Here is a 56,183-nt window from a genome sequence, read left to right as displayed (position 1 = left end):
CCGACTGCCGCGATCGGTCAGGACGCGTTCCAGGAGTGCGATACGGTCGGCATCACGCGTCCCTGCGTGAAGCACAACTTTCTCGTGAAAGACGTGCGCGATCTCGCCGCGACCGTCAAGAAAGCGTTCTACATTGCCCGTACCGGCCGGCCCGGCCCGGTGCTGATCGACATTCCGAAAGACGTGTCGAAGGCGCCTTGCCAGTACGAGCCGATCAAGACGGTTTCGCTGCGCTCGTATAACCCCGTCACGAAGGGCCACTCCGGTCAGATCCGCAAGGCGGTTTCGCTGCTGCTGTCGGCGAAGCGCCCGTACATCTACACCGGCGGCGGCATCATCCTAGCCGATGCATCGCGCGAGCTGAACCAGTTCGCGGATCTGCTCGGCTACCCCATCACGAATACGCTGATGGGTCTGGGCGGCTACCGCGCGAGCGACAAAAAATTTCTCGGCATGCTCGGCATGCATGGCACGTACGAAGCCAACATGGCGATGCAGCACTGCGACGTGCTGATCGCAATCGGCGCGCGCTTCGACGACCGCGTGATCGGCGACCCGGCGCACTTCGCGTCGCGTCCGCGCAAGATCATTCATATCGACATCGATCCGTCTTCCATTTCCAAGCGCGTCAAGGTCGACATTCCGATCGTCGGTGACGTGAAGGAAGTGTTGAAGGAACTGATCGAACAGTTGCAAACGGCCGAGCATGGCCCGGACACCGCGGCGCTCGCCGACTGGTGGAAGGACATCGAAGCCTGGCGCGCGAAAGACTGCCTGAAGTTCGACCGCAAGAGCGACGTCATCAAGCCGCAGTACGTGGTGGAAAAGGCGTGGGAATTGACCGACGGCAATGCGTTCGTCTGTTCCGACGTCGGCCAGCATCAGATGTGGGCTGCGCAGTTCTATCGCTTCAACAAGCCGCGCCGCTGGATCAATTCGGGCGGCCTCGGCACGATGGGCTTCGGCCTGCCCGCGGCGATGGGCGTAAAGATGGCGCACCCGGACGACGACGTGCTGTGCATCACAGGCGAAGGCTCGATCCAGATGTGTATCCAGGAACTCTCGACCTGCAAGCAGTACGAGACGCCTGTGAAGATCATTTCGCTGAACAACCGCTATCTGGGCATGGTGCGCCAGTGGCAGCAGATCGAATACAGCAAGCGCTATTCGCATTCGTATATGGACGCCTTGCCGGATTTCGTGAAGCTCGCCGAAGCGTACGGCCACGTCGGCATGCGCATCGAGCGCACGGCCGACGTCGAGCCGGCGCTCAAGGAAGCGCTGCGCCTGAAAGACCGCACGGTGTTTCTCGACTTCCAGACCGATCCCACCGAAAACGTCTGGCCAATGGTACAGGCCGGCAAGGGCATCACCGAGATGCTCATGGGTTCGGAAGATCTATAACGACCGTTTCTGACGCCGGCTTCGTCGCGCACGCCTTCACGAAGGGCGAGCGCGGACGGAGCGGCGCGAAGCCGCTCGCGTACATCGACAAACATCTGGAAGAAGCGAAACATGAGACACATTATTTCCGTCCTGCTGGAAAACGAACCGGGCGCGTTGTCACGCGTGGTGGGTCTCTTCTCGGCACGCGGCTACAACATCGAAACCTTGACGGTGGCTCCGACCGAAGACCGTTCGCTGTCGCGCATGACCATCGTCTCCATTGGCTCGGACGACGTGATCGAACAGATCACGAAGCATCTGAACCGCCTGATCGAGGTGGTGAAAGTGGTCGACCTTACCGAGGGCGCCCACATCGAGCGCGAGCTGATGCTGATCAAGGTGAGGGCGGTCGGCAAGGAACGTGAGGAGATGAAGCGGATGTCGGATATTTTCCGCGGCCGCATCATCGACGTCACCGAAAAGACCTACACGATCGAACTGACGGGCGCAGCCGACAAGCTCGACGCCTTCATCGAAGGGCTCGACGCCACAGCGATTCTCGAAACGGTCCGCACGGGCAGTTCGGGCATTGGGCGCGGCGAGCGCATTCTGAAGGTGTGACCCGCACCGCTTCGATCCGGCCGGGTGGCGTTCATCACCATCCGGCCTTGCAACACAACATTCGCAGTATCTGAATCTCTCTGAATCATCCGAATTTAGCCAAGGAACCGACATGAAAGTTTTCTACGACAAGGACGCCGATCTCTCCCTCATCAAGGGCAAGCAGGTCACCATCATCGGCTATGGCTCGCAAGGCCATGCGCACGCGCTGAACCTGAAGGAAAGCGGCGTGAACATCACGGTCGGTCTGCGCAAGGGCGGCGCATCGTGGAGCAAGGCTGAGAACGCCGGCCTGCAGGTCAAGGAAGTGGCGGAAGCCGTGAAGGGCGCGGATGTCGTCATGATGCTGCTGCCGGACGAGCAGATCGCCGAAGTCTATGCCAAGGAAGTGCACGGCAACGCCAAGCAAGGCGCGGCACTCGCATTCGCGCACGGCTTCAACGTTCACTACGGTCAGGTGATCCCGCGTGCGGATCTGGACGTGATCATGATCGCGCCCAAGGCGCCCGGCCACACGGTTCGCGGCACCTACACGCAAGGCGGCGGCGTGCCCCACCTGATCGCTGTCGCGCAGGACAAGTCGGGCGCGGCACGTGACATCGCTCTGTCGTACGCGGCAGCGAACGGCGGCGGCCGTGCGGGCATCATCGAAACGAACTTCCGCGAAGAAACCGAAACCGACCTGTTCGGCGAACAGGCCGTGCTGTGCGGCGGTACCGTCGACCTCATCAAGGCCGGTTTCGAAACGCTGGTTGAAGCCGGCTATGCGCCGGAAATGGCGTACTTCGAATGCCTGCACGAACTGAAGCTGATCGTCGACCTGATCTACGAAGGCGGCATCGCGAACATGAACTACTCGATCTCGAACAACGCCGAATACGGCGAGTACGTGACGGGTCCGCGCATCGTGACGGCTGAAACGAAGAAGGCGATGAAGGCCGTGCTGACCGACATTCAGACGGGCGAGTACGCAAAGAGCTTCATCATCGAGAACAAGGCAGGCGCACCGACGCTGCAATCGCGCCGCCGTCTGACAGCCGAGCACCAGATCGAGCAGGTCGGCTCGAAGCTTCGCGCCATGATGCCGTGGATCGCGAAGAACAAGCTGGTCGACCAGTCGAAGAACTAAGAAGTCCGTTTTATCGCCTTATACCGGCGCGGCGCACCGCCGCATGCGCCGGTAATGCAAAAAGCCGCCCGAGGGTGCTGAACCCCGGGCGGCTTTTGCTATCCTACGGTTTTACAAAAATACTGAAGCCACCCATGAATTACCCACATCCGATTATCGCGCGAGAAGGCTGGCCGTTCATCGCCATCGCGGCCGTCGTTGCATTACTGGTTCACGCCTTCGCGGGATTCGGCTTTGCGTGGCTGTTCTGGCTGATCCTGATCTTTATCGTGCAGTTCTTCCGCGATCCGGCGCGCCCGATTCCGACTCAGGCGAATGCCGTGCTATGCCCGGCCGACGGCCGCATCGTCGCAGTGGAAACCGCGCATGATCCGTACGCCAATCGTGAAGCGCTGAAAATCAGCGTCTTCATGAACGTGTTCAATGTCCATTCGCAGCGCTCGCCTGTCGACGGTGCGATCTCGAAGGTCGAATATTTCCCTGGCGCTTATCTGAATGCCGCAGTGGAGAAGGCTTCGCTCGAAAACGAACGCAATGCAATCGTGATCGAAATGGCCGGCGGGCAAACGGTTACGTCGGTGCAGATCGCCGGTCTGATCGCGCGGCGCATTCTTTGCTATGTACGTGCTGGCGAGCCGCTTTCGCGCGGCCAGCGCTATGGCTTTATCCGCTTCGGTTCGCGCGTCGATGTGTACCTGCCTGTGGGTAGCCGTCCGCGTGTGTCTATCGGCGAGAAGGTGTCGGCGTCGTCCACGATCCTCGCTGAACTGTAAAGCGGCACAAAGGAGATTGTCCGAATGGCCGCATTCAAACCGCGCCGACCGCGCACCAGTGGACCGTTACCGCGTCCGTTTCGCCGCAACAAGCCGCTCGTTACGGATTCGCCAGTGGTGGAGAGTCGCCGCGCGCAGCGTCAGCAATTCCTGAGAAAGCGCGGCATCTATCTGCTGCCGAACGCGTTCACCACGGCGGCGCTCTTCTGCGGCTTCTTTGCAGTCGTCCAGGCAATGAACGTGCGTTTCGAAGTCGCGGCAATCGCGATTTTCGTGGCCATGGTGCTCGACGGCATGGACGGCCGCGTCGCCCGTATGACGCATACACAAAGTGCATTCGGCGAGCAGTTCGACAGTCTGTCCGACATGGTGTCGTTCGGCGTTGCGCCGGCTCTCGTCATGTATGAGTGGATCCTCAAAGACCTGGGCCGGTGGGGCTGGCTTGCGGCATTCGTCTACTGTTCGGGCGCGGCGTTGCGGCTTGCGCGCTTCAATACCAACATCGGCGTGGTCGACAAGCGTTTCTTCCAGGGCATGCCGAGCCCGGCGGCCGCAGCGCTCATCGCGGGCTTCGTGTGGCTTGCCACCGACAACCGCGTGCCGCTCAAGCTCGTCTGGCTGCCGTGGGTCGCTTTTGTGCTGACCATCTACGCGGGCGTGACGATGGTGTCCAACGCCCCGTTCTATAGCGGCAAGGCGCTCGACGTGCGGCATCGCGTGCCGTTCGGCGTGATTCTGCTGGTGGTGGTGGCATTCGTGCTGGTGTCGTCGGATCCGCCTCTGATGCTGTTCGGCCTGTTCGTGTTGTACGGTCTGTCCGGCTATGTGTTCTGGGGCTACCAGGCGATCCGCGGCAGAGCAAATCCTGCTCGTTCGGTCGCGCACGACAGGTAGTCCGGTGTGCATGCACGCTATGCACGTGCGGTCTGAGAGCTTGCGAAATATCGAAACGGCGACCTTTGGGTCGCCGTTTTCATTTCCGGACGCCGCTCTCAATCTCGCTCCAACGCGCGCTGCACGGAGGTTTGACGTCAATTGCACGGCGAAGGGAATGCCGCTATAGTCGTTGGATGACTGCGTCCGCGTTGGCTTTCCAGTCGCAGTAAATGCGGCAGGGACGGGGCGGCGCTACGAGCCACGATCGAGCCGCCACGAATCATCAAGAGCCACCAAGAGCCACGATCGAGCCGCGCCGCGAACCTCGGCAAGCCGGCGCATCGATTGCGCTGACCGTCGCACTGACCCGGCTGGTGCCCGTTGCGCTTCATCCATGGTCGAGCGTTGCTTGCGGCGCTCACGGCGGCGGCATCCACATTCCACTATCCGATTCCCACAATTGAACGACTCCGCAGGAGACTCGACATGTCCGACAAACTGATCATTTTCGACACTACGCTGCGTGACGGCGAACAATCGCCTGGCGCGTCGATGACGAAAGAAGAAAAAATCCGTATCGCGAAGCAACTCGAACGGATGAAAGTCGACGTGATTGAAGCAGGCTTCGCGGCAAGTTCCAATGGCGATTTCGACTCGATCCAGACAATCGCGGGTCTGATTAAAGAGAGCACGGTGTGCTCGCTCGCCCGGGCGAACGACAAAGATATCCAGCGTGCCGCCGACGCGCTCAAGCCCGCTGAGCGTTTCCGCATTCACACGTTTATCGCCACGTCGCCGCTGCACATGGAAAAGAAGCTGCGCATGACGCCGGACCAGGTGTTCGAGCAGGCGAAGCTGGCTGTTCGTTTCGCCCGCAAATTCACCGACGACGTCGAGTTCTCGCCGGAAGACGGCAGCCGCTCGGACATGGACTTCCTGTGCCGCGTGCTGGAGGCGGTGATCGCAGAAGGCGCGACCACCATCAACATCGCGGACACCGTTGGTTACGGCGTGCCCGAACTCTACGGCAACCTCGTGAAGACGCTGCGCGAGCGCATTCCGAACTCGCACAAGGCGGTGTTCTCCGTGCATTGCCATAACGATCTCGGGATGGCCGTGGCGAATTCGCTGGCCGGCGTGCAGATTGGCGGCGCACGCCAGGTCGAGTGCACGATCAACGGTCTCGGCGAGCGTGCGGGCAATACGTCGCTCGAAGAAATCGTGATGGCCGTGAAGACTCGCAAAGACTATTTCGGCCTCGAACTCGGTCTCGATACGACGCAAATCGTCCCGGCTTCGAAGCTCGTATCGCAAATCACCGGTTTTGTCGTACAGCCGAATAAGGCGGTGGTGGGCGCGAACGCATTCGCGCACGCGTCGGGCATTCACCAGGATGGCGTGCTGAAGGCGCGCGACACTTACGAGATCATGCGCGCGGAAGACGTGGGCTGGAGCGCGAACAAGATCGTGCTCGGCAAGTTGTCGGGGCGCAATGCGTTCAAGCAGCGTCTGCAGGAACTGGGCATCGCGCTCGACAGCGAGGCCGAACTGAACACGGCGTTTGCCCGCTTCAAGGAACTAGCCGATCGCAAGGCGGAGATTTTCGACGAGGACATCATTGCGATCGTCACCGAAGAATCGGCTGAGGCGCAGCAAAAAGAGCACTACAAGTTCCTGTCGCTCTCGCAGCATTCCGAGACCGGCGAACAACCGCATGCAAAGATCGTATTCGCGATGGACGGCAAGGAAATCACCGGCGAGGCGCGCGGCAACGGTCCCGTGGATGCCACGCTCAACGCAATCGAAACTGAAGTCGGCAGCGGCTCGGAGTTGCTGCTTTACTCGGTGAACGCAATCACCACCGGCACTCAGGCGCAGGGCGAAGTGACCGTGCGGCTTTCGAAGAGCGGACGCATCGTCAACGGCGTGGGCACCGATCCGGATATCGTCGCGGCTTCCGCGAAGGCTTATATCTCTGCGCTCAACAAGCTCTATTCGAACGTCGACAAAGTGAATCCGCAGCGTTCCGAATAAGTTCGCGGCAGCGGCTCACGCGCTGCCGTCGCTAGAAAACGATGCCCCGCGCCTTAAGTGGCGCGGGGCATTTTTTATTGCGGCGTGCAGGTCTCGCTCGTTTGCCGCAGTCTCCCCACGTTACTCGGTCGCCGTACGTCGCATCGACCAGCCGCGCGCCGCGCGTGCCTGGCCTCGCGCCTGATGCCGCACTTCGACTGCAATGCCGCGGCGCGGCGCATCCTCGACAAAGGTATCGAGCAGTTCACGCACATCGTGGTCGACGAAATCGGCGCGTGTCGCATCGACTATCAGTGTCGCGCCGTCGGGAATCTGCTGCAGGTAGTGCTTGAGCGGCACCTTGCCGAGAAACGACACGTCTTTGCGAAACGACAGCAGGTAATGATCGCCATGTTGTGCAAGCACGATCGGACTGCGCAGATTCGCATACAGCGCAAGCATCACGCTGCACAGAATGCCGAGCACGATGCCGATCAGCAGATCGGTCGCGAGCACGCCGACGAGCGTGACGATGAACGGCGCGAACGGCGCAAACCCCTGCTTCGCGACCGCGACGAACAGCGACGGCTTGGCGAGCTTGAGTCCCGTGAAGATCAGAATCGCTGCAAGACAGGCGAGCGGAATCAGGTTGATGACGCTCGTCAACGCAAACACGCTGACTAGCAGCAGCACGCCGTGAATGATCGCCGACAGACGGCTTTGTGCGCCTGCATGCACGTTCGCAGAACTGCGCACGATCACCGCCGTAATCGGCAGGCCGCCTATCGCGCCCGCAATCAGATTGCCGACGCCTTGGGCCTTCAGTTCACGATCGGGCGGCGCGGGGCGGCGTTCGGGATCGATCTGCTCGACCGCTTCGAGGCTCAGCAAGGTTTCGAGACTTGCGACGATCGCCAGGGTGATCGCAACGCGCCACACGTCCGGGTTCGCGAGTTGCGCGAAATGCGGCCCGAAGTCGGCCCACTCGAGCGCGACGCTCAACGCCGCGAACGATTCCAGCGACGGTAACGCAACGCGATGTTCGGCGGGCGGCGCGAGCGACGGCGCGAGCACGTGCAGCAGCAGCGTAGCGCCGATACCCAGCAAGACCACCGCGAGCGGCGCTGGGACGATGCGCACCAGCGCGAAGCGGCGCATCGGGCGAGTTTCCCAGCCGATCAGGATCGCCAGAGACAGCAGCGTGATCACGCAGGCCACGAGCGACACCGAGCCGAACGGCGCGACTATCGTGCCGGCTTGCGCGGCGGCGGGCGCGTCGCTTGCCGCTTGTCCGGCGACCAGCCCGAGCGCAAGCGGAAACTGTTTGACGATCAGCAGGACGCCGATCGCGGCCAGCATGCCTTTGATGACCGGCGACGGCACATAGGCGGCGAAACGGCCCGCCTTGAGCATACCGAAGCCGAACTGGATCGCGCCGGACAGCAGCACGGCCGCGAGGAACGCCGAGAAGCTTCCAAGCTGCGCGATTCCGTCGACGACAATCACGACGAGACCCGCCGCCGGTCCGCTGACGCTCAGGCGCGAGCCGCTGAGAACCGCGACCACGAGGCCGCCGACGATGCCCGACACGAGTCCGGCAAACGGCTCGACGCCCGACGCATTGGCGATGCCAAGGCACAGCGGCAGAGCCACGAGGAAAACGACAGTGCCCGCAAGCACGTCGCGCTGAAATGTCGAAAAGAAAGCTCGAAGGTTCATGGTGTCGGTGCTGGAATGAGTAATGCCTGATCGCAGGCGAAGGCTGAACCGGATAGGCCCTGAACGATGCCGCGTATCAGGCGGCGCTATGAGCGGCGGTCTCGCAGGTCATTGCATCGTCGGCTTCGTAGCCGGACGCGAGCACCTTGATGCGCCCGTCTTCGAGCGCAAAGATCCAGCCGTGCACGAGCGGCGCAGTCTCGGCGTCGCGCACGATCGGATTCGCACGAAGCTGGCTGACCTGTTCGAGCACGTTGAGTTCGGCGAGGCGGTCGACGCGCTCGCGCTCGCTTGCGTGTGCGTCGAGTTCATCGCGATGAATTCTCGCGAGTGAACAGAGCGGCGCGATACGGCGATTTACGTGCGGCAGGCTCGGGTCGGGCGGCAACAACGAGGCACGCACGCCACCGCAACCATAATGGCCGCAGACGATCACATGGCCGACCTTGAGCACGCGCACCGCGTATTCGAGGACGCTCGCGGAGTTGTCGTCGTCGGGACGGAACAGGTTGGCGATATTGCGGTGTACGAACAGGTCGCCAGGCTCGCAGTGCGTGATGGTTTCGGCCGGCACACGGCTATCGGAGCAGCCGATCCACAGTACGTGCGGATTCTGTCCGCGTACCAGATCGCGGAAAAACTCGGGGTTGCGCTCGGCGGTTTCGTGCGCCCATGCGACGTTGGCGACGAGAAGGCGTTTGGGACGATTCATCGATAGCGGCTCCATAAAGGGCGCATCGTCCGATGCAGCAATCACGGCTGTGCCGTGTGGTCGCGCTCGTTGTTCCGCAGTCGGACCTGCATCGGATCAATGCTTACAAAAGCCTTTCTATCAAAAAATTAATAGCCTGTGTGTGAAATAAAATTCGTTGCTATGCGAAATAAATAAAAAAAACCGCTCCAAGGAGCGGTTTTGGGAGATGCGTGGGTAGGACGCGCAGCAGGGTTAGAACAAGTTGCGGCGGTCGGGATCATGCAGCGGGTCCGGCGTTTTCTGCGTGAGACGCAGCACACCCTGATCGTCGAAATAGAAGCTGAACATCATGTACCAGTAGTTGTCCTCGAGGTAACGATAGGTCCAGACTTCGCGCTTCATCAGCGGGAAGTAGGACGTCTCCACCGGGCGGCCAAAATTCACCAGCACGTCGCTTCTCGTCCACTTGCCGATTTCCGCGCGATAAAACTCGTTCGGCTGCAGTACCTGGCGGACGTTCAGGATCTTGCCGGAGGCGTCGACGTCCGCGGCGGTGGTCGTTTCGCCCATTGGCTGGGTTGGCCACATCAGCCGCTTGCCGCCGTTTGGCAAATCGTAGCTTTCGCGCGGCGGGCCGAGGCGCGCGACGATGGTCGATTCGTCCGCGCCCGCCTGGTATTGCTGCCAGGGCTGCGCGCAGCCAGCAAGGGCGAGCGCGCTCAGGCACACAAGCGCCGCGCGGCGCACGCGCCCGGCATGCGGCGCCACGATCAGGGCCGCCTGACGGCGATGGCGGTTCAACATGATTCCTCCGATGGCTTTCAATTAGCGTTCTTATCATCAAGACGGATTATTTTGACACGCGCCGCCGCAAAAGAATTGCGATGCGCGCGCGTTTGCCGGTCTGCACGATAACGGTTGCGGCGGCTTGCTTATTCCGTTGTCGGCGCCCTATGATCCGCGCTTCGACGAATCAGACGGAACGGACGATGGCGAAGGGGCAATGGAAGACGGCCGTAGCATTGGCGGCACTCTCGGTAACGGTGGCGGCGGCCTGCGCGGCTGCGGCGCAGACGCCGCAACCGGCGCAGACACCGGAAGCGGCGCCGGGCCCGACCGGCGCGCCGATCCAGCTGGCGCTGATCGAAGGCATGTCAGGTCCGTTCGCGAACGCCGGCGCGGCAGTGGAGCGCAACTTGCGCTATGGCGTCGAACAGGTGAATGCGCACGGCGGTGTGAAGCTTGCGGACGGCGCTCATCCGCTCGAGCTGGTCGTGCTGGACAGCAAGGGCGGCACCGAAGAGGCGCTGACGCAACTGCGTAGCGCAGCCGACCGTCACATCGGCTATATCCTGCAGGGCAACAGTTCGGCGGTCGCGGCGGCGCTCATCGGCGCGATTGAAAAGCAGAACAGCCGCGAGCCGGGCAACCGCGAGCTATTTCTCAACTATTCCGCCGACGACCCGGCGCTGACCAACGCCAATTGCAGTTTCTGGCACTTTCGCTTCGACGCGCATGCGGGTATGCGCATGGACGCGCTTGCCGACGTGATCCAGCGCGACCGGGCGGTGAAGAAGGTTTATCTGCTGAACCAGGATTACAGCTTTGGCCACGACGTGAGCCGTCTCGCGCGTTCGGCGCTGTCGGCGAAGCGCCCGGACATTGCCGTGGTCGGCGACGAGTTCCATCCAATTGGCCGTGTAAAGGATTTTTCGCCGTACGTCGCAAAAATTCGTGCGAGCGGCGCGAACGCCGTCATTACCGGCAATTGGGGCAACGACCTGACACTGCTCGTCAAGGCGGCGCGTGAGCAGGGGCTCGACACGAAGTTCTACACGTTCTACGGCAACAGTCTCGGCGCGCCTGCCGCGCTGGGCGACGCGGGCGTCGGGCGGGTGATTGCCGTCGCCGACTGGCATCCGAATGCGGGCGGCGCGGCCTCCGACGCCTGGTACGAGGCGTTTCGCGCCCGCTTCCCGGCCGCGCAGGACGACTACCCGGTATTGCGCATGCCGCTGATGATCGAAACCCTCGCCGCGGCGATGAATCGCGCGAAAAGCGCCGATCCCGCGGCGGTCGCGCGGGCGCTCGAAGGCATCCGGTTCGACAACGGCTTCCACCCATCGTGGATGCGGGCGGACGATCATCAACTAATCCAGCCGCTCTACGTGATGGAAATGGACAAGGTCGGCACGCGCGGCGTGCGCTTCGACAACGAGGGCTCCGGCTTCGGTTTCCGCACGGTGCTGGCGTTGCCGGCTGAGCGCACCGTGCCGGCGAGCGTGTGCAAGATGAAGCGACCCTGACCGGTCGATGCCTGCGCGCGGCGTCCTCGTGGTCGCTGTCCGGCGCGGCAGGGCAGGGTTCGCGGCGGGATCGCACTGTGCTACAATACGCGTCCCGTTGCGGTACCGGCTGTCATGCAAGGTGTCTGGCAGCGCTAGTTCGCACGGGTAACCCACGGCACGGCCTTTCTTCCGTGACCGCCTGTCTAGTTCTTAAGGAAATCGACATGTCCGCAGTTGATACAAGCAAGAAGTCCGAAGTCGTTGCGCAATTCGCACGCGCAGCTAACGACACCGGCTCCCCCGAAGTTCAGGTCGCGCTGCTCACGACCCGCATCAACGAACTGACCGTTCACTTCAAGGCACACGCGAAAGATCACCACAGCCGCCGCGGTCTGCTGCGCATGGTGAGCCGCCGCCGCAAGCTGCTCGACTACCTGAAGGGTAAGGACGCGGATCGTTACCGCGCACTGATCGAGAAGCTGGGTCTGCGTAAGTAATCGGCCAGTCGTTCAGCAAGATGCCTGTGTCAGTTCCACTGATACAGGCATTTTGTTTTTGCGCGGTGCGCTTCATGTGGGGCGCACAGCCTGTAGTCCGCCGCGGCGTGCCGGTTGATGCGGCGGGGCAGTAAGCAGTAAAAGCAGTAGAAAAGCAGCAAATACAGAAACATGGCCGGGCTTCAGGGCGGAGCTTTGTGTCATTCCAGCGATTCGCGCGCTTAGTCGACGTAGCAATGCAGACGGCGCAGAGCGTGGCTCTCTGGAATGGCATAACACTACTCTTCCCATGCGGCGCCGGTCCTGGCGTTGCCGCGCCGCTTCTGGTCCGCGCGGCATAACGATGAGGAAAAGCAATGACTATGTTCAGCAAGATCGTCAAAGAATTTAAGTGGGGACAACATAACGTTCGCCTCGAAACCGGCGAGATTGCTCGCCAGGCGAGCGGTGCGGTAATCGTCGACGTCGAAGACACCGTGGTTCTGGCGACCGTGGTTGGCGCCAAGACGGCCAAGCCGGGCCAGGACTTTTTCCCGCTGACCGTCGACTATCTCGAGAAGACCTACGCCGCCGGCAAGATCCCGGGCGGTTTCTTCCGCCGCGAAGGCCGTCCGTCTGAGGGCGAAACGCTGATCTCGCGCCTGATCGACCGCCCGTTGCGTCCGCTTTTCCCGGAAGGCTTCTACAACGAAGTCCAGGTCGTGATCCACGTCCTGTCGCTGAACCCGGAAATCCCCGCTGACATTCCCGCGCTGATCGGCGCGTCGGCGGCGCTCGCCGTCTCCGGTTTGCCGTTCAACGGCCCGGTCGGCGCTGCACGCGTGGCCTACATCAACAACGAGTATGTGTTGAACCCGACGCGTCCGCAAATGAAGGAATCGGCGCTCGACCTGATCGTCGCCGGCACGGAACGCGCGGTGCTGATGGTCGAATCGGAAGCGCAGCAACTGAGCGAAGAAGTGATGCTCGGCGGCGTGGTGTTCGGCCATGAGCAGATGCAAATCGCGATCGACGCGATCCACGATCTGGTCCGCGAAGGCGGCAAGCCGGAATGGGATTGGCAACCGGCCGCGAAAAACGAGCCGCTGATCGCGCGCGTGACGGAACTGGCGCAAGCCGAACTGCTCGCCGCTTACCAGATCCGCGACAAGCAGGCGCGTTCGACCAAGCTGAAAGAAATCTACGCAGCGGTTTCCGCGAAGCTGGAGCAAGACGCGTCGGCAAACGGCACCGTGGCGGCCGACAAGGCGACCGTCGGCAACGTGCTGTTCGACATCGAAGCGAAGATCGTCCGTACGCAGATCCTGAACGGCGAGCCGCGTATCGACGGCCGCGACACGCGCACCGTGCGCCCGATCGAAATCCGTACCGGCGTGCTGCCGCGTACGCACGGCTCGGCACTGTTCACGCGCGGCGAAACGCAGGCGCTGGTGGTGGCGACGCTCGGCACGAAGGGTGACGAGCAGAACATCGACGCGCTCGAAGGCGAGTATCGCGAACGTTTCATGCTTCACTACAACATGCCTCCGTTCGCGACCGGCGAAACGGGCCGCGTCGGTTCGCCGAAGCGCCGTGAAATCGGTCACGGCCGTCTCGCCAAGCGCGCGCTGGCCGCGTGCCTGCCGAGCGCCGACGAGTTCGGTTACTCGATCCGCGTCGTGTCGGAAATCACGGAATCGAACGGCTCTTCGTCGATGGCTTCGGTGTGCGGCGGCTGCCTCGCGCTGATGGACGCCGGCGTGCCGATGAAGGCGCACGTCGCCGGCATCGCCATGGGCCTGATTCTCGAAGGCAACAAGTTTGCCGTGCTGACCGACATCCTCGGCGACGAAGATCACCTCGGCGACATGGACTTCAAGGTGGCGGGCACCGAACACGGCGTGACCGCACTGCAGATGGACATCAAGATCCAGGGCATCACGAAGGAAATCATGCAGGTCGCCCTCGCGCAAGCGAAGGAAGGCCGTATGCATATCCTGAGCAAGATGACTTCGGCGGTGTCGGGCGCGAACACGCAACTGTCGGAGTTCGCACCGCGCATGATCACCATCAAGATCAATCCGGAAAAGATCCGCGACGTGATCGGCAAGGGCGGTTCGGTGATCCGCGCGCTGACGGAAGAAACCGGCACGACGATCGATATTTCCGACGACGGCGTCGTGACCATCGCGAGCACCAGCAGCGAAGGCATGGCCGAAGCGAAGAAGCGTATCGAGAACATCACGCTTGAAGTCGAAGTGGGTCAGGTGTACGAAGGCACCGTGCTCAAGTTGCTCGATTTCGGCGCGATCGTGAACATCCTGCCGGGCAAGGACGGTCTGCTGCACATCTCCGAAATCGCCAACGAGCGAATCAAGGACATCAACGACTACCTGAAGGACGGCCAGCAAGTGAAGGTCAAGGTCATCCAGACGGACGAAAAGGGGCGTGTGCGTCTGTCGGCAAAGGCGTTGCTGAACGACGGCGCGCCGAGCGCGCCGCAAGGCGAGCCGACGCCGCAGTAAAGCGGTAGCAGCACAACGGCCGGCAGCGCGTATGCGCGCCGGCCGTTTTTCATGATGGACGCAGGGTGGATTGCCTTGCAGACAGATCCCATTCGACAGGCGAATAACCGGGTCGAAGCGGCGGGTTGATCGGCGGTTCACGCGGCTCGTGCCTGATTGCCGTGATCCGGCGACAATGCAGGGAACGCGGACGAACGCGGGTACGCAACGCAATCCAATCTTGGAGTTGACGCAGATGAAAGCGATCGAAATCACGGAATTCGGAGCGCCGGAAGTTCTCAAGCTCGCGGAGCGGCCCACGCCGCAGCCGAAAGCGGGCGAGGTGCTGATCAAGGTGGCGGCTTTTGGCATCAACCGTCCGGACGTGTTTCAACGCAAGGGCGCCTATGCGCCGCCTCCGGGCGCCTCCGACCTGCCGGGGCTCGAAGTGGCGGGCGAGATCGTCGGCGGCGACATCGACGCGAAGAACAATCCGTTCGGCCTGAAAATCGGCGATCGCGTATGTGCGTTGCTAGCTGGCGGCGGCTACGCCGAGTACGCGACCGCGCCGCTTCTGCAATGCTTGCCGGTGCCGAGCGGCCTGTCCGATGTCGAAGCAGCTTCGCTTCCGGAGACTTTCTTTACGGTCTGGAGCAATGTGTTCGATCGCGCGCAGCTCGGCAAGGGCGAGGGTGGCCCGAACGAAACGTTGCTCGTGCAGGGCGGCTCGAGCGGTATCGGCGTCACCGCGATCCAGATTGCCCATGCGTTGGGTTTTCGCGTGTTCGCAACCGCCGGCTCGGACGAAAAGTGTCGTGCGTGCGAGGCATTGGGCGCGGAGCGTGCCATCAACTACAAGACGGAAGACTTCGTCGAAGTCATCAAGTCGCTGACTAACGACCGCGGCGTGGACGTGGCCCTCGACATGGTGGCGGGCAGCTACGTGTCGCGCGAACTTACGGCACTCGCCGACGGCGGGCGCATTGTGCTGATCGCGCTGCTGGGCGGCGCGAAGGCGGAGCTGAATTTGAACGAGGTGCTGCGCCGCCGGTTGACGGTGACCGGTTCGACGCTGCGTCCTCGGCCAGTTGAGTTCAAGGCGAAAATTGCCGCACAACTCAAGGCGCAAGTGTGGCCGCATCTGGAAGACGGTCGGATCAAGCCGGTGGTGCATCGCGTGTTTCCTGCCGCGCAGGCTGCCGAAGCGCATGCGCTGATGGAAAGCAGCACGCACGTCGGCAAAATCGTGCTGACTTGGGGTCAGGACGCTTGATGCTGGCTTACGGGCGGGATTCGGTGCGCACAGGCTTGTTTGACCCGATCTCGCCCACGCAGTAAAATTGCGCGTTTTGCGCACGCTGCATGAATTCGAAAGGCGGGTTGCGAGGTACGCAAACGGCGCGCACAAAGAGTGCGCACGAAGCCCGCCCCCAAGGCACCGCAAGCAGACGACAAGGGGCAAGACGAGACGATGTCCACGCAACGAGCGAAACTGGTAGTTGGTAACTGGAAGATGCACGGGTGTCTCGCCGACAACGCGGGGCTGTTGCAGGCGGTGGCGAAGGGTGCCGCAGAACTCCCGGCCGACGTGCGCGTGGGTGTTTGCGTGCCGAGCCCGTACCTCGCGCAAGCGCAGTCGTTGCTGGAAGGCAGCCGGGTGGTGTGGGGCGTGCAGGACATTTCCGCTTTCACGCACGGTGCTTATACCGGTGAGGTGGCTGCGCAAATGGTGGCGGATTTCAGCGCCGCGTTTGCCATCGTCGGGCATTCGGAGCGCCGCGCCTATCATCGCGAAAGCGCCGAGCTGGTCGCCGTAAAGACACAGCGCGCGCTCGAGGCGGGATTGACACCGATCGTATGCGTCGGCGAAACGCTCGAGGAGCGCGAAGCCGGATCGACCGAGCAGGTAGTCGGCGCGCAGCTCGACGAGGTGCTGGCCAAGCTGTCGGCCGAGGAAGCGGCGCGTATCGTGGTTGCGTACGAGCCCGTTTGGGCGATCGGCACCGGCAAGAGCGCGACGTCCGAGCAGGCGCAGGCGGTGCACGCTTTCTTGCGCTCGCGTCTTGCGGCAAAGGGCGCCAGTGTTGCGAATGTGACGCTGCTGTATGGCGGCAGTGTGAAGCCCGACAACGCGGAAGAGTTGTTCAGTCAGCGGGATATCGACGGTGGCCTGATCGGCGGCGCGTCGTTGAAGGATAAGGATTTTCTGGCGATCTGCAAGGCGGCGGCTGCAACGACAGCCGCGACTTAAGTGGATTGCTGTAGTCGAGGATGACCCATTCCGGGGTCTCGCAGCCTGCGAGGCCCGGCTAATAAAGACTCAGGTGAGTGTAATGCTGTATTTGAAAACATTGATTATCGTCGTTCAGCTGTTGTCGGCGCTCGGGGTCATCGGCCTCGTGTTGCTGCAGCACGGCAAAGGCGCCGATATGGGCGCGGCTTTTGGTAGTGGAGCGTCGGGCAGCCTGTTCGGCGCCACCGGGTCGGCAAACTTTTTGTCGCGGACAACCGCAGTGCTCGCGGCGGTGTTTTTTTTAACTACGTTGACGCTGACCTACCTCGGTGCGTATCGCGCAAAGCCTTCTGCAGGCGTGCTCGGCGCAGCGGCTACGGCACCTGTTGTGGCTTCTGCCGCTTCCGCGCCGGCTGGTGGTTCGGGTGCGTTGGCGGCATCGGCTGCGTCCGTGCCTGCTACCGACGTGCCGAAATAAATTTTCGTAGAAAGTGGTTTTGTGCGTTGAACAAACTGTTTAGAGCAGTTACAATCTAAGTCTTGAAGCGATTCGCGGGTTTTATAAGTTGTTTTCCCGGATTGCATACAGTGCCGACGTGGTGAAATTGGTAGACACGCTATCTTGAGGGGGTAGTGGCGAAAGCTGTGCGAGTTCGAGTCTCGCCGTCGGCACCAAATGTTATCTAATGCCAGCCGCTTGCTTCGCTTCGGCTGGCATTTTCACTTCTGGCGCACGGATTGCGCTCAATCCGTGACATGTACGTCTCAGAAGTGATTTCGCGTCAGGGGTGCTATGCTCCTGACGGCACTCAGAACCAACCGATTGAGGATAGTCTTGAACCTCGCAGCCTATTTCCCCGTCTTGTTGTTCCTCGTTGTGGGCACCGGTTTAGGCGTAGCACTGGTCAGTATTGGCAAGATCCTCGGTCCCAACAAGCCCGACACCGAGAAGAACGCACCGTACGAGTGCGGCTTCGAAGCATTCGAGGATGCGCGCATGAAGTTCGACGTGCGCTATTACCTCGTCGCCATTCTCTTCATCATTTTCGACCTTGAAACCGCGTTCCTGTTCCCGTGGGGCGTCGCCCTGCGCGACATCGGCTGGCCCGGTTTCATGGCGATGATGATTTTCCTGCTCGAATTCCTGCTGGGCTTCGCCTATATCTGGAAGAAGGGCGGCCTCGACTGGGAATGATGGTTTAATCGCCGGTTTGCGTGGGTGGCCAAGGCTTGCCGCCCCGTCTGGAGTGGAAAGCAAATGAGTATCGAAGGGGTCTTGAAGGAAGGGTTTGTCACCACAACGGCTGACAAACTGATCAACTGGACGCGTACCGGCTCCCTGTGGCCGATGACGTTCGGTCTTGCATGCTGCGCGGTCGAGATGATGCATGCGGGCGCTGCCCGTTATGACCTCGACCGCTTTGGCGTGGTGTTTCGTCCGAGTCCGCGTCAGTCGGACGTGATGATCGTCGCCGGCACGCTTTGCAACAAAATGGCGCCGGCTCTGCGCAAGGTTTACGACCAGATGGCCGAGCCGCGTTGGGTGATTTCGATGGGCTCGTGCGCGAACGGCGGCGGCTATTACCACTACTCGTATTCGGTAGTGCGTGGCTGCGACCGCATCGTGCCGGTCGACGTCTACGTACCGGGCTGCCCGCCAACAGCGGAAGCGCTGGTGTACGGCGTGATCCAGTTGCAGGCCAAGATTCGCCGCACTAACACAATCGCCCGTCAATAAGGCAACGCCTCCCCCACAATATGGCAAGCAAACTCGAGACCCTGAAAGCGAACCTCGAGGCGGCATTTGGCGGCCTCCTGCTGAGCACCACCGAGGCAATCGGTGAGTTGACGATCGTCGTGAAAGCAAGCGACTACCTCAACGTGGCAACGCGTCTGCGCGACGACCGCTCGCTCGGTTTCGAGCAGATGATGGACCTGTGCGGCGTCGACTATCAAACCTATGCCGACGGCGCTTATGACGGTCCGCGTTTCGCGGCCGTTCTGCAGTTGTTGTCGGTGCAGAACAACTGGCGCGTGCGGCTTCGTGTGTTCGCGCCCGACGACGAAATGCCCATCCTGCCATCGGTGGTCGACGTCTGGAATTCGGCTAACTGGTACGAGCGCGAAGCATTCGACCTGTACGGCATCGTCTTCGAAGGCCATCCGGATCTGCGCCGCATTCTGACCGACTACGGTTTCATTGGTCACCCATTCCGCAAAGATTTCCCTGTCTCCGGGTACGTCGAAATGCGTTACGACCCGGAAGAAAAGCGCGTCGTCTATCAGCCTGTGACGATCGAGCCGCGGGAAATCACGCCACGCGTGATCCGCGAAGATCGCTATGGCGGTCTGAAACACTAAGAGAACGCCATGGCAGAGATCAAGAACTACACGCTCAATTTCGGTCCTCAGCACCCGGCAGCGCACGGCGTGCTGCGTCTCGTGCTGGAACTCGACGGCGAAGTCATCCAGCGCGCCGATCCGCACATCGGCCTGCTGCATCGCGCGACTGAAAAGCTGGCCGAAACGAAAACGTTCATTCAGTCGGTGCCGTACATGGACCGTCTCGACTACGTGTCGATGATGGTCAACGAGCACGGCTATGTAATGGCAATCGAAAAGCTGCTCGGCATCGACGTGCCGGTACGTGCTCAATACATCCGCGTGATGTTCGATGAAGTCACGCGCGTGTTGAACCACCTTATGTGGATCGGCGCGCACGCGCTCGACGTCGGCGCAATGGCAGTGTTTCTGTATGCGTTCCGCGAGCGTGAAGATCTGATGGACGTGTACGAAGCAGTGTCCGGTGCACGGATGCACGCGGCTTACTATCGTCCGGGCGGTGTCTATCGCGATCTGCCGGACGCCATGCCGCAGTACAAGGCGTCGAAGATTCGCAATGCGAAGGCATTGTCTAAGATGAACGAGAACCGTCAAGGTTCGTTGCTCGACTTCATCGACGATTTCTTCACGCGTTTTCCGAAGTGCGTCGACGAATACGAAACGCTGCTCACCGACAACCGGATCTGGAAACAGCGTCTGGTCGGCATTGGCGTGGTCAGCCCGGAGCGCGCCCTGCAAATGGGTATGTCCGGTGCAATGCTGCGCGGTTCCGGGATCGAATGGGATTTGCGCAAGAAGCAGCCGTACGAAGTCTATGAAAAGCTCGATTTCGACATTCCCGTCGGCGTGAACGGCGACTGTTACGACCGCTATCTGGTTCGCGTTGAAGAAATGCGCCAGTCCACGCGAATTGTGAAACAGTGCATTGAGTGGCTGCGCAAGAATCCGGGCCCTGTGATGATCGACAATCACAAGGTTGCTCCGCCGTCGCGCGTGGGCATGAAGTCGAACATGGAAGAACTGATTCACCACTTCAAGCTGTTTACGGAAGGCTTCCACGTACCGGAAGGCGAGGCTTACGCCGCCGTCGAACACCCGAAGGGCGAGTTCGGTATCTACCTGGTGTCGGACGGCGCGAACAAGCCGTATCGCCTGAAGATCCGCGCACCCGGCTACGCGCATCTGTCCGCGCTCGACGAAATGGCGCGCGGTCACATGATCGCCGACGCCGTAACGATCATCGGCACGCAGGATATCGTGTTCGGCGAAGTAGATCGCTAGGACGTAATCATCGGTGCGCGCCTTCAGGAAGTTCCGAAGGCGCGCGTCAAGCAAGGAACGCCGGGTCTGTCGCAGCACGAAGTGAGCGACAGGTTTTCGTTCGGTAGGAATTGAAAGAGTCGTGTCTGAAAATGATCTCAGCTGAAGGCCTGAAAGAAATCGATCGTGCGATCGCGAAGTATCCCGCCGATCAGAAACAGTCCGCCGTGATGTCGGCGTTGGCCACTGCTCAGGAAGAGCATGGCTGGCTGTCGCCCGAACTCATGCAGTTCGTCGCGGACTATCTCGGCATGCCGGCAGTCGCCGTGCAGGAGGTGGCAACCTTCTACACGATGTACGAGACGTCGCCGGTCGGCAAGCACAAGATCACGCTCTGCACGAACCTGCCGTGTCAACTCGGCCCGGACGGCGGCTCCGACAGCGCCGCTGAATATCTGAAGCAGAAGCTCGGCATCGACTTCGGCGAAACCACGGCTGACGGCAAATTTACCTTGAAAGAAGGTGAATGCATGGGGTCGTGCGGCGACGCGCCGGTGATGCTGGTGAACAACCATCGCATGTGCAGCTTCATGAGCCGCGAGAAGATCGACCAGCTGCTCGAGGAACTTTCGAAATGACGTCTTTACACGATCGTCACATCAAACCGCTGATTCTCGCTGGCCTGAACGGCGACAACTGGCATCTCGAAGACTATGTGGCGCGCGGCGGTTACGCCCAACTGCGTCGCATCCTTGAAGAAAAAATTCCGCCCGAGCAGGTGATCGCCGACGTCAAGGCGTCGGGTCTGCGCGGCCGTGGCGGTGCGGGTTTCCCCACCGGCCTGAAGTGGAGCTTCATGCCGCGTCAGTTTCCGGGCCAGAAGTACCTGGTCTGCAATTCGGACGAAGGCGAGCCGGGTACGTTCAAAGACCGTGACATCCTGCGCTTCAATCCGCATTCGCTGATCGAAGGCATGGCTATCGGCGCGTACGCGATGGGCATCACGGTCGGCTACAACTATATCCACGGCGAAATCTGGGAAGTCTACAAACGCTTCGAAGAAGCGCTGGACGAAGCTCGCCGCGCCGGTTTCCTCGGCGAGAACATCATGGGTTCGGGCTTCTCGTTCGAACTGCATGCGCACCACGGTTACGGCGCCTACATCTGCGGCGAAGAAACCGCGTTGCTCGAGTCGCTGGAAGGTAAGAAAGGCCAACCGCGCTTCAAGCCGCCGTTCCCTGCGAGCTTTGGCGTGTACGGCAAGCCGACCACGATCAACAACACCGAGACGTTCGCGGCTGTGCCGTTCCTGCTCGCGATCGGGCCGCAGAATTATCTGGAAATCGGCAAGCCGAACAACGGCGGCACGAAGATCTTCTCGATCTCGGGCGACGTCGAGCGTCCGGGCAACTACGAGGTTCCGCTCGGCACGCCGTTCGCGACGCTGATGGAGCTCGCTGGTGGCATGCGCGGCGGCAGGAAGATCAAGGCTGTGATTCCTGGCGGTTCGTCTGCGCCGGTGATCCCGGGCGACGTCATGATGCAGACCGACCTGGACTACGATTCCATCGCCAAGGCCGGCTCGATGCTCGGCTCGGGCGCGGTCATCGTGATGGACGAGACGCGCTGCATGGTGCGTTCGCTGCTGCGTTTGTCGTACTTCTATTACGAAGAGTCGTGTGGTCAATGCACGCCTTGCCGTGAGGGCACGGGCTGGCTGTATCGCGTCGTGCATCGTATCGAGCACGGCCTCGGCCGTCCGGAAGATCTGGATCTGCTGAACTCGGTTGCGGAAAACATCATGGGCCGCACGATTTGCGCGCTCGGCGATGCAGCGGCCATGCCGGTGCGCGGCATGCTCAAGCACTACTGGGACGAATTCGAATATCACGTCGCTCACAAGCATTGCCTCGTCGGCGGTCATGCGGGCGCCGCGGCGGCTGCGGAAACAGTGGCTGCCTGAGCGGGCGCTAAGCGACCCCGGTAAGCGACCGGGCAAGCGGTCCATAAGAACGCTGCACAGGTACGTACCAGAACACGTCAACCACGGGATTTCATTGCCTGAACGGGCGATGAACGGGGCGAACGATTGAGCGGTAACAGGTTAAGGAAGATTGACCATCATGGTTGAACTTGAAATAGACGGCAAGAAAGTAGAAGTGCCCGAAGGCAGCATGGTGATCCAGGCTGCGCATAAGGTCGACACGTACATTCCTCACTTCTGCTATCACAAGAAGCTGTCGATTGCGGCCAACTGCCGGATGTGTCTCGTCGATGTCGAGAAAATGCCGAAGGCCGTGCCCGCATGCGCGACGCCGGTGTCGGCTGGCATGATCGTGCGCACCAAGTCGGACAAGGCGGTGAAGGGCCAGCAAGCCGTGATGGAATTCCTGCTGATCAACCACCCGCTGGATTGCCCGATCTGCGATCAGGGCGGCGAGTGCCAGTTGCAGGATCTCGCGGTGGGCTACGGCAAGTCGTCGTCGCGTTATAGCGAAGAAAAGCGTGTCGTGTTCCACAAGAACGTCGGCCCGCTGATCTCGATGGAAGAAATGTCGCGTTGCATTCACTGCACGCGCTGCGTGCGCTTCGGCCAGGAAGTGGCCGGCGTGATGGAACTCGGCATGCTGGGGCGCGGCGAACATTCGGAAATCACGTCGTTCGTCGGCAAGACGGTCGACTCCGAACTGTCGGGCAACATGATCGACCTGTGCCCGGTCGGCGCGCTGACCAGCAAGCCGTTCCGCTACAGCGCACGTACGTGGGAACTGTCGCGCCGCCGGTCGGTGAGCCCGCATGATTCGGTCGGCGCGAACCTCGTGGTGCAAGTGAAGAACAATCGCGTGATGCGTGTTTTGCCGTTCGAAAACGAAGCGATCAACGAATGCTGGATTTCGGACAAGGACCGCTTCTCGTACGAAGGCCTGAATAGCCCGGAACGTCTGACGCAGCCGATGCTGAAGCAGGGCGGCAAGTGGGTCGAAACCGACTGGCAGACCGCGCTCGACTACGTGGTGAAGGGTCTGAAGGGTATCAAGGGCGACCACGGCGCGAACGCGCTGGCCGCGCTCGGCAGCGCCCATAGCACGGTCGAAGAACTGTTCCTGCTGAAGCAGCTCGCTCAAGCGGTCGGCACGTCTAACGTCGACTTCCGTCTGCGTCAGTCGGATTTCTCGGCTCCGGTCAACGGCACGCCGTGGCTCGGCACCGCGATTGCGGATCTGTCGAACATCGACTCGGCTCTGGTGATCGGCTCTGATCTGCGTCGCGATCATCCTCTGTTCGCCGCACGCCTGCGTCAGGCCGCAAAGGGCGGCGCGAAGCTCACGCTGGTTCAGGCAACGGGCGACGACGCGCTGATTCCGCAAGGTCAACGCCTGGCCGCAGCGCCGTCGGCGTGGCTCGATACGCTGGCTGGCATTGCATCGGCGGTGTCGCAAGCGAACGGTACAGCGCTGCCTGAAGCTTTCTCGAGCGCACAGGCTACGGACTCGGACAAGGAAGTCGCGAAATCGCTCGCAACCGGCGAACGCCGTCTCGTGCTGCTCGGCAACGGCGCGGTGCGTCATCCGGATTTCGCGGTCATTCATGCTGCCGCCCAATGGATCGCGGACGCAACCGGCGCAACGCTCGGTTTCATGACGGAAGCGGCCAACACGGTCGGTGCGCATCTGGTGAACGCATTGCCGGGCGAGGGCGGTCTGAACGCTCGCGAAGTGTTCGAGCAGCCGCGCAAGGGCTATCTGCTGCTGAACGTCGAACCGGAATTCGATACAGCGAATCCGGCTCAGGCTTTGGCGGCGCTCAAGCAAGCTGAAATGGTTGTCGTGATGTCGCCGTTCCAGACCGGCGCAGAATACGCCGACGTGCTGCTGCCGATCGCGCCGTTCACGGAAACGGCCGGCACGTTCGTCAACGCCGAAGGTACGGTGCAGTCGTTCAACGGCGTAGTACGTCCGCTCGGCGACACGCGCCCGGCATGGAAGGTGTTGCGCGTGTTGGGCAGCCTGCTGGGTGTGCCCGGTTTCGAGTACGACACGGCGGAAGAAGTTCGCCAGGCCGCTCTCGGCGACGGCGAACTGCAGTCGCGTCTGTCGAACAGAACCGGCGTGGCAGTTGCGCGCGGCAAAACGGCTAAGGCGGCGGAAGGCAAGTTCGAGCGAATCGCCGACGTGCCGATCTATCACGCCGACGCGCTCGTCCGTCGCGCGGAGTCGCTGCATCTGACCGCCGCGGCGCGTGCCGCGAACAACGTCGGCCTGCCGGCTGCGCTGTTCGACAAACTGGGTTTGAAAGAAGGCGACGCGGTTCGCGTGCGCCAGGGCGAGCAATCGGTGCAGTTGCCGGCCGTGCGCGACGCGAATCTTGCGGAGACGGTCGTCCGCGTATCGGCGGCTACGCCTGCCGGTGCGGCGCTGGGCAGCCTGTTCGGTGAACTGGTGGTGGAGAAGGCGTAAATGAGCTTGTTCGATACGATCAACTCGGGCGGCACCCAGCTTCTCGGTGTGGCATGGCCCACGGTGTGGGCACTGGTGCGCATCCTTGTGGTGGCCGTCGTGATCCTGCTGTGCGTGGCTTACCTGATTCTGTGGGAGCGTAAGCTGATCGGCTGGATGCACGTGCGTCTCGGCCCGAACCGCGTCGGCCCTGCGGGTCTCCTGCAGCCTATCGCCGACGTGCTGAAGCTGTTGCTGAAAGAAGTGATTCAGCCTGCTCAGGCAAGCCGCTGGATTTACCTGATCGCGCCGATCATGGTGGTGGTGCCGGCCTTCGCGGTCTGGGCGGTCATTCCGTTCCAGGCGGGCGCGGTGCTCGGCGACATCAACGCGGGTCTGCTGTACGCGATCGCGATTTCGTCGATCGGCGTGTACGGCGTGATTCTGGCCGGCTGGGCGTCGAATTCGAAGTACGCGTTCCTCGGCGCGATGCGTGCCGCGGCGCAAATGGTCTCCTACGAAATTTCAATGGGCTTTGCGTTGGTCGTCGTCCTGATGACGGCGGGCACGCTGAACCTGTCGGGCATCGTCAATTCGCAGGAGCAGGGCTTCTTTGCATCGCACGGCTTGAACTTCCTGTCGTGGAACTGGCTGCCTCTGCTGCCCATGTTCGTGGTGTACTTCATCTCGGGCATTGCCGAAACAAACCGTCACCCGTTCGACGTGGTGGAAGGGGAGTCGGAAATCGTCGCGGGCCACATGATCGATTACTCGGGGATGGCGTTTGCGCTGTTCTTCCTCGCCGAGTACATCAACATGATCGTGATTTCGGCCTTGGCGTCGACACTGTTCCTCGGGGGCTGGAGCGCACCGTTCGGGTTCCTGTCGTTTATCCCCGGCATCTTCTGGCTCGTCCTCAAGGTCTTCCTGTTGTTGTCGGTGTTCATCTGGGCGCGTGCCACGTTCCCGCGTTACCGCTATGACCAGATCATGCGTCTTGGCTGGAAGATTTTCATTCCAGTTTGCGTGGTATGGCTGGTGGTGGTCGGCTTCTGGATTATGTCGCCGTGGAATATCTGGAAATAAAGGGCGGATGAACTCATGACCGCAATCCAAAATTTTTTCAAGACCTTCTTTCTGACGGAGCTCCTCAAGGGCCTCGCGCTGACCGGACGTTATACGTTCCAGCGCAAGGTCACGGTGCAGTTCCCGGAAGAGAAGACGCCGATGTCGCCGCGTTTTCGTGGCCTGCACGCGTTGCGCCGTTATGAAAATGGCGAAGAGCGCTGCATCGCATGCAAGCTGTGTGAAGCGGTGTGTCCCGCGCTCGCCATCACGATCGAGTCGGAAACGCGCGAGGACAACACGCGCCGCACGACGCGTTACGACATCGACCTGACCAAGTGCATCTTCTGCGGTTTTTGTGAAGAGAGCTGTCCGGTCGACTCGATCGTCGAGACGCACATCCTCGAATATCACGGCGAGAAGCGCGGCGATCTGTACTTCACGAAGGAAATGCTGCTGGCCGTGGGCGATCGCTACGAAGCGGAGATCGCCGTGAACAAGGCTGCCGACGCACCGTATCGTTAAACGTTCGAGTTGTCGAAGCGGTAGATGCGGCAGTTGCGCATCGATATCAGTAAATGCAGCAGTAACACGGCCTGTTGTCGGGCCGAGCGCCGCGGCCCGAGTGCCGTGGCACGGCGCACCTGTGCGGCTGTTCTGGCGGTTTTTGCGCTGTTGCCAGACACACGTGCCAAAGAAAATGCCTGACGATGGCCTAACGATGAACCGGTAATCATGGAATTCACGACCGTACTGTTCTACATCTTCGCGCTGCTCCTGGTGGTTTCAGGGCTGAAGGTGATCACCTCGCGCAACCCGGTGTCGTCCGCACTGTTTCTCGTGCTGGCGTTCTTCAACGCAGCCGCGATCTGGATGCTTCTGCAAGCCGAGTTCCTCGCAATCCTGCTGGTGCTGGTCTATGTGGGCGCCGTGATGGTGCTGTTCCTGTTCGTCGTGATGATGCTCGACATCAACATCGACGTGCTGCGCAAGGACTTCAAACGCTTCGTGCCAATGGCCACCGTGGTGGGCGCGATCATCGTGCTCGAAACCGCGTTGATCCTGTGGCACGGCTACGGCGCGACCAGCACCGTGGTGCGTGACACGACCGCTGCCGCGAACGGCATGGGCGACTGGTCGAACACCCGCCTGATCGGCAAGGTGATCTACACCGACTACATCTTTGCGTTCGAAGTCGCCGGCCTCGTGCTGCTGGTGGCGATCATTGCGGCAATCGCGCTGACCACGAGCCACAAGAAAGACAGCAAACGCCAGAACGTCAGCCAGCAGGTGAAGGTGCGTGCCCAGGACCGTGTGCGCGTCGTCAAGATGCCGTCGGAAAAGAGCGCGGCAACCGTCGCGGCGGAAGAAGCCGCAGCAGCGGCGGCAGCTGCCGAATCGGCATCTGCCAAGAACAGCTGAGCGGACAGGAGATAGAAACCATGTTGACCCTTGCTCATTACCTTGTGCTCGGCGCGATTCTCTTTGCGATAAGCGTCGTTGGCATTTTCCTGAACCGTCGCAACGTCATCATCATCCTGATGGCGATCGAACTGATGCTGCTCGCGGTAAACACCAACTTCGTCGCTTTCTCGCATTACCTCGGCGACGTGCATGGCCAGATTTTCGTCTTCTTTGTGCTGACGGTTGCGGCAGCGGAAGCGGCGATCGGCCTCGCAATTCTGGTGACCCTGTTCCGTAGCCTCGACACGATCAATGTCGAAGATCTCGATCAGCTCAAAGGTTAATTTCAGGAAAAGCGGTTATGTCCACGATACTCAATGAAAACCTGCTGCTGGCGATTCCGCTGGCACCGCTGGCCGGTTCCCTGATTGCTGGGCTGTTCGGCAAGGCGGTAGGGCGCGCGGGTGCGCACTCGGTCACCATTCTCGGCGTTGCGATTTCGTTCGTGCTGTCGATGATGGTGTTCTTCCAGGTGCTGGACGGCGCGAGCTTCAACGCGACCGTCTACGAATGGATGACGATCGGCAAGACGAAGTTCGAAGTCGGCTTCCTCGTCGATTCGCTGACGGCAATGATGATGTGCGTCGTGACCTTCGTGTCGCTGATGGTGCACATCTACACGATCGGCTACATGGCCGACGACGACGGTTATCAGCGCTTCTTCTCGTACATCTCGCTCTTCACGTTCTCGATGCTGATGCTCGTGATGAGCAACAACTTCCTGCAGCTGTTCTTCGGCTGGGAAGCGGTGGGTCTCGTGTCGTATCTGCTGATCGGCTTCTACTTCACGCGTCAGTCCGCGGTGTACGCGAACATGAAGGCGTTTATCGTGAACCGCATCGGCGACTTTGGCTTTCTGCTGGGTATCGGCCTGCTGTTCGCGTTCGCCGGATCGATGAACTACGGCGACGTGTTTGCAAAGCGCACCGAACTTGCGGCATTGAGCTTTCCGGGTACCGATTGGGGCCTGCTGACGGTGGCTTGCATCTGTCTCTTCATCGGCGCAATGGGTAAGTCGGCGCAGTTTCCGCTGCATGTGTGGCTGCCCGATTCGATGGAAGGCCCGACGCCGATTTCCGCGCTGATTCACGCGGCAACCATGGTGACGGCCGGTATCTTCATGGTCACGCGCATGTCGCCGCTGTTCGAACTGTCGGATTCGGCGCTGTCGTTTGTGATGGTGATCGGTGCGATTACCGCGCTGTTCATGGGCTTCCTCGGGATCGTCCAGAACGACATCAAGCGTGTGGTGGCGTATTCCACGTTGTCGCAGCTCGGCTACATGACGGTCGCGCTCGGCGCGTCGGCTTACCCGGTCGCCGTGTTCCACCTGATGACGCACGCGTTCTTCAAGGCACTGCTTTTCCTTGGCGCTGGTTCGGTGATCATCGGTATGCACCACGATCAGGACATGCGCAACATGGGCGGCCTGCGCAAGTACATGCCCATTACGTGGATCACGTCGCTCGTCGGTTCGCTCGCGCTGATCGGCACGCCGTTCTTCTCAGGCTTCTATTCGAAAGACTCGATCATCGACGCGGTGAAGCTGTCGCATCTGCCGGGTTCGGGCTTTGCATACTCCGCCGTGGTGGCCAGCGTTTTCGTTACCGCGCTGTATTCGTTCCGTATGTACTTCATGGTGTTCCATGGCAAGGAGCGCTTCCGCGATCCGAAGCATCCGGAATCGCCGATGGGCGCGGAAGCCGCGGCACACGGTCATGGCAATGGGCACGACGACCACGGTCACGGTCATGGTCACGACGACCACGGTCATGCTCACGAGCCGCATGAAACGCCTTGGGTGGTGTGGCTGCCGCTCGTGCTGCTGGCGATTCCTTCTGTCGTGATCGGTGCAATCGCAATCGGTCCGATGCTGTTCGGCGACTTCTTCCAGCACGGTGTGGCGTTCGATAAGGTGATTTTCATCGGCGAAAACCATCCTGCATTGCATGAAATGGCGGAAGAGTTCCACGGCTGGGCGGCAATGGGCCTGCATTCGGTGGCGGGTCTGCCGGTCTGGCTGGCGCTTGCGGGTGTGGTCGTCGCGTGGTTCCTGTATCTCGTTCGTCCCGAATTGCCGGCTACCATCAAGCGCGCATTCGGACCGATCTACACGCTGCTCGACAACAAGTACTACATGGACAAGATCAACGAAGTCGTGTTCGCGCGGGGCGCCGTGGCAATTGGCCGTGGTCTCTGGAAGGAAGGCGACGTCGTCGTGATCGACGGTATCGTCAATGGCAGCGCACGCTTCATCGGCTGGTTCGCCGGCGTGATCCGCTTCCTCCAATCCGGCTACATCTATCACTACGCGTTCGCCATGATTATCGGCATGTTGGGGCTCCTGACCCTGTTTGTAACGCTCGGCGGCAAATAAGGCGAGGGACACTAATGCACGCTTATCCGATTCTTAGTATCGCCATCTGGTTGCCGATCCTTTTTGGCCTGCTGGTTCTGGCCATCGGTTCTGACCGGAACCCGGGCCCCGCGCGCTGGGTCGCGCTGATCGGCTCGGTCGCCAGCTTCATCGTGACGATCCCGCTGATCACCGGTTTTGATTCGAGCAGCGCGGATCTGCAGTTCGTCGAAAAGGCAAACTGGATTGAACGATTCAACATTACTTATCACCTGGGTGTCGACGGCATCTCGATGTGGTTTGTCGTGTTAACCGCATTGATTACCGTGATCGTCGTGATCGCCGCGTGGGAAGTGATCACGAAGAACGTGGGTCAGTATCTCGCGTCGTTCCTGATTCTGTCGGGCATCATGGTCGGCGTGTTCAGCGCGGCCGACGGCATGCTGTTCTACGTGTTCTTCGAAGCGACGCTGATCCCGATGTACATCATCATCGGCGTGTGGGGCGGGGCGAACCGCGTGTACGCGGCGTTCAAGTTCTTCCTGTACACGTTGATGGGTTCGCTGCTGATGCTGGTCGCGCTGCTCTATCTGTACGTTCAGACCGGCACGTTCGACCTGGCGACCTGGCAGCACGCGCAGATCGCGATGACACCCCAAGTGTTGCTATTCATAGCGTTCTTTATGGCGTTCGCCGTGAAGGTGCCGATGTGGCCGGTTCACACGTGGTTGCCTGACGCCCACGTGGAAGCGCCGACCGGCGGCTCGGTGGTGCTGGCGGCGATCATGCTGAAGCTCGGCGCCTACGGTTTCCTGCGCTTCTCGATGCCGATCGCGCCGGACGCCAGCCACTTCCTCGCGCCGGTTGTGATTACGCTGTCGCTGATCGCGGTGATCTACATCGGTCTCGTCGCGATGGTGCAGGCCGACATGAAGAAGCTGGTCGCGTATTCGTCGATTGCACACATGGGCTTCGTCACGCTCGGCTTTTTCATCTTCAATCAGCTCGGCGTTGAAGGCGCGATTGTCCAGATGATCTCGCACGGCTTCGTGTCGGGCGCAATGTTCCTGAGCATCGGCGTGCTGTACGACCGTATGCACTCGCGTCAGATCGCGGATTACGGCGGCGTCGTCAATGTCATGCCGAAGTTTGCGGCTTTCGTGATGCTGTTCTCAATGGCAAATTGCGGCTTGCCGGGCACCTCCGGTTTTGTCGGCGAATTCATGGTGATTCTGGCTGCCGTCCAGTACAACTTCTGGATCGCGGGCGGCGCGGCTGTCACCCTGATTCTCGGCGCGGCCTACACGTTGTGGATGTACAAGCGCGTGTACTTCGGTGCGGTCGCCAACGACCACGTGAAGAGTCTTGTCGACATCAGCCGCCGCGAGTTTTTCATGCTGGCAGTGCTTGCCGCACTGACACTGTTCATGGGCCTGTATCCGAAGCCCTTTACCGATGTGATGCACGTATCCGTGGAAAACCTCCTCTCCCACGTTGCGCAGTCCAAGCTGCCGTTGTCTCAGTAACGCAGAGCGGAGGAATTAAAGACCATGCAAAACGCCCCTATGACTGCCCTGTTGCCCGACGCGCTGGTGATGCTCGCCGTTGTCGTCGCGTGGCTCAACGACACGTTCGTCGGCCAGGCCGGTCGCCGTACCACGTACCTGATCGCGGTCCTGTCGACGCTCGTCGCCGGCATCTGGTTCGCGGTCAATGCGTTCGACCCGTCGGTGCACTACTTCTTTAGCCGCATGTATGTGGTCGACTCGTTCGCGAGTCTGATGAAAGCGGTGGTAACGCTCGGCTACACGGTCTCGATCGTGTATTCGCGCCGCTACCTCGAAGATCGCGGCCTGTTCCGCGGCGAGTTCTTCCTGCTGGGCATGTTCTCGTTGCTCGGACAGCTCGTCATGATCTCGGGCAACAATTTCCTGACGCTGTACCTCGGTCTGGAACTGATGTCGCTGTCGCTGTATGGCGTGATCGCGCTGCGTCGCGAAGCCGCGCCGTCGAACGAAGCTGCGATGAAGTACTACGTGCTCGGCGCGCTGGCTTCCGGCTTCCTGCTTTACGGCATTTCGATGCTGTACGGCGCGACCGGCTCGCTCGACCTGAACGAGGTTTTCAAGGCAATCGGCCAGAGCCACTACGACCCGAGCGTGCTGCTGTTCGGCGTGATCTTCATCGTGGCGGGTGTTGCGTTCAAGATGGGTGCCGTGCCGTTCCACATGTGGGTGCCTGACGTGTATCAAGGCGCGCCGACGGCCATGACGCTGCTGGTTGGCGGTGGTCCGAAAGTCGCGGCATTTGCCTGGGGTCTGCGCTTCCTCGTCATGGGCCTGTTGCCGCTCGCCGTCGAATGGCAGCAAATGCTGGTGATCCTGGCGGCGCTTTCGCTGATCGTCGGCAATATCACCGGTATCGTGCAGCGCAACGTCAAGCGTATGCTCGCGTACTCGGCGATCTCGAACATGGGCTTCGTGCTGCTCGGTCTGCTGGCCGGCGTGGTCGATCACAAAACCACGGGCGCTGCCAGCGCGTACGGCTCGGCGATGTACTACAGCATCGTCTATCTGATCACGACAATGGGGACGTTCGGCGTCATCATGCTGCTCGCACGCCGCGAATTCGAAGCCGACACGCTGGAAGACTTCAAGGGTCTGAATCAGCGCAGCCCGGTGTTCGCGTTCGTCATGATGGTCATGATGTTCTCGCTCGCCGGCATTCCGCCCGCAGTCGGTTTCTACGCGAAGCTGGCAGTGCTGCAGGCCACCATGAACGCCGGCCTGACCTGGCTGACGGTGCTGGCCGTGATCACGTCGCTGTTCGGCGCGTTCTACTACCTGCGTATCGTCAAGCTGATGTATTTCGACGAGCCGCAAGACAAGTCGGCGATCGTGGCAGACACGGGTACGCGCGCGTTGCTCGCGCTCAATGGCGTTGCCGTGCTGGTGCTCGGTATCGTGCCCGACCCGCTGTTGAAGGCTTGCCTGCAGGCTATTCAGCACACCCTGTCGTTCTGATGTCCGCAGCGGGCTGGTTTATCGTGCTGTTGGCACTGGTCGGTGCCAACCTGCCGTTCCTGAATCAGCGACTCTTCGCCGCCGTGCCGCTCAAGGCGGCGAAGAAAAGCGCATGGATCCGGATTGCCGAACTGATCGTGCTGTACTTTGTGGTCGGCGCGTTGGGTTTTCTGCTTGAAGCGCGTGCGGGCAATCGCTTCGATCAGGGCTGGCAGTTCTACGCAATCACATTCGCGCTATTCGTTGTGTTCGCGTTCCCCGGCTTCACCTTCCAGTATCTCGTCAAACGCCGCTGACGGCGTCCCGCCGTCGCGCACCACGCTGTTCCGAGGTCCGCATATGGCTGAACTTCCCGATCACGACGCCGCGCTCACCGAGACGTGTGTCGAGAGCAAAACGGTTCATCAAGGGCCGTTTCTGACGCTCAAGTGCGACACGGTCCGCCTGCCGGACGGCAAGCATGCCACCCGCGAATACGTGCAGCATCCGGGAGCCGTGATGGTGATTCCCATGTTCGACGACGGCCGTGTGCTGCTGGAGAGCCAGTATCGCTATCCGATGGGCAAGGTCATGGTCGAATATCCGGCCGGCAAGCTCGATCCGAACGAAGGCGCATTGACTTGCGCGGTGCGCGAGTTGCGTGAAGAAACCGGATATACGGCGCGTGAGTACGTGTATCTGACGCGCGTTCACCCGATCATTTCGTATTCCACCGAGTTCATCGACATCTATCTTGCGCGCGGTCTTACGGCCGGCGAGCGCAAGCTGGACGACGGCGAGTTCCTGGAGCTCTTCACTGCGACGGTTCCCGAAGTGTCGGAGTGGGTACGGACCGGCAAGATCACCGACGTGAAAACAATAATCGGCACGTTCTGGCTGGAAAAGGTGTTGTCGGGCGCCTGGCCGCTCGCGCAGCCGCAGTCGCAATAATCCCGCCGTCGGGCGCCGGGCGGCGCTTGCATCGCATACATCAAGCCCCTGTCGGTCGATGACCGGCGGGGGCTTTTTCATGGCGATGCGCCGCCGGGCCACAGCATCTGCCGCCTTGTCTGAATAAGCGCGCCTTTGTCTTATGCCATCAGGCAGTCTCGCTTCGTTGCCGTGGTAACTCTAGTATGGATCTCTCAAGACGTCTTCATCGCTCATGTGCTTCGGATAACGAAACATCTGAAGCGCTCGAGTCGGATGAGGCAGGCATAAAGTTGTCACTTGACAACCTGTGTCGCGAGTACTAAATTGGAGGTCCGGATGGTTCGTCGAACCCATGCAAAGAAAGAGATAGAGGCCGCGTTGACCTATGCCGAGCGGCGCGGCTGGCGCATACAAAGCGGCGGAACGGGCCACGCCTGGGGAAAGATGTATTGCCCTTATAAAGAGGCGGAATGTCGCTGCGGCGAGTTCTGCATTTCGAGCGTATGGAGCACGCCGAAAAACGCCGTGAATCACGCCAGACACTTGCGGCGCGTTGTCGATAATTGCACGGCGCACCGTTAGCAAACGCTGAGTGGCAAGCCTTGAATGAACAAGCAGGAGTAGCACATGGAATACACATTTACGTTGAAGTACAAGCTTGCCGCGCAAGACTGCGATCTTGACGCGATCGTCGAGAGGTTGGGTGAAGCGGGTTGCGACGACGCGACGATCGGCGTGGGGCAACCGGGGCGGCTCGCGCTGGTATTTTCGCGCGAAGGGACGTCCGCGCTGGAGGCGTTGGTCAGCGCGCTCGGTGACGTTAAAGAGGCGGTGCCGTCGGCGCGACTGGTCGAGGCAGGCCCGGACTTTGTGGGACTGACCGACGTGGCGGAGATTGCCGGCGTGTCGCGGCAGAACATGCGCAAGCTGATGCTGAGTCATGCGATTGAATTCCCGCCGCCGGTGCATGAGGGAAGTGCGTCAGTCTGGCATTTGTCCGACGTGCTTGACTGGCTGAACTCGCGCGGCGGGTACGATATCAACGCAGAGGTATTCGACGTTGCCAGATCGGCCAAACAGATCAACCTGGCCAAAGAGGCACGAGGACTTGAGCCGCGGCTTAATCGGCGGCTGGAATGCCTCGTGGCTTGAACCCGGCAATGAGCAGAGACAGCAATGCGGCCTCGTCGGCAAACCCGTTGCGGCTCGTACCGGCGCTTACGTTCTAAGGTTGACCTCGCGCTTTGCGGTATCCGGCCTTCGGCAGCGGTTTGCCCAACGCGTTAAAATCGCCCACCACGTGTGAACTTCTGAGCAGCGCGTTATCGCGACTCGCCCCGCATGAAGTTTTTACGAACGACCGTTCACAAATTTTGTATTTGCGCTAAACTGGCACGCAAGCCCTGATTCCACATGAAGGTCCTCGATTTACAGTGTCCGCACGGCCATCGGTTCGAAGGCTGGTTTGCTTCGGCTGATGACTTCGAATCGCAGCAGTCTCGCAAGCTGGTCGAATGTCCACTTTGCGGCGCGAAAGAGGTGAGCCGTTTGCCATCGGCGCCGCGCCTCAATCTGTCGGGTGCGACGGAAACAAAGGCGCCGGCGGCACCCGGCGAATTGCAGGCGCGTGTCATGCGTGCGTTGCGCGAGGTACTGGAAAAGACCGAGAACGTGGGCGACCGCTTCGCTGAGGAAGCGCGGCGCATTCACTACAACGAAGCGCCCGCACGCAATATTCGCGGTGTCACAACACCAGAAGACGCGCGAGCTTTGGTCGAAGAAGGCATCGAAGTGATGCCGTTGCCGGTCCCGGCTGCTTTGAAGGAACCTCTGCAGTAACGCAGTGGCTCTCTGGCGGCGGGCGGTGGCGGCCAGGAGACACTACGTATGAATCTGGACTATTCCCCCACTGAAACGGCGTTTCGCGCCGAGATCCGCGTTTGGCTCGAAGCCAATCTGCCTCGCGAGCTAAGCAAGAAAGTACTCAACCATAAGCGTTTGAATCGCGAAGACTTCGCAAGCTGGCACAAGCTGCTGGGTACGCGAGGCTGGTCGGCTGTGGCTTGGCCCAGAGAGTATGGCGGCCCCGGTTGGGACGCGACCCAGCGGCATATCTGGGAAGAAGAGTGCGCACGTGTCGGCGCGCCTACCGTATTGCCGTTCGGCGTGTCGATGGTCGCGCCCGTTCTCATGAAGTACGGTAGCGAAGCTCAGAAACGCTATTACTTGCCGCGTATTCTCGACGGCACCGACTGGTGGTGCCAGGGTTACTCGGAGCCCGGTTCAGGCTCCGACCTCGCGTCGCTGCGAACACGCGCCGAACGTGTCGGCGACCACTACGTCGTCAATGGCCAGAAGACCTGGACCACGCTGGGGCAGCACGCAGACATGATGTTCTGCCTCGTGCGCACGGACAGCGGCGCGAAAAAGCAGGAGGGCATTTCATTCCTGCTCATCGACATGAAAACGCCGGGTATTACGGTACGGCCCATCATCACACTCGACGAAGACCATGAGGTCAACGAAGTCTTCTTTGAAGATGTGAAGGTGCCCGTCGAAAATCTGGTCGGCGAAGAAAATCGCGGCTGGACTTACGCGAAGTATCTGTTGGGACATGAGCGCACCGGCATCGCGCGCGTCGGTCAATCCAAGCGCGAACTGGTTTTTCTCAAGCGCCTTGCGCTCGACACAAACAAGAACGGCAAGCCGCTACTCCATGACCCGGTATTCGCTGCAAAAGTAGCGAATCTCGAAATCGAACTGATGGCGCTCGAAGTCACCGTGCAACGCGTCGTCGCGAATGAAGCGGGCGGACGCGGACCGGGACCGGAGGCGTCGATGCTGAAGATCAAGGGCACGGAAGTGCAGCAAGCGTTGACTGAGCTCATGTTCGAAGCGGTCGGACCTGCCGCCGCGCCGTTTGACGTACCGTTCCTCGAAGGCGAGCGCGAGCACAGCATCGCCGGAGACGACGACGCTGCGCCGTTGGCTGCGTATTACTTCAACTTCCGCAAGACGTCGATTTACGGCGGCTCGAACGAAATTCAAAAGAACATCATCGCGCAGATGATTCTCGGACTTTGAGGAGCGGCGCATGGACTTCACTTTCAACGACGAGCAACAGCAACTTGCCGACGCGCTGCGCCGCTATCTGGACAGGAACTACGGCTTCGAAGCGCGCCAGGCGATCGTGAGATCGGATGCCGGGATCTCGGAAACGCATTGGGCCGCTTTGACTGAACTGGGCTTGCCGGCATTGCCTGTGCCGGAGGCCCAAGGCGGCTTCAATGGCGGAGCTGTCGATATGCTGGTCGTCATGCAGGAGCTCGGTCGGGCTTTGGTGGTCGAGCCTTACTGGGCCACCGCAGTTGGCATCGAAGCGCTGCGTCTTGCCGGCACGGGGCAGGGAGAGGACGCATCGCTGCTCGAGCGCGCCGCGCAAGGCGAGATCAAGCTCGCCGTGGCGTTTCACGAGCCGAAGGCGCGCTACGATCTGTTCGAGATCGCGACAGTCGCGACCTCGCAAGGCGAACAGCACACGCTGACCGGTACGAAGTCAGTCGTGCTGCACGGCGCGCAGGCGAATTACTGGATCGTGCCTGCGCGTTCGAACGGCGAGATCGCTCTCTTTGTCGTGCCGCGCGACGCGGCAGGCGTCAAGATCACCGATTACCGAACCATCGACGGCCAACGCGCAGCGACGCTCGAATTCAACGGCACGCCCGCACGCCAATTGCGCGGCCAGCACTCAGGCGCGGCGGCGTTGGAGCACATCGCCGACTACGGCACGCTGCTGCTCTGTGCCGAAGCGGTTGGCGCGCTGGACGCATTGAACACCGCAACCGTCGACTACACAAAAACTCGACAGCAGTTCGGCCAGCCGATTGCGCGCTTTCAGGCATTGCAGCACCGCATGGTCGAGATGCTGATTCACGCCGAGCAGGCCCGCTCGGTCACGTACCTTGCCGCCATGCGCTATTCGAGCGAAGACGCCGATCAGCGTCGCCGCTCGATCTCTGCCGCGAAAGTACGTGTGGGGCAAGCGGCGCGTTTTGTCGGCCAACAAGCGGTTCAATTGCATGGCGGCATGGGCGTGACGAACGAGGTCGCGGCCGCGCATCTGTTCAAACGTCTCGCTATTATTGAGACCACACTGGGCGATGTCGATCATCACCTGGCGCGGTTCGCCGCGCTGCCCGGTTTTGCCAGCATCGAAGTTTAAGTGGCCGATCGAATCGACCCGCAAGGAGATAGCGCAATGGCTTTGAGTTACGAGGACATGACGGTCGGATCAACGACCGAGATCGGCAAGCATACTTTCACGCGCGACGAGATCGTCGAATTCGCTGAGAAGTTCGATCCGCAGCCGTTCCATCTGAACGAGGCCGCGGCTGAGAAGTCGCCGTTCCGGGGATTGGTGGCGAGCGGCTGGCATACATGTTCGGTCATGATGGGCATGCTGGTGCGTAACGCGCTGGCGGACTCCACGTCGATGGGATCGCCCGGCATCGACGAAATACGCTGGCTCAAACCGGTACGCGTCGGCGATACGATCACCATGACGAATTCCGTGCTCGACAAGCGCATCTCCGAAAGCAAGCCGGATCGCGGCATCGTCTCCACGCAATGGGCGGGTATCAACCAGCATGGCGAGACGGTCGTTACGGTGCGCTCGAAAGGAATGTTCGGACTGCGCAATCCGGGCGCGGCGTCGTGACAATGGAGAGCACGGCACCGGCTGTCGCGTTCCGGAATGCCGCGGCATTGCGTGCGCTTGTCGGAGCGGCGCCGCTCACTAGCGACTGGGTGACGATCGACCAGCAGAGCGTCGATCGCTTCGCGCAAGCCACCGGCGACCATCAATGGATTCACGTGGATCCGGAGCGAGCGCGGCGCGAGTCACCTTTCGGCGGCGCAGTCGCGCACGGCTTCATGACTCTTTCATTGATCCCCGCGCTGCTCGAAAAAACAGTACGGCTTGAGCAGCGGATGGGCGTGAACTACGGGTTGAACCGCGTGCGGTTTACGTCGCCGGTACTTGTCGGCTCGCGATTGCGCGCACAGTTCGCCGTCGCGTCCGTCGCCGACATGGATGCCAGCAATGCCGGCGTGCAAGTAGTGTGGAACGTCACGTTGGAGCGGGAGGGCAGCGAACGGCCCGTGTGCGTCGCCGAGTTCATCACTCGCCACTATTTCTGACGCCCGCGGCCGATACGGAGACGGCGTAGACGGCAAGCTCTTCGGCTCACGCTTGCTTGCCATCTCGCCGCCCCACACCTCGATTTTTTAATGCTTCGCGTATTGCGTCGCGCCGAACAGCACTTCTTTCGCCTTGTCGTCCATCAGAGGCTTGCGAGCGGACGCCAGCACTTCGACGCCGCGTACAACCGCCGGGCGCGCCGCGATTTCCTCGTGCCATCGCTTCACATTCGGAAACGCATCGAGTTCGATGCCCTGGTTCTGCCACGAGCGGGTCCACGGGAACGATGCGATGTCCGCGATCGTATAGTCGTTTCCGGCGAGGTACTGGGTTTTGCCAAGCTGCTTGTCCATGACGCCATACAGGCGCCGCGTTTCGTTCGTATAACGGTTGATCGCGTACTCGATCGGCTCGGGCGCATAGACACGGAAGTGATGTGTCTGCCCCAGCATCGGACCGAGACCGCCCATCTGGAACATCAGCCATTGCAGAACGGAATAACGCTCAGCCGGATCAGTCGGCAGGAAGCGGCCCGCTTTCTCGGCGAGATAAATCAGGATCGCGCCGGACTCGAACAACGCGAACGGTTTGCCGTCCGCGCTCTTTGGACCTTCGGAATCCACAATGGCGGGAATCTTGTTGTTTGGACTGATATCGAGAAATTCGGCCTTGAACTGATCGCCAGCGCCGATGTTCACTGCATGCACCGCGTACTCGAGTCCCGTCTCCTCGAGCATGATATGAACCTTGTGGCCGTTCGGGGTCGCCCAGCTATAGACGTCGATCATCCTCGCTCCTTTCGTTCTGTAAAGCGGCGCTCCGAGGAGCGCCGCGCTTGACGAAAATTAGAGCATAGATCGCACGATGATGCTGGCGGCGCCCACAGATGCGCGCCTGGCCAGCAGCGCTCGAAACGAAGTTCGAGCAGGACGTCAAACGCGCGCAGCCGGCGTCTCCACACTAGCCGCCGCAGGCTCGATGTAACGCGCAAGCTCGAGTTTCGCGATTGCGTTGCGATGCACTTCGTCCGGACCGTCGGCGAAGCGCAAGGTCCGCGCGGAGGCGTAAGCGTAAGCCAGCGGGAAGTCGTCGCTGACGCCGCCGCCGCCGTGCGCCTGAATAGCCCAGTCGATTACCTGACACGCCATGTTCGGCGCCACGACCTTGATCATCGCGATCTCGCCGCGCGCGCCCTTGTTGCCGACGGTGTCCATCATGTACGCGGTTTTGAGCGTGAGCAGCCGTGCCTGCTCGATCATGCAGCGCGCCTCGGCGATACGTTCCTGCGTGACGCCTTGCGTAGCAACAGGCTTGCCGAACGCGACGCGTTGCATCGAGCGTTTGCACATCAATTCGAGCGCGCGCTCCGCAAGTCCGATCAGACGCATGCAGTGGTGGATGCGTCCCGGTCCAAGACGCCCTTGTGCAATCTCGAAGCCGCGGCCTTCGCCGAGCAGCATGTTCGTTGCAGGCACCCGTACATTGTCGAGCGTGATTTCCATATGGCCATGCGGCGCGTCGTCGTAGCCGAAAACGGAAAGAGGGCGGTGCACCGTAACGCCTGTCGCGTCGGCGGGCACGAGGATCATTGACTGCTGCTGATGGCGCGGCGCATCGGCATCCGTCTTGCCCATCACGATATAAATTTTGCAGCGCGGATCGCCCGCGCCCGAGGACCACCACTTGTGACCATTGATCACGTAGTAGTCGCCATCGCGCACGATGCTGGTCTGGATATTGGTCGCATCGGACGACGCCACTTCCGGCTCCGTCATCAGAAAGGCAGAACGAATCTGCCCTTGCAGAAGAGGTTCGAGCCATTCGCGTTTGTTCTCTTCGCTGCCGTATCGCTCGATCGTTTCCATGTTGCCGGTGTCGGGCGCATTGCAATTGAACACCTCCGGCGCCCATGGCACCCGGCCCATGATTTCGCACAGCGGCGCATATTCGAGGTTGGTCAAACCGGCGCCGCGCACCGAGTCGGGTAGGAACAGATTCCACAAGCCCGCGTCGCGCGCATTCTGCTTGAGTCGCTCAATCAGTTCGGTCGGCTGCCATGCGTTGCCGTTCAGCCGGTTTTGCGCAATCTCCGCATAGAACGCTTGTTCGTTCGGGTAAATGTGCTCGTCGAAGAAGGCGAGCAGTTTTTCGCGCAATGCCTGAACTTTCGGCGTGTAATCGAAATTCATCTATGGACCTCGCGGATAACGGACGAAATTTAATGTGGGCGCTGCTTGCTGTGCTGTTTGCCATTCGCTATTTGCTGCGCGCAGGCGTGTTCAGCAGTCTCCAGGCGCATTCAAGCGCGGTCAACGCACTTTCTGCGCATATTGCCAGGCGAGTTCGGCCATCGGCTTTGCCCGCCGGCCGGCGTCGAGCGCCTGCGCGCTGGCCGCAGTGCCGTCGACTACACGCTTCATGATGCCCTGCAGAATCGCGGCGATGCGGAACATGTTGTACGCGAGGTAGAAATTCCAGTCGCCCTGAATTTCAAAGCCCGTGCGCTTGCAATAACGCGCGACGTACTGCTGTTCGTCGGGAATGCCGAGCGCGGACCAATCGAGACCGGCGATGCCGCGAAACTGTGCGGGATCGACATGCCACGACATGCAGTGATAGGCGAAGTCGGCGAGCGGATCGCCTAACGTAGACAGTTCCCAGTCGAGCACCGCAAGCACTTTCGGTTCCTCGCGATCGAAGACGAGGTTGTCGAGCCGGTAGTCGCCATGCACGATCGACGCGCGCCCGCCGGATTGCGTCGGCATGTGCTGCGGCAGCCATTCGATCAGGCGCTGCATTGCGTCGATAGGCTCGGTCTCGGACGCAAGATACTGCTTGCTCCAACGGCCAATCTGACGCGCGAAATAGTTGCCAGGCTTGCCGTAGTCCGACAGTCCCACGCTCGTGGCATCGACGCTGTGCAGCGCTGCAATCACGCGATTCATCTCGTCATAGATTGCGCTTCGTTCACTGGCAGTCATGCCTGGCAGCGACTGGTCCCACAACACGCGGCCATCGACGAACTCCATGACATAGAACGCACGGCCTATCACGCTTTCGTCTTCGCACAGGGCCAGCATTTGCGCGACAGGCACGTCGGTGTCTGCGAGCGCATGCATTACGCGGTATTCACGTTCGATAGCGTGCGCAGACGGCAGCAACTTTGCCGCCGGCCCAGGCTTCGCGCGCATCACGTAGGCTCGCGACGGCGTGACCAGTTTGAATGTCGGATTCGACTGGCCGCCGGCGAACTGCTCGACCGTAAGCGGTCCGGAGAACCCATCGACATGCTGTGTCAGCCAGGCGGCAAGCGCTTCGTCGTTGAAGCGCTGCCGATCATTGACCGGGCGCGTGCCCTCGAAGGCAGAGTAGTCCGCTTGCTGTTCCGGCTCGCCGCTTTGTGTGGCTTGCACCATGTGTCTCCTCCGGTTTGGGTTCAGCTACGCGTGTATTGGATGAATTGTGCGTAGAGGATTTCCATCGTCGTATTGCGGACGTCGCGATGCAGCGGCGACGGCGGCGAATAATTGATCGCGCGCAGCACCCAGTCGCGCGGTGCTGCGCCGACGTCGAGCGCGTTAATGCAGCCGGTGGCCTGCGCGAGATGGCCGAAAAATGTGCGTCCGCCGGCGGTAAGCGCATGCGAAAGAATTGCGCGATTCACGCCGCCATGCAGCACTAGCAGAACCGTGTCCCACGAGGTGTCCTCGCGCAGGGCCGCCACGGCGGGCAGCACGCGATCGAACAACTCGCCGATCGTTTCACCGTCGAGAAAGCGCGTGCTCTCCGGCACGATACCGTCGAACACACCGAGAAACGCGGCCTCGATATCTTCCAACGGAATATGGCGCAGCTTGCCGCCGCGAATCTCCTGCCAGGCAGGCTCGATCTCCAGTGTGATCTGCTGACCCGTCTCGGCCAGCACGCGCTGCGCGGTTTCGACAGTGCGCGGCAAGCCGCTCACGATCACGCGATCGAACCGAACCTGCTGCTCTGCAAACACCCGGCCCGCCGCGCTCGCCTGCTCGCGGCCATTGGCGTTGAGCGGCACCGTTTCGGGATCGATCGTGCGGCCTGAGTCGTCAAAGTAAGTCACGTCGCCATGACGCATTAAAAAAATGCGGCGGCGTTTAGGTAACTGATAAGTGGGCATGGAAGCGGGCATGGAAGTGGGCATGGCTTCGCGCTCACTTATAAACGGGCGCGCGTTTTTCGAGGAACGCGGAAATGCCTTCAAGGCCCTCGCGATGATGCAGCGACGCGACGAAGTTATCGCGCTCTGCGATCAGGTGTTCGGAAAGCGGCTGCGTGCCGGCCGCACACACGAGGGTCTTGATGCGCGCCACCGAGTTCGGCGATATCTTGCCAAGTTCGTCGGCCCATGCGATGGCGGCGTCGCGCGCGGTGCCCGGCTTCGTCAGTTTGTTGACGACGCCTAGTTCGTGCAAGCGTGCCGCGCCTATCGGCTTGCCTTCGATCAGCACTTCGGTCGCGAGCTGGCGAGGCAAGGCCTGCGCGAGAAACCACGAGCCGCCGCCGTCGGGCGTGAGGCCGACCCGGGCATACGACATCACGAACTTGGCGTCGTCGGCCGCGACGATCAGGTCGCACGCGAGCGCAAGCGAGAATCCCGCGCCGGCTGCCGCGCCGTCGACGGCGGCAATCACGGGTTTCGAGGACAGCCGCAGCGCCGAGATCCACTCGGCTAGCAAATCGATACTCTGCGCCTGGACCGACGGATCCTTCGCGCGGTTCTCGAGCAGTCGGTTCAGGTTGCCGCCTGCACAGAAGAAATTGTCTGCGCCCGTGATCACAACGGCGCGGATCGACGGATCACGTTCCACTGAATCGAGCGCCTCGATGCCGGCCGCGTACATGTCGGGATGCAGTGCGTTGCGTGCGCCCGGGTTGGACAGCGTGAGTACCAGCGTCGATTCGCTTTCGGTAGGGCGCGAGGTCAGCAGTTCGGCGCTCATTGTTGGGTCTCCGGATTCTCTGTTTGAGTGTCGGTGGCGTCGCTCTGGGTCAGCGACATGCCGAGTTGTGCGCGGCGCGCGAGCCACGGCGAGGGGCGGTAGCGTGGATCGCCGAGCACGTCGAACATATTGCGCAGGATAGTGAGGATGGTTTTCGCACCGAGCGCGTCGCCGAGCGCGAGCGGCCCGCGTGGATAGCCGAGGCCGAGCATGACAGCGAGGTCGATGTCCTCTGGCGTCGCAATCTGCTTTTGCGCGATATCGCAGCCGATGTTGACGATCGTAGCGACCACGCGTTGCGCGACGAAGCCGGTCGAATCGCGGATCACGGTGACGGGCACGCCATCGGCCGAAAAAAGCGCATGTCCTGCGTCACGCGCGGCACGCGTTGTCGCGGGCGTGGTCATCAACGTACGGCGCTGCGTGCCGACGAGCGGAAAGAGTGCGTCGATAGCCACGACGCGGCTCGCGTCCAGCGCTTCGTCGACTGCAGCCGTGGTCGCGTCGTGACCGAACGGCGTGACGACGATCAGCGAGTCCGCCGCGGGCGAGGCGCCGTCGTCGAGCTTCACGCCGGCTTTGCCGACGAGTTCCACGACGGCCTGATAAGCCTCGCGATAGCGCTTGCTGACCCACACGCTGGTCGGCAGCGCGGCCGGCGCCGGGGTTTCGGCAGGCGCCTGCTGCTTCCCGTCTTCGTAGCGATAAAAACCTTCGCCCGTCTTGCGGCCAAGCAGTCCACCCGCAAGCCGTGTGCCGGTGATAGGCGAGGGCGTGAAGCGCGGCTCTTCATAAAACTGATGGTAGATCGACTCCATGACCGGATGCGATACGTCGAGTGCGGTCAGATCGAGCAGTTCGAACGGGCCGAGACGAAAACCCGCCTGCTCGCGCATGATCCTGTCGATATCCACGAAGCTCGCCACGCCTTCGCCCGCCACGCGCAGGCCCTCGGTGTTCATGCCGCGGCCCGCGTGATTGACGATGAAACCAGGCATGTCTTTCGCGCGCACCGGCGTGTGACCCATGCGGCGCGCGAGGTCCATTAATGCGTCGCCTGCCTGGCGGTCGCTGCGCAGGCCGTCGATCACTTCAACGACTTTCATCAGCGGGACCGGATTGAAGAAGTGATAGCCGGCCACGCGCGAGGGATCGATGCAGCCGGCCGCGATTGCCGTGATGGATAGCGAAGACGTGTTCGACGCGAGCACGCAACGTCCGCTCACCACGGTCTCCAGCTCGCGAAAGAGCGCCTGCTTGACGTCCAGCTTCTCGACGATCGCCTCGATGACCAGATCGCAATCCGCCAGATCGTTGATCGCGTGCGCGGCCGTGACGTTGGCGAGCGCCGCAAGCGAGCGCGCCTGTTCGAGCTTGCCTTTGGCGGTCAGTTTGGCGAAAGTTTCGGCGAGATAGTCTCGTGCGGCGCCGATCGCAGCGGGATTGGCGTCGTACAGACGCACGGTGAGGCCCGCGAGTGCAGCGATCTGTGCAATGCCGCGGCCCATTGCTCCGGTTCCGACAATGCCGATTGTCTCTATGCTGAAGTTGCGAGAGGTCATTGTGTTGCTCGACTCCATGGTTATTTTAGAATAGCACGCTCGTACAATTCATTTGATGATCGCCCGAAGGCCGCCTTCCTTCGATACGGCGGTCTCACACACCAACAAGGAAGGAGACAACGATGATCAACCTCTGCGGGTTCGCGCTCTCTAACTACTACAACAAGGTGAAGTTCGTTCTGCTCGAACACGGTATCGAGTTCGAAGAGGTGCTCGTACAGCCGAGCCAGGACGAGGCCATGCTCGCACACTCGCCGCTTGGCAAAGTGCCTTATCTGCAAACCGAAGAGGGCGATCTGTCGGAATCGCAATGTATTGTCGAGTACCTGGCCGCGCGCTTTCCCGACAAGCCGATTTTTTCCGCCGATCCATGGGAGGCGGCCAAGGAGCGCGAGCTGATCACCTTCGTGGACGTGCACCTGGAACTGACGGCACGCAACCTGTACAAGGAAGCATTTTTCGGCGGCACGTTGACCGACGCGACCAAGGGCCGGGTCGAGAAGCTGCTCACGCATCATATTGCGGGATTCAGGCGGATCGCCCGATTCACACCGTATTTGCGCGGTGAACGGTTCAGTGTCGCAGACGCAGCGGGCTACGTGAGTTTGCCGCTCGTCGGCATGGCCACGCAGGCCATCTACGGTCGCGATTTCCTGCTCGACGCGGGTCTCGACTGGAAGAGCTACGTGAAGACGATCAACAGCCGGCCGGCTGCGCAGCGTGTGACTGAAGACAGGAAGGCGTACATTGCGGCGTCGCGTCCGGCCTGACGCATAGCCCTGTGAGATCCCAGGCGAACCGCGACGCGAACTTCGACGCGTAACGCACGCATTGACGATTGCGCGCGATGGCGAGGAACGTGGGTTCGTTCGCAGCATCGCGCGTGACATGCTAGAGACGCGCGAGCCGTTCGAGCGCGGTGGCGAGCGTGCTTTCCTGCTTCGCGAAACAGAAGCGGACCACGCCCGACTCATGCGCTTCGTGATAGAAGGCCGACACCGGAATGGCCGCGACGCCGATTTCGCCCGTTAGCCACTGTGCGAATTCTGCTTCGGGCAGATCGCTGATTGCCGAATAATCGACGCACTGGAAGTACGTGCCGGTACAGGGCAATAGTTTGAAGCGCGAATTCGCGAGGCCGGCGCGGAAGAAGTCGCGCTTGCTCTGATAGAACGCCGGCAGTTCGAGATAAGGCGCCGGGTCCTTCATGTATTCGGCCAGTCCGATCTGCATTGGCGTGTTCACTGTGAACACGTTGAACTGATGCACTTTGCGAAATTCAGCGGTGAGCGCGGCCGGCGCCGCGACATAGCCGACTTTCCAGCCAGTGACGTGATACGTCTTACCGAAGCTCGATACGACGAAACTGCGCTGCGCCAGTTCTGGGTAACGGGCCACGCTCTCGTGCGGCGCTCCGTCGTAGACCATGTGTTCATAAACTTCGTCCGACAGGATGAGCACATTGGTGCCGCGCACGATTTCTTCGAGCTTGCGCATGTCTTCGGCGCGCCAGACGGTGCCGGTCGGATTGTGCGGCGTGTTGATCAGCAGGAGCCGGGTTTTCGGCGTGATCGCGGCGGCGAGCTTGTCGAAGGGGATTGCGTAGTCCGGCGCGTCGAGCGTGACGAATACCGGCTTGCCGCCCGCCAGTTCGATTGACGGTAAGTAGCTGTCGTATGTCGGCTCGATCACGACCACTTCGTCGCCGGGGTGGACCGCGCAGAGAATCGCCGTCAGCAGTGCCTGCGTCGCTCCAGCCGTGACCGTTATTTCGGTGGTGGCGTCGTAGCGGCGGCCATACACGTTTGCGATCTTGTCCGAGATCGCTTCGCGCAGCGGCGCGGCGCCGGCCATCGGCGGATACTGGTTGTGGCCGTCGCGCATTGCGTTCGCAACCGCATCCACGATCCGGGGATCGCAACCGAAGTCGGGAAAGCCCTGGCCAAGATTGACTGCGCCTTTTTCGGCGGCGAGCGCGCTCATAACGGTGAAGATCGTCGTGCCCACATTCGGCAGACGCGATGGAAACGAGGGACTCATGGGCGTGTCGTGCGGTGCATTCATGGCGCTATTCGGGCGTGACGAGTGAGTGGACGAAGGCATCGTTTTCAAACCGGCGAAGCCTGATTGTAGGGAATAGCGGCAGGGCGTGCGCGCCTGCCGTGTGCCGGTAGCCGTTCGGCCAGGGTTATACCGGACTTTCCGCTAGTGCAGCGGCCCCGCTGGTTGAACCGCTGACCAGGCCAGTAAGCAGAGCGGCGAACGGCGCCGGCTGTGCAATTTGAAACCCGAAATCCCGTGCGACCCGCTTCGCAAGTTTCAGCACCGCGCGATCTTTCGACACGAGCCAGTCTGCGCGGGCGGCGTGCGCGAGTTCGAGAAATTTCTGATCGTCGCGGTCTTTGCATTTCGGCAGCGGACGCGAGTCTTCCGGCTCGGCCACAAGTTCGACCATTTGTGCGAGCCGCGTGACGACGGCGAGCGCGGCGGACTTATCCACATTGCGACCGGCGAATTGCGGATAGTCGAGCACGTAGGTCAGTTCGGCGAGGCAGCGGGCGTCGATCACTGCGGCGAGCGTGCCGTTTTCCAGCGCGGCGCGAATTGGGCGCGTGTGCGGGTCGTCGAACACGAGAATATCGATCCACACATTGGAATCGAGAACGGCGCGCAAAGCGTCGTGTGAGGCATGGGAACCGGGCATTCGTTACAATCTGGCTTTCGTCTTTGACCGCCAGGCACGGCGTGCCTGCAAGCCTCTATGATAATCGTTCTGTCGCCGGCGAAATCGCTCGACTACGAAACTCCACCGCACGTCAAAAAACACACAATCCCCGATTTCGTCGACGATGCCGCCGAATTGATCGGCGGTTTGCGCCGTTTGTCGCCGCAGCAGATCGCTTCGCTAATGAGCATTTCCGACCAGTTGGCGCACCTCAATTTCGAGCGCTACGCGCAGTGGTCGCCGCGCTTCGGCACGGACAACGCGAAGCAGGCCGTGCTTGCGTTCAATGGCGACGTGTACGAGGGCTTCAACGCGAAGACGCTGTCCTCGGCAGATCTGGATTTTGCGCAGAACCATGTGCGCGTGTTGTCAGGTCTGTATGGCTTGCTGCGTCCGCTCGACCTGCTGCAGCCGTACCGGCTGGAAATGGGTACACGACTGCCCAATCCGCGCGGCAAAGATCTATATGCCTTCTGGGGCGAGCGGATCACGCAGGCGTTGAACGCCCAATTGAAAAGGCGCGCTGCAAAATCCCGTGTGCTGGTGAATTGCGCGTCGGGCGAGTATTTCAAGTCGGTCAAGCCGAAGCTGCTTGAAGCACCGGTCGTCACGCCCGTGTTCGAGGACTGGAAGGGTGGCCGCTACAAGATCATCAGCTTTCATGCGAAGCGGGCTCGCGGTTTGATGGCGCGCTACGCGGTAGAAAACCGCCTCGACGAGCCCGAGCAGCTGAAGGGGTTCGATTCCGAAGGCTATGCGTTCGACGCCGAAGCCTCGAACGATTCCACGTACGTATTTCGCCGCCGCGTCGCTGAATGAGCGCGGTGCCGCCCAGCGGGTTGCCGCCCACATATGCAGGAAATGACATCATGAGTTTATCGATTACGAGCAACTTCGACGGCGGCGCAATCGAGGTGCTGTCTTGCGCCGAGGCCGGCAATATCCGTTTGCGCGTGCGGTCCGACAGCCACGCGGAGTTCGCGCAGTGGTTCTACTTCCGCCTTTCCGGCGCGGCGGGCGAGCGCTGCGTGATGACCTTCGAGAACGCGGCGGCGTGCGCGTTCGCGGAAGGCTGGCGCGACTACCAGGCTGTCGCCAGCTACGACCGCGTGAACTGGTTTCGCGTGCCCACGTCGTACGACGGCCGTGTGCTGAGCATCGATCACACGCCGGAATTCGATCGCATTTATTACGCGTACTTCGAACCGTATAGCGAGGAACGCCACTCCGAGTTTCTCGGCGCAGTTCAACAGATGCCGCAAGCCACGCTTACCGAGTTGGGCACGACCGTCGAAGGCCGGCCGGTGTCGCTGCTCACGCTCGGCACACCGCAAACCGGCGACGTCGCGAGGAAAAAAATCTGGCTGATCGCGCGCCAGCATCCGGGCGAGACCATGGCCGAATGGTTCATCGAAGGACTCGTGAAGCGGCTGGTCGGCTGGGGCGATTGGGCGGGCGATCCGGTGGCGCGCAAACTGTACGACCACGCGGTGTTCTACATTGTGCCGAACATGAATCCGGACGGCAGCGTGCGCGGCAACCTGCGCACCAATGCAGCCGGCGCCAACCTGAACCGTGAGTGGATGGAACCGGACGCCGCGCGCAGTCCCGAGGTGCTCGTAGTGCGTGACGCCATTCACGCAACCGGCTGCGACCTCTTTTTCGATATTCACGGCGATGAGGCGCTGCCTTACGTCTTCGTGGCCGGCTCGGAGATGCTGCCGGGATTCACTGAGCGGCAAGGCGAGGAACAAAGGGCGTTCATCGAAGCGTTCAAACAGGCAAGCCCCGATTTCCAGAACGAGTACGGCTACGCCGCGAGCAAGTATCGCGAAGACGCGCTCAAGCTCGCTTCGAAATATATCGGCAACGAGTTTGGCTGCCTTTCATTGACGCTCGAGATGCCCTTCAAGGACAACGCCAACTTGCCGGACGAACGAGTGGGCTGGAACGGCGAGCGCAGCGCGTCGCTCGGTGCGGCGATGCTCCAAGCCATCTTGCGGCATGTAGAGACGTTCGCCTGAGTTCGCCGCATTGACGAAGGCACACATGCATTGCATGTGTGCCTTTTTTGTTGGCTGGTCGGAACGGCCGGCGCGCTTATGCGCCTTCCCGGTTTGCTGACAAGGGGCGCGAATTCGCCTGATCGTCGAATTCAGTAACGCTGCCATCGTGCATTGGTGCTTGCACGATTCGCAGCGTTAGCTTCGTCTTAGTGCTTTTTCTTTGCAGGCGTAGTCTTGCTGGACGACTTGCCCGAAGTGCTTTTCGACGACTTCGCGGAACTCTTCTTCGCGCTTTTGCCGCTTGCCGCCTGCTTGCCCTTCGCCCCGCGATGCTTACCCGATACTGCGCGCGACGATGAGGGCTCCGAGCTGCGCGCCCGCGCCGGGGGCACCGGATCGTTCCAGCTGAACGCCAGCATCTGCGCGCCGACATACCCACAGCGGAACTTCAGGTCGGCAGCGTCGCCCCCGCCGCTTTGACGAATACCGAGCCCTTCGACTGTGACGATGTTGTCGACCTTGACGCGTTGCTTGCCTTCGTCGAACGAATCGTTCCACGGCGTGATTGAGGCGTGCGCGCTGTCGAACGAACTAGGTGGAAACTCGACATGATCGAACGCGGTCGAGGTGCTCGCGACGAAGTTGCCATGTGCGGCGCAATCCGCGACGAGCGGATCGGCGTGCAATTCATTGACAAATCTGTTGACGAGGTCGTTGTGCTGTTCGAGTTGATCGGCGAATGCGGGCGCAGTGCATGCGAGGGAGAAGCTCGCTGCGAGTGTTGCCAACCGGCCGACCAGCCGCAGCAATCGGCGCGGTACGTTGGTGCAATCCATCTAGTTCGTTAGGCGCTATCGAGACGTGAGGCACGTAAGATACCTGGCGGCAGGGTTGAGTTCAATCGTGCCGCAACTATTTTTCGGTCGCGGTTTTCACCGCGCTTTGCGATGCTGGGCGCGCGACTGAACGCATTGACGCGACAAGCTCACCAGCACATTGATCATGCGTTGAGCCTTGCGCGCGTCTCACGTGCGCGGTCCGCCGAGCCGGTATCGCCGCACATCATAAGTGGTGACCCAGGCAGGGCGGTAGACGGCGATCAACGCCGTGGACATTCCCGTGAACCATGCCTCGCCGGTAGCGAGGAGAAGTACGCTGAGCGCGTAGCCTGCGGGCACGACGGTCACTGAGCCGTCGGCAAGCGCCACGTGAACGCCGAGCGCCGCAGCCGCGGTGAGCGACACTGTGATAGCCGGCGACACGAAGCCTTGGCCGAAGATGAACATGAAAAGATTGCGCGGCAGCCACGCAATGCTCGCTCGTTGAAGCAATGTCGAGATGCCGACGGGCAGCGCGCCGAACACAAGGAAGGTGAGTGCGATGCCTTGCCACGGAGCGTCGAAGATCAGGCCGGCAAGGCCGGTGACCACAGCCATTGCAATCAATGCCAGCGCCCAGTCGAATAGCGTCACGACGAGGGTCGCGCCGAGCAGATGCATGACCGTGCCGTCGTCGAGCCAGGCGTTGCTGGCCCATAGTACCGACAGGGCGACGATGATCGCCAGCCAGACATGCTGCAATGTGCCGTCTTGAAGTCGTTTGAAAGGATTTTTCCACAGCGCGAGCGCGACCGCTATCGCAGTGACGATCCAGCCACCGACAGCAACCCAGAACGGAAGCGGTGTGTAGAGGAAACCCATGAGTCTCATATTACTCGTTGGACGAGAAAAGGTGTGAGCGGATTCCATGCCAGCCGGTGCGAGCACTGGCACAAATCGCGCATCACGCCCGTAACGCGCAGGCGTCAGCTCACGTGGAGCCTTCTGTGACCGGCCCGGAGGAGGGCTCCGCCACGGACGCGTCGTCATAGGACGTGCCCGGCTCGGCCACCATCGGCAACGGAGCAGTTGGATCGTTAGCGGACAGGGGATATTGGAAGCGCCGCCCTGTGGCGCGCCGCAGCGGTACGGCGCCGGGCTCGCCCATGACTGGTCGGAGCAAGCCTTCTGCGTTACTGCGCAGTACTTGCAAATGATTTGTCAGCCAACCGTTGTAGAGCGCCACAGCGGCGGCGCGATTGGGCGCGCCCAGCTGCTGGAATATGCTGGTCAAATGGATTTTGACCGTGCCCTCGCTTATGCCCAATGTGCGCGCAATCATCTTATTGGTACTTCCCATATGGACGCAGCGCATGATCTGCTCCTGGCGAGGCGAGAGTCCGTTCGAAAGTCTCGGCCGGCGCGGTGGCGGGCTCTTCTCGTCAAACGGGCGGATAGCGGTATCCGCCGGCAGCGGAGGGTTGAGCGCCAGCGCGCCGGAAGGCACGTAGTGACCGCCTAGCATCACCATTTCGAAGGCGCGCACGATCAGGCACGGATCGGTTTCGCGCGGCACGACGCCGAGCACACCCTCGTCCATGAGTTCGCTCACCACCTTCGGCGAAATTTTGTCCGTCAGCACTGCAATGCGCAGATCCGGGTAGTGGCTAAGCAGGTTGCGGATGTCGGTGACCGACATCCAGTCCTGCCAGTCAACCACGAGCAGGTCGGGCCACTGACGTTTGAGCGTGCGCTCGACCTGGCGCCAGTCTTGTGCTTCGTTAAAACGCGCCAGCCGGTTGATTTGCCGTAACAGCGCCTTGAGGCCGTCGCGTCGTTCCGCGTCAGAGTTGAGAATCGAGAATCGCATGCATGTCTCCAGATGAATCGGGCGAAATGGCGCGATGCATTCGCCAGGCGTTGGGCCGGGCGGGTGTGCGATGCGTCGCCGTTCCTATGATGACAAATTCCCTGGGATTTGACGGCCTGTCCAAAAGGCATAGGAGAAATGACGTACAAAAAACCCCGCACGCGGCGGGGTTCGTCAATGAGCTGCTATACGCCGAAGGGGCGCGGCGGCCTAGTGGAAGTGCGGTTGCGCGGGTTCGGCGTCTTCCGGCATTTCCGCGTGGACGATCTCGCCGAGCGGATCGGCGTACAACGGGACGCCGCAGTCATCGCAATATTCAGGCTCGAAGCGGCCGGCGTGGCGGCGCACGTCCGTCACGCCGGTTTCCTTGAGGAGCGCGACGATTTCTTCGAGGGGCGCGTCGGGCGGTGCCGTTTCCTGCGGCTCTTCGTCAATGCCGGCCTCGCCATTTTCACGGCCATACAGCGGCCATACGACGCCGTAGATCACCTCGTTGCTGCCGCGGCGCGTAAAGCCGACGCGGTACTCGTCGATGCGGCGCTCGCCGAAGCCCGCAACCACCGCGCGCAGGTCCTGCGGAGCGGCACCAATTGTGTCGAACAGATAACGCACGGCAGTGCGCACCGTGTGAGGACGCACGCGTTCGTCGGCGTCACGGCATGCCGAGTAGTAGGCATCCGGCAACAGACACTCGAACTCGCAACCAGGCAACACTAGCGACAGATTTGCACCGCCTTGCGTCGCCCATTGCTCGAGGCACTGTCCTCGTTCGATCCGGGTTCCGTGCTCCTCTTCTTGCCAGCGAAACGTAGGCTCGCCGACGGGCGCCGCGACCACGGCAAGCAGGAAGCGCGGGTCGGCAAGAATCGGCGAGGTTTCCGGCAGTTCGCCGAAGTTGAGCTTGAGGCTGCCGCCAGCCATGGCTGCTTGTGCAAGTTGCTGGGCAATGCGCCATGTTTCGACGTGATGGCGCGGCAGCTGGTCGATGCTGTAGAGGAACGGCGCCATGGCGACACGCGTGTTCGCGGCGAGCACGTGAGCCTGCAGGTGCGCGCGCAAAGCGTCGGCGGCGTCGGCTTTGAGCGGCCCGGATGGAATCATGTAGCGAGTCCACGCGAGGATGGGCGCCGCAATCAGCAATGCCTCATACGCCACGCCTTCATGCTCGACGACGAACGACTCGCTGTGCGTTTCCGCCATGTCGGCCAGCGCCCCATAAGCATCGGGATGATTCTGCTGCAGATGGTCGAGGGCTGCGTCGAGCGTAGTCTGATTGGCGTTGCGCACGATCTTGGCCAGCAGCGCGTCGAGCTTCGCTTCCCAGAAGCGGTCCTCGGTGCGGCTGCCCGACGCGAAAAGCGCGAGCGAGAGACCGACAAGCTTGTCGGCATCGGGGGGGAGACGTTTGGCGATTCGCGAGCGCATAAATCCGGAAGTTGGGTGCACAGAACCTTTTATTGTAGTCGTTTCCGTGGCGCCATATTATTTGGCGCGCGGTGCCGCAACGATTCGGACGTTTCTGCGCGAAAAATCGGACCGTGGGCGTATGTTCGATCGTGCTTCGGTCGTTAATTCGTCAAATAATGTAAGCGGGTCAGCTAGCGACAGTGGCTTTTGTATACTGGCCGATTCGACGGGCGCCGGAACGCGGCGTTCGTACTTGTCGCCTCGGTCTGGCGTAACGGGAGATTCATTGTGAAATCGGACCAACTGATTGAACGCCTCGCCGCGGTGTTCGCGCTGATCGTCCTGGTGGGCGGCTCGTTACTGGTCCTCGCGCCATTCACGACGGCGTTACTGTGGGGCGCAATTCTTAGCTACAGCTCCTGGGGGCTATACCGGAAGCTGACCGCGGCACTTGGCGGCAGGCGCAAGTCGGCTGCCACATTGATTGTGTTCATTATTCTGATCGTGGTATTGGGGCCGTTTGTCTACGCGGGTTTTGCGTTTGGTGCGCACGTTCACGACATCGTCGCTCTGGTTCAAAGGTTGTTCGAAGCAGGTTTGCCGGATTTGCCGCCCTGGGTGGCGCGGGTTCCGGTGATCGGGTCAAGCATCCAAAGTTTCTGGGAGCGTCTGACAAGCAGCAATTCAGAACTGATCGCTCAGTTGCGTACGCTTGCTGCGCCGGCCGGCAAGTGGATCCTTGCGGCGGCCATTGCCGTTACGCACGGTCTTGGGCTATTGGCGCTAAGCATTGTGCTGGCTTTTTTCTTTTATACCGGGGGAGAGGGTGCGGGCGCGTGGTTGAACGCGGGCATGCGGCGTATCGCCGGCGACCGTGCCGACTACCTGCTGGCGCTCGCGGGCAGTACGGTCAAGGGCGTCGTCTATGGAATTCTGGGCACTGCGCTTGTTCAGGGCATTCTCGCTGGGTTCGGCTGCTGGATAGCTGGCGTGCCGGCGCCTGCATTGCTTGGTCTGGCGACGTTTTTCCTGTCCGTAATCCCGGGAGGCCCCGTGATCGTATGGTTGCCGGCGGCAATCTGGCTCTACCACGGCGGTGCGACAGGATGGGCGCTCTTCCTGGTGGTGTGGGGTGTGCTCGTCGTGGGCATGTCCGACAACGTTATTAAGCCGATCCTGATCGGCAAGAGCAGCGACATGCCGCTGATTCTCGTCATGCTAGGTATCCTGGGCGGCGCGTTCGCTTTTGGCTTCCTCGGGGTTTTCATTGGACCGACTTTGCTCGCAGTGGCGTACACGGTGCTGCACGACTGGACTATCGGAGCGACCGCTGGCGGTGCGCTGGCGCCGGGTGCCAAACCTGCCGTTGCGGAAGAAGTTGGCCGGATAGAAAAGACGCCTTGAATAAGAGCAAATAACGCTTGCAAGGCGCTGGCCGGCTCGCTAGAATCTCGCTCTTTCGTGCTCCGGACACCGGGGCACGGGAAGCGGGAAAGCCAGTAGTGGCAAGGCTTCGAGCGGTGGCGGCAGGTTCAGGCAGTAACAGAAACCTGTTGACGGCGCAGCCGGAGTTCTTCATAATCTCGTTTCTCTGCTGCAGATGCAGCGACGCAGAACGAAGCGGTGCCGGGTGGTGGTAGGAAGGCAGCGCGGAGTGAGCGGATCGATCTTTAAAAACTAACAGCCGATAAGTGTGGGCGCTTGATGCGCGACGCGAGCCGGGCCTTTCGGGGTCTGGCGCAAAGCGAAAGTATCAAGTCTCACACAGTAATGAAAGGAAGGTTTGGTCATCGAGAGATGGTTGAACACTTCGTCAGTACGTTGAGTGAGCGACCGGTTGGTAAAACAACCGAAAACAGTAACAGGTTTGAACTGAAGAGTTTGATCCTGGCTCAGATTGAACGCTGGCGGCATGCCTTACACATGCAAGTCGAACGGCAGCACGGGAGCAATCCTGGTGGCGAGTGGCGAACGGGTGAGTAATACATCGGAACGTGTCCTGTAGTGGGGGATAGCCCGGCGAAAGCCGGATTAATACCGCATACGCT

The 56,183-nt window shown here is 61.1% G+C and carries 54 protein-coding genes, 1 tRNA gene and 1 rRNA gene (1 of these 56 running past the window's edge); 41 read left to right on the top strand and 15 right to left on the bottom strand.

The genetic code is table 11. From position 1 onward, the window contains the following. The 6 genes from J2W46_RS05820 to J2W46_RS05795 all read left to right on the top strand — a co-directional run. Nucleotides 1–1,404, top strand: the 3' portion of a protein-coding gene (locus tag J2W46_RS05820) for an acetolactate synthase 3 catalytic subunit (protein WP_020069569.1). The gene continues 360 nt to the left of window position 1, outside the view; only the last 1,404 of its 1,764 coding nucleotides appear in the window; the start codon falls outside the window, past its left edge; the stop codon is at nt 1,402–1,404. Nucleotides 1,405–1,515: 111 nt separating this feature from the next. Then, nucleotides 1,516–2,007: an acetolactate synthase small subunit gene (gene ilvN / locus J2W46_RS05815; protein ID WP_020069570.1), complete on the top strand. Its 492-nt coding sequence runs from the start codon at nt 1,516–1,518 to the stop codon at nt 2,005–2,007. Between the two features lie 112 nt (nt 2,008–2,119). Then, nucleotides 2,120–3,136, top strand: coding sequence for a ketol-acid reductoisomerase (gene ilvC, locus J2W46_RS05810; protein ID WP_020069571.1), 1,017 nt, complete (start codon nt 2,120–2,122; stop codon nt 3,134–3,136). A 134-nt stretch (nt 3,137–3,270) separates the two neighbouring features. Then, nucleotides 3,271–3,909, top strand: coding sequence for a phosphatidylserine decarboxylase (locus J2W46_RS05805; RefSeq protein ID WP_020069572.1), 639 nt, complete (start codon nt 3,271–3,273; stop codon nt 3,907–3,909). A gap of 24 nt (nt 3,910–3,933) precedes the next feature. After that, nucleotides 3,934–4,803: a CDP-diacylglycerol--serine O-phosphatidyltransferase gene (gene pssA, locus J2W46_RS05800; RefSeq protein ID WP_204522156.1), complete on the top strand. Its 870-nt coding sequence runs from the start codon at nt 3,934–3,936 to the stop codon at nt 4,801–4,803. Between the two features lie 468 nt (nt 4,804–5,271). After that, complete coding sequence (locus J2W46_RS05795) at nt 5,272–6,819, top strand: 2-isopropylmalate synthase (RefSeq protein ID WP_087754085.1); 1,548 nt, start codon at nt 5,272–5,274, stop codon at nt 6,817–6,819. A 120-nt stretch (nt 6,820–6,939) separates the two neighbouring features. On the opposite strand, the gene J2W46_RS05790 is transcribed toward J2W46_RS05795, so the two are convergent. From J2W46_RS05790 to J2W46_RS05780, 3 genes are all read right to left on the bottom strand, one after another. Further along, the gene (locus J2W46_RS05790; protein WP_087754084.1) at nt 6,940–8,517 is read right to left on the bottom strand and encodes a SulP family inorganic anion transporter; all 1,578 of its coding nucleotides are present in this window, start codon (nt 8,515–8,517) and stop codon (nt 6,940–6,942) included. Between the two features lie 76 nt (nt 8,518–8,593). After that, the gene (locus J2W46_RS05785) at nt 8,594–9,229 is read right to left on the bottom strand and encodes a carbonic anhydrase (protein ID WP_131320516.1); all 636 of its coding nucleotides are present in this window, start codon (nt 9,227–9,229) and stop codon (nt 8,594–8,596) included. Nucleotides 9,230–9,463: 234 nt separating this feature from the next. Continuing rightward, on the bottom strand, nt 9,464–10,015 hold the full coding sequence (locus tag J2W46_RS05780) for a hypothetical protein (protein ID WP_088173585.1): 552 nt from the start codon (nt 10,013–10,015) through the stop codon (nt 9,464–9,466). A gap of 185 nt (nt 10,016–10,200) precedes the next feature. Here J2W46_RS05780 and J2W46_RS05775 point away from each other — a divergent pair, with 185 nt between their 5' ends. From J2W46_RS05775 to J2W46_RS05630, 30 genes are all read left to right on the top strand, one after another. Next, nucleotides 10,201–11,517, top strand: coding sequence for a branched-chain amino acid ABC transporter substrate-binding protein (locus tag J2W46_RS05775; protein ID WP_310352137.1), 1,317 nt, complete (start codon nt 10,201–10,203; stop codon nt 11,515–11,517). 206 nt (nt 11,518–11,723) lie between these two features. After that, nucleotides 11,724–11,996: a 30S ribosomal protein S15 gene (gene rpsO / locus J2W46_RS05770; protein ID WP_006048211.1), complete on the top strand. Its 273-nt coding sequence runs from the start codon at nt 11,724–11,726 to the stop codon at nt 11,994–11,996. Between the two features lie 356 nt (nt 11,997–12,352). After that, nucleotides 12,353–14,500: a polyribonucleotide nucleotidyltransferase gene (gene pnp, locus J2W46_RS05765; RefSeq protein WP_020069579.1), complete on the top strand. Its 2,148-nt coding sequence runs from the start codon at nt 12,353–12,355 to the stop codon at nt 14,498–14,500. Between the two features lie 235 nt (nt 14,501–14,735). Next, complete coding sequence (locus tag J2W46_RS05760; RefSeq protein WP_310352136.1) at nt 14,736–15,752, top strand: NAD(P)H-quinone oxidoreductase; 1,017 nt, start codon at nt 14,736–14,738, stop codon at nt 15,750–15,752. Nucleotides 15,753–15,950: 198 nt separating this feature from the next. Further along, a complete protein-coding gene (gene tpiA / locus J2W46_RS05755) occupies nt 15,951–16,730 on the top strand; it encodes a triose-phosphate isomerase (protein WP_310352134.1) in 780 nt (259 codons plus the stop codon). Between the two features lie 82 nt (nt 16,731–16,812). After that, entirely contained in the window at nt 16,813–17,190 is a 378-nt protein-coding gene (gene secG, locus J2W46_RS05750; RefSeq protein ID WP_310352132.1) for a preprotein translocase subunit SecG, read from the top strand. 112 nt (nt 17,191–17,302) lie between these two features. After that, nucleotides 17,303–17,387, top strand: a tRNA-Leu gene (locus J2W46_RS05745). A gap of 160 nt (nt 17,388–17,547) precedes the next feature. Next, entirely contained in the window at nt 17,548–17,907 is a 360-nt protein-coding gene (locus J2W46_RS05740; protein WP_013339872.1) for an NADH-quinone oxidoreductase subunit A, read from the top strand. Between the two features lie 63 nt (nt 17,908–17,970). Next, a complete protein-coding gene (locus tag J2W46_RS05735) occupies nt 17,971–18,450 on the top strand; it encodes a NuoB/complex I 20 kDa subunit family protein (protein ID WP_006052903.1) in 480 nt (159 codons plus the stop codon). Nucleotides 18,451–18,470: 20 nt separating this feature from the next. After that, on the top strand, nt 18,471–19,073 hold the full coding sequence (locus J2W46_RS05730) for an NADH-quinone oxidoreductase subunit C (protein ID WP_020069583.1): 603 nt from the start codon (nt 18,471–18,473) through the stop codon (nt 19,071–19,073). 9 nt (nt 19,074–19,082) lie between these two features. Further along, nucleotides 19,083–20,336 carry an NADH-quinone oxidoreductase subunit D gene (locus J2W46_RS05725; protein WP_020069584.1) on the top strand — a complete coding sequence of 418 codons (1,254 nt, stop codon included), beginning with the start codon at nt 19,083–19,085 and terminating at the stop codon, nt 20,334–20,336. Between the two features lie 131 nt (nt 20,337–20,467). Further along, nucleotides 20,468–20,953, top strand: a complete 486-nt coding sequence (gene nuoE / locus J2W46_RS05720) for an NADH-quinone oxidoreductase subunit NuoE (protein ID WP_006052900.1) — start codon at nt 20,468–20,470, stop codon at nt 20,951–20,953. Continuing rightward, nucleotides 20,950–22,278, top strand: coding sequence for an NADH-quinone oxidoreductase subunit NuoF (nuoF, locus tag J2W46_RS05715; protein ID WP_020069585.1), 1,329 nt, complete (start codon nt 20,950–20,952; stop codon nt 22,276–22,278). Before nuoE ends, nuoF begins: the two co-directional genes overlap by 4 nt. A 160-nt stretch (nt 22,279–22,438) precedes the next feature. Further along, nucleotides 22,439–24,772 carry an NADH-quinone oxidoreductase subunit NuoG gene (gene nuoG, locus J2W46_RS05710; RefSeq protein WP_310352126.1) on the top strand — a complete coding sequence of 778 codons (2,334 nt, stop codon included), beginning with the start codon at nt 22,439–22,441 and terminating at the stop codon, nt 24,770–24,772. Beyond that, nucleotides 24,773–25,837: an NADH-quinone oxidoreductase subunit NuoH gene (nuoH, locus tag J2W46_RS05705; protein WP_020069587.1), complete on the top strand. Its 1,065-nt coding sequence runs from the start codon at nt 24,773–24,775 to the stop codon at nt 25,835–25,837. Between the two features lie 15 nt (nt 25,838–25,852). Next, nucleotides 25,853–26,341 carry an NADH-quinone oxidoreductase subunit NuoI gene (nuoI, locus tag J2W46_RS05700; RefSeq protein WP_020069588.1) on the top strand — a complete coding sequence of 163 codons (489 nt, stop codon included), beginning with the start codon at nt 25,853–25,855 and terminating at the stop codon, nt 26,339–26,341. Between the two features lie 210 nt (nt 26,342–26,551). Further along, a complete protein-coding gene (locus J2W46_RS05695) occupies nt 26,552–27,238 on the top strand; it encodes an NADH-quinone oxidoreductase subunit J (RefSeq protein ID WP_020069589.1) in 687 nt (228 codons plus the stop codon). A 20-nt stretch (nt 27,239–27,258) separates the two neighbouring features. Then, nucleotides 27,259–27,564, top strand: a complete 306-nt coding sequence (gene nuoK, locus J2W46_RS05690; protein ID WP_013339863.1) for an NADH-quinone oxidoreductase subunit NuoK — start codon at nt 27,259–27,261, stop codon at nt 27,562–27,564. Nucleotides 27,565–27,581: 17 nt separating this feature from the next. Next, nucleotides 27,582–29,657, top strand: coding sequence for an NADH-quinone oxidoreductase subunit L (gene nuoL / locus J2W46_RS05685; protein WP_310352123.1), 2,076 nt, complete (start codon nt 27,582–27,584; stop codon nt 29,655–29,657). 14 nt (nt 29,658–29,671) lie between these two features. After that, nucleotides 29,672–31,162: an NADH-quinone oxidoreductase subunit M gene (locus J2W46_RS05680; RefSeq protein ID WP_288828419.1), complete on the top strand. Its 1,491-nt coding sequence runs from the start codon at nt 29,672–29,674 to the stop codon at nt 31,160–31,162. A 24-nt stretch (nt 31,163–31,186) separates the two neighbouring features. Continuing rightward, nucleotides 31,187–32,659, top strand: a complete 1,473-nt coding sequence (nuoN, locus tag J2W46_RS05675; RefSeq protein WP_087754081.1) for an NADH-quinone oxidoreductase subunit NuoN — start codon at nt 31,187–31,189, stop codon at nt 32,657–32,659. Further along, nucleotides 32,659–32,955 carry a DUF2818 family protein gene (locus J2W46_RS05670; RefSeq protein WP_027776670.1) on the top strand — a complete coding sequence of 99 codons (297 nt, stop codon included), beginning with the start codon at nt 32,659–32,661 and terminating at the stop codon, nt 32,953–32,955. Before nuoN ends, J2W46_RS05670 begins: the two co-directional genes overlap by 1 nt. Before the next feature lie 43 nt (nt 32,956–32,998). Beyond that, the gene (locus J2W46_RS05665) at nt 32,999–33,589 is read left to right on the top strand and encodes an NUDIX domain-containing protein (RefSeq protein WP_020069594.1); all 591 of its coding nucleotides are present in this window, start codon (nt 32,999–33,001) and stop codon (nt 33,587–33,589) included. Nucleotides 33,590–33,907: 318 nt separating this feature from the next. Beyond that, on the top strand, nt 33,908–34,153 hold the full coding sequence (locus J2W46_RS05660; RefSeq protein ID WP_251031432.1) for a hypothetical protein: 246 nt from the start codon (nt 33,908–33,910) through the stop codon (nt 34,151–34,153). 45 nt (nt 34,154–34,198) lie between these two features. Beyond that, complete coding sequence (locus J2W46_RS05655; protein WP_310352117.1) at nt 34,199–34,723, top strand: helix-turn-helix transcriptional regulator; 525 nt, start codon at nt 34,199–34,201, stop codon at nt 34,721–34,723. Between the two features lie 261 nt (nt 34,724–34,984). Beyond that, nucleotides 34,985–35,410: a DUF1178 family protein gene (locus J2W46_RS05650; RefSeq protein WP_288828426.1), complete on the top strand. Its 426-nt coding sequence runs from the start codon at nt 34,985–34,987 to the stop codon at nt 35,408–35,410. A gap of 48 nt (nt 35,411–35,458) precedes the next feature. Further along, nucleotides 35,459–36,655 carry an acyl-CoA dehydrogenase family protein gene (locus tag J2W46_RS05645; RefSeq protein ID WP_310352112.1) on the top strand — a complete coding sequence of 399 codons (1,197 nt, stop codon included), beginning with the start codon at nt 35,459–35,461 and terminating at the stop codon, nt 36,653–36,655. Between the two features lie 10 nt (nt 36,656–36,665). Further along, nucleotides 36,666–37,793: an acyl-CoA dehydrogenase family protein gene (locus J2W46_RS05640; protein ID WP_310352110.1), complete on the top strand. Its 1,128-nt coding sequence runs from the start codon at nt 36,666–36,668 to the stop codon at nt 37,791–37,793. Nucleotides 37,794–37,829: 36 nt separating this feature from the next. Then, nucleotides 37,830–38,288 carry a MaoC family dehydratase gene (locus tag J2W46_RS05635; RefSeq protein WP_027776676.1) on the top strand — a complete coding sequence of 153 codons (459 nt, stop codon included), beginning with the start codon at nt 37,830–37,832 and terminating at the stop codon, nt 38,286–38,288. A gap of 2 nt (nt 38,289–38,290) precedes the next feature. Then, nucleotides 38,291–38,770 (top strand): MaoC family dehydratase, encoded by a 480-nt coding sequence (locus J2W46_RS05630; protein ID WP_310352107.1) that lies wholly within the window; start codon nt 38,291–38,293, stop codon nt 38,768–38,770. An 87-nt stretch (nt 38,771–38,857) separates the two neighbouring features. Here J2W46_RS05630 and J2W46_RS05625 read toward each other — a convergent pair whose 3' ends face one another. The 6 genes from J2W46_RS05625 to J2W46_RS05600 all read right to left on the bottom strand — a co-directional run bounded on the left by J2W46_RS05625 (nt 38,858) and on the right by J2W46_RS05600 (nt 45,309). Next, nucleotides 38,858–39,559 carry a glutathione binding-like protein gene (locus J2W46_RS05625; protein WP_087754072.1) on the bottom strand — a complete coding sequence of 234 codons (702 nt, stop codon included), beginning with the start codon at nt 39,557–39,559 and terminating at the stop codon, nt 38,858–38,860. Nucleotides 39,560–39,703: 144 nt separating this feature from the next. Continuing rightward, the gene (locus tag J2W46_RS05620; protein ID WP_204522143.1) at nt 39,704–40,960 is read right to left on the bottom strand and encodes an acyl-CoA dehydrogenase family protein; all 1,257 of its coding nucleotides are present in this window, start codon (nt 40,958–40,960) and stop codon (nt 39,704–39,706) included. A 120-nt stretch (nt 40,961–41,080) separates the two neighbouring features. Then, a complete protein-coding gene (locus J2W46_RS05615; RefSeq protein ID WP_310352104.1) occupies nt 41,081–42,187 on the bottom strand; it encodes a phosphotransferase in 1,107 nt (368 codons plus the stop codon). Between the two features lie 20 nt (nt 42,188–42,207). Further along, nucleotides 42,208–42,924: a histidine phosphatase family protein gene (locus J2W46_RS05610; RefSeq protein WP_310353057.1), complete on the bottom strand. Its 717-nt coding sequence runs from the start codon at nt 42,922–42,924 to the stop codon at nt 42,208–42,210. Between the two features lie 34 nt (nt 42,925–42,958). Beyond that, nucleotides 42,959–43,747 (bottom strand): oxepin-CoA hydrolase, alternative type, encoded by a 789-nt coding sequence (locus tag J2W46_RS05605; RefSeq protein ID WP_087754069.1) that lies wholly within the window; start codon nt 43,745–43,747, stop codon nt 42,959–42,961. After that, the gene (locus tag J2W46_RS05600) at nt 43,744–45,309 is read right to left on the bottom strand and encodes a 3-hydroxyacyl-CoA dehydrogenase (RefSeq protein WP_310352101.1); all 1,566 of its coding nucleotides are present in this window, start codon (nt 45,307–45,309) and stop codon (nt 43,744–43,746) included. The genes J2W46_RS05605 and J2W46_RS05600 overlap by 4 nt, the downstream gene beginning before the upstream one ends. 122 nt (nt 45,310–45,431) lie before the next feature. Here J2W46_RS05600 and J2W46_RS05595 point away from each other — a divergent pair, with 122 nt between their 5' ends. Next, nucleotides 45,432–46,079 carry a glutathione S-transferase family protein gene (locus J2W46_RS05595; RefSeq protein WP_310352098.1) on the top strand — a complete coding sequence of 216 codons (648 nt, stop codon included), beginning with the start codon at nt 45,432–45,434 and terminating at the stop codon, nt 46,077–46,079. 121 nt (nt 46,080–46,200) lie between these two features. On the opposite strand, the gene J2W46_RS05590 is transcribed toward J2W46_RS05595, so the two are convergent. Then, on the bottom strand, nt 46,201–47,373 hold the full coding sequence (locus tag J2W46_RS05590) for a pyridoxal phosphate-dependent aminotransferase (protein ID WP_020069608.1): 1,173 nt from the start codon (nt 47,371–47,373) through the stop codon (nt 46,201–46,203). 124 nt (nt 47,374–47,497) lie between these two features. Continuing rightward, a complete protein-coding gene (locus tag J2W46_RS05585; protein ID WP_310352095.1) occupies nt 47,498–48,013 on the bottom strand; it encodes a putative toxin-antitoxin system toxin component, PIN family in 516 nt (171 codons plus the stop codon). Between the two features lie 57 nt (nt 48,014–48,070). Between J2W46_RS05585 and yaaA the strand changes: the two genes are divergently transcribed. Together yaaA and J2W46_RS05575 are read left to right on the top strand one after the other, a co-directional pair. After that, nucleotides 48,071–48,853, top strand: coding sequence for a peroxide stress protein YaaA (yaaA, locus tag J2W46_RS05580; protein ID WP_310352092.1), 783 nt, complete (start codon nt 48,071–48,073; stop codon nt 48,851–48,853). A 50-nt stretch (nt 48,854–48,903) separates the two neighbouring features. Continuing rightward, nucleotides 48,904–50,058, top strand: coding sequence for a M14 family metallopeptidase (locus J2W46_RS05575; protein ID WP_310352088.1), 1,155 nt, complete (start codon nt 48,904–48,906; stop codon nt 50,056–50,058). A gap of 188 nt (nt 50,059–50,246) precedes the next feature. On the opposite strand, the gene J2W46_RS05570 is transcribed toward J2W46_RS05575, so the two are convergent. From J2W46_RS05570 to J2W46_RS05555, 4 genes are all read right to left on the bottom strand, one after another. Further along, nucleotides 50,247–50,876: a BspC domain-containing protein gene (locus J2W46_RS05570; RefSeq protein ID WP_310352086.1), complete on the bottom strand. Its 630-nt coding sequence runs from the start codon at nt 50,874–50,876 to the stop codon at nt 50,247–50,249. Between the two features lie 189 nt (nt 50,877–51,065). Then, nucleotides 51,066–51,740 carry an energy-coupling factor ABC transporter permease gene (locus J2W46_RS05565; RefSeq protein ID WP_020069613.1) on the bottom strand — a complete coding sequence of 225 codons (675 nt, stop codon included), beginning with the start codon at nt 51,738–51,740 and terminating at the stop codon, nt 51,066–51,068. Between the two features lie 109 nt (nt 51,741–51,849). Further along, nucleotides 51,850–52,728 carry a response regulator transcription factor gene (locus J2W46_RS05560; RefSeq protein ID WP_310352084.1) on the bottom strand — a complete coding sequence of 293 codons (879 nt, stop codon included), beginning with the start codon at nt 52,726–52,728 and terminating at the stop codon, nt 51,850–51,852. Between the two features lie 210 nt (nt 52,729–52,938). Next, entirely contained in the window at nt 52,939–54,153 is a 1,215-nt protein-coding gene (locus J2W46_RS05555) for a DUF2863 family protein (protein ID WP_088173606.1), read from the bottom strand. A 270-nt stretch (nt 54,154–54,423) separates the two neighbouring features. Between J2W46_RS05555 and J2W46_RS05550 the strand changes: the two genes are divergently transcribed. Beyond that, entirely contained in the window at nt 54,424–55,539 is a 1,116-nt protein-coding gene (locus J2W46_RS05550) for an AI-2E family transporter (RefSeq protein WP_131320531.1), read from the top strand. A 465-nt stretch (nt 55,540–56,004) separates the two neighbouring features. After that, a 16S ribosomal RNA gene (locus J2W46_RS05545) occupies nt 56,005–56,183 on the top strand; the annotation flags it as partial.

The organism is Paraburkholderia strydomiana (assembly GCF_031456815.1).
Classification (GTDB): Bacteria; Pseudomonadota; Gammaproteobacteria; order Burkholderiales; family Burkholderiaceae; genus Paraburkholderia; species Paraburkholderia caledonica.
Note: the sequence above shows the minus strand (reverse complement) of the source record. Positions and strands in the feature narration are given on the sequence as shown.

What these genes read in the sequence shown, in the direction of transcription:
- J2W46_RS05780 (WP_088173585.1), bottom strand. Translation starts at nt 10,015, where the DNA reads ATGTTGAACCGCCATCGCCGTCAGGCGGCCCTGATCGTGGCGCCGCAT.
- nuoN (WP_087754081.1), top strand. Translation starts at nt 31,187, where the DNA reads ATGCAAAACGCCCCTATGACTGCCCTGTTGCCCGACGCGCTGGTGATG.
- pssA (WP_204522156.1), top strand. Translation starts at nt 3,934, where the DNA reads ATGGCCGCATTCAAACCGCGCCGACCGCGCACCAGTGGACCGTTACCG.
- nuoH (WP_020069587.1), top strand. Translation starts at nt 24,773, where the DNA reads ATGAGCTTGTTCGATACGATCAACTCGGGCGGCACCCAGCTTCTCGGT.
- J2W46_RS05625 (WP_087754072.1), bottom strand. Translation starts at nt 39,559, where the DNA reads ATGATCGACGTCTATAGCTGGGCGACCCCGAACGGCCACAAGGTTCAT.
- J2W46_RS05600 (WP_310352101.1), bottom strand. Translation starts at nt 45,309, where the DNA reads ATGACCTCTCGCAACTTCAGCATAGAGACAATCGGCATTGTCGGAACC.
- J2W46_RS05805 (WP_020069572.1), top strand. Translation starts at nt 3,271, where the DNA reads ATGAATTACCCACATCCGATTATCGCGCGAGAAGGCTGGCCGTTCATC.
- nuoL (WP_310352123.1), top strand. Translation starts at nt 27,582, where the DNA reads ATGTCCACGATACTCAATGAAAACCTGCTGCTGGCGATTCCGCTGGCA.
- J2W46_RS05565 (WP_020069613.1), bottom strand. Translation starts at nt 51,740, where the DNA reads ATGGGTTTCCTCTACACACCGCTTCCGTTCTGGGTTGCTGTCGGTGGC.
- secG (WP_310352132.1), top strand. Translation starts at nt 16,813, where the DNA reads ATGCTGTATTTGAAAACATTGATTATCGTCGTTCAGCTGTTGTCGGCG.
- J2W46_RS05595 (WP_310352098.1), top strand. Translation starts at nt 45,432, where the DNA reads ATGATCAACCTCTGCGGGTTCGCGCTCTCTAACTACTACAACAAGGTG.
- J2W46_RS05585 (WP_310352095.1), bottom strand. Translation starts at nt 48,013, where the DNA reads ATGCCCGGTTCCCATGCCTCACACGACGCTTTGCGCGCCGTTCTCGAT.
- ilvN (WP_020069570.1), top strand. Translation starts at nt 1,516, where the DNA reads ATGAGACACATTATTTCCGTCCTGCTGGAAAACGAACCGGGCGCGTTG.
- J2W46_RS05695 (WP_020069589.1), top strand. Translation starts at nt 26,552, where the DNA reads ATGGAATTCACGACCGTACTGTTCTACATCTTCGCGCTGCTCCTGGTG.
- nuoF (WP_020069585.1), top strand. Translation starts at nt 20,950, where the DNA reads ATGACGTCTTTACACGATCGTCACATCAAACCGCTGATTCTCGCTGGC.
- nuoG (WP_310352126.1), top strand. Translation starts at nt 22,439, where the DNA reads ATGGTTGAACTTGAAATAGACGGCAAGAAAGTAGAAGTGCCCGAAGGC.
- J2W46_RS05610 (WP_310353057.1), bottom strand. Translation starts at nt 42,924, where the DNA reads ATGCCCACTTATCAGTTACCTAAACGCCGCCGCATTTTTTTAATGCGT.
- J2W46_RS05775 (WP_310352137.1), top strand. Translation starts at nt 10,201, where the DNA reads ATGGCGAAGGGGCAATGGAAGACGGCCGTAGCATTGGCGGCACTCTCG.
- pnp (WP_020069579.1), top strand. Translation starts at nt 12,353, where the DNA reads ATGACTATGTTCAGCAAGATCGTCAAAGAATTTAAGTGGGGACAACAT.
- J2W46_RS05725 (WP_020069584.1), top strand. Translation starts at nt 19,083, where the DNA reads ATGGCAGAGATCAAGAACTACACGCTCAATTTCGGTCCTCAGCACCCG.
- nuoI (WP_020069588.1), top strand. Translation starts at nt 25,853, where the DNA reads ATGACCGCAATCCAAAATTTTTTCAAGACCTTCTTTCTGACGGAGCTC.
- yaaA (WP_310352092.1), top strand. Translation starts at nt 48,071, where the DNA reads ATGATAATCGTTCTGTCGCCGGCGAAATCGCTCGACTACGAAACTCCA.
- J2W46_RS05735 (WP_006052903.1), top strand. Translation starts at nt 17,971, where the DNA reads ATGAGTATCGAAGGGGTCTTGAAGGAAGGGTTTGTCACCACAACGGCT.
- tpiA (WP_310352134.1), top strand. Translation starts at nt 15,951, where the DNA reads ATGTCCACGCAACGAGCGAAACTGGTAGTTGGTAACTGGAAGATGCAC.
- J2W46_RS05645 (WP_310352112.1), top strand. Translation starts at nt 35,459, where the DNA reads ATGAATCTGGACTATTCCCCCACTGAAACGGCGTTTCGCGCCGAGATC.
- rpsO (WP_006048211.1), top strand. Translation starts at nt 11,724, where the DNA reads ATGTCCGCAGTTGATACAAGCAAGAAGTCCGAAGTCGTTGCGCAATTC.
- J2W46_RS05620 (WP_204522143.1), bottom strand. Translation starts at nt 40,960, where the DNA reads ATGAATTTCGATTACACGCCGAAAGTTCAGGCATTGCGCGAAAAACTG.
- J2W46_RS05655 (WP_310352117.1), top strand. Translation starts at nt 34,199, where the DNA reads ATGGAATACACATTTACGTTGAAGTACAAGCTTGCCGCGCAAGACTGC.
- J2W46_RS05575 (WP_310352088.1), top strand. Translation starts at nt 48,904, where the DNA reads ATGAGTTTATCGATTACGAGCAACTTCGACGGCGGCGCAATCGAGGTG.
- J2W46_RS05790 (WP_087754084.1), bottom strand. Translation starts at nt 8,517, where the DNA reads ATGAACCTTCGAGCTTTCTTTTCGACATTTCAGCGCGACGTGCTTGCG.
- J2W46_RS05570 (WP_310352086.1), bottom strand. Translation starts at nt 50,876, where the DNA reads ATGGATTGCACCAACGTACCGCGCCGATTGCTGCGGCTGGTCGGCCGG.
- J2W46_RS05640 (WP_310352110.1), top strand. Translation starts at nt 36,666, where the DNA reads ATGGACTTCACTTTCAACGACGAGCAACAGCAACTTGCCGACGCGCTG.
- J2W46_RS05635 (WP_027776676.1), top strand. Translation starts at nt 37,830, where the DNA reads ATGGCTTTGAGTTACGAGGACATGACGGTCGGATCAACGACCGAGATC.
- nuoE (WP_006052900.1), top strand. Translation starts at nt 20,468, where the DNA reads ATGATCTCAGCTGAAGGCCTGAAAGAAATCGATCGTGCGATCGCGAAG.
- J2W46_RS05615 (WP_310352104.1), bottom strand. Translation starts at nt 42,187, where the DNA reads ATGGTGCAAGCCACACAAAGCGGCGAGCCGGAACAGCAAGCGGACTAC.
- J2W46_RS05605 (WP_087754069.1), bottom strand. Translation starts at nt 43,747, where the DNA reads ATGAGCGCCGAACTGCTGACCTCGCGCCCTACCGAAAGCGAATCGACG.
- nuoK (WP_013339863.1), top strand. Translation starts at nt 27,259, where the DNA reads ATGTTGACCCTTGCTCATTACCTTGTGCTCGGCGCGATTCTCTTTGCG.
- ilvC (WP_020069571.1), top strand. Translation starts at nt 2,120, where the DNA reads ATGAAAGTTTTCTACGACAAGGACGCCGATCTCTCCCTCATCAAGGGC.
- J2W46_RS05795 (WP_087754085.1), top strand. Translation starts at nt 5,272, where the DNA reads ATGTCCGACAAACTGATCATTTTCGACACTACGCTGCGTGACGGCGAA.
- J2W46_RS05760 (WP_310352136.1), top strand. Translation starts at nt 14,736, where the DNA reads ATGAAAGCGATCGAAATCACGGAATTCGGAGCGCCGGAAGTTCTCAAG.
- J2W46_RS05730 (WP_020069583.1), top strand. Translation starts at nt 18,471, where the DNA reads ATGGCAAGCAAACTCGAGACCCTGAAAGCGAACCTCGAGGCGGCATTT.
- J2W46_RS05660 (WP_251031432.1), top strand. Translation starts at nt 33,908, where the DNA reads ATGGTTCGTCGAACCCATGCAAAGAAAGAGATAGAGGCCGCGTTGACC.
- J2W46_RS05665 (WP_020069594.1), top strand. Translation starts at nt 32,999, where the DNA reads ATGGCTGAACTTCCCGATCACGACGCCGCGCTCACCGAGACGTGTGTC.
- J2W46_RS05630 (WP_310352107.1), top strand. Translation starts at nt 38,291, where the DNA reads ATGGAGAGCACGGCACCGGCTGTCGCGTTCCGGAATGCCGCGGCATTG.
- J2W46_RS05555 (WP_088173606.1), bottom strand. Translation starts at nt 54,153, where the DNA reads ATGCGCTCGCGAATCGCCAAACGTCTCCCCCCCGATGCCGACAAGCTT.
- J2W46_RS05650 (WP_288828426.1), top strand. Translation starts at nt 34,985, where the DNA reads ATGAAGGTCCTCGATTTACAGTGTCCGCACGGCCATCGGTTCGAAGGC.
- J2W46_RS05670 (WP_027776670.1), top strand. Translation starts at nt 32,659, where the DNA reads ATGTCCGCAGCGGGCTGGTTTATCGTGCTGTTGGCACTGGTCGGTGCC.
- J2W46_RS05560 (WP_310352084.1), bottom strand. Translation starts at nt 52,728, where the DNA reads ATGCGATTCTCGATTCTCAACTCTGACGCGGAACGACGCGACGGCCTC.
- J2W46_RS05590 (WP_020069608.1), bottom strand. Translation starts at nt 47,373, where the DNA reads ATGAATGCACCGCACGACACGCCCATGAGTCCCTCGTTTCCATCGCGT.
- J2W46_RS05785 (WP_131320516.1), bottom strand. Translation starts at nt 9,229, where the DNA reads ATGAATCGTCCCAAACGCCTTCTCGTCGCCAACGTCGCATGGGCGCAC.
- J2W46_RS05680 (WP_288828419.1), top strand. Translation starts at nt 29,672, where the DNA reads ATGCACGCTTATCCGATTCTTAGTATCGCCATCTGGTTGCCGATCCTT.